This is a genomic window from Roseburia inulinivorans DSM 16841, assembly GCF_000174195.1.
GTDB lineage: Bacteria > Bacillota > Clostridia > Lachnospirales > Lachnospiraceae > Roseburia > Roseburia inulinivorans.
In genome coordinates, this window is record NZ_ACFY01000061.1 from 1 (window position 1) to 41,605 (window position 41,605).

45 protein-coding genes and 2 pseudogenes are annotated in these 41,605 nt (G+C 38.7%); 42 read left to right on the forward strand and 5 right to left on the reverse strand.

Annotated elements, in window-relative coordinates; all coding sequences use genetic code 11:
* From ROSEINA2194_RS07045 to ROSEINA2194_RS22485, 24 genes are all read left to right on the forward strand, one after another.
* The coding region (locus ROSEINA2194_RS07045) for a hypothetical protein (RefSeq protein ID WP_007884957.1) at nucleotides 1–706 on the forward strand (706 nt) is incomplete at its 5' end.
* 28 nt (nucleotides 707–734) lie between these two features.
* Nucleotides 735–1,241 carry a hypothetical protein gene (locus ROSEINA2194_RS07050; RefSeq protein ID WP_007884959.1) on the forward strand — a complete coding sequence of 169 codons (507 nt, stop codon included), beginning with the start codon at nucleotides 735–737 and terminating at the stop codon, nucleotides 1,239–1,241.
* Nucleotides 1,242–1,257: 16 nt separating this feature from the next.
* Nucleotides 1,258–1,524, forward strand: coding sequence for a hypothetical protein (locus ROSEINA2194_RS07055; RefSeq protein ID WP_007884961.1), 267 nt, complete (start codon nucleotides 1,258–1,260; stop codon nucleotides 1,522–1,524).
* Between the two features lie 23 nt (nucleotides 1,525–1,547).
* Nucleotides 1,548–2,642: a hypothetical protein gene (locus tag ROSEINA2194_RS07060; protein ID WP_172727064.1), complete on the forward strand. Its 1,095-nt coding sequence runs from the start codon at nucleotides 1,548–1,550 to the stop codon at nucleotides 2,640–2,642.
* A 52-nt stretch (nucleotides 2,643–2,694) separates the two neighbouring features.
* On the forward strand, nucleotides 2,695–3,966 hold the full coding sequence (locus ROSEINA2194_RS07065) for a hypothetical protein (RefSeq protein WP_007884965.1): 1,272 nt from the start codon (nucleotides 2,695–2,697) through the stop codon (nucleotides 3,964–3,966).
* Nucleotides 3,967–3,980: 14 nt separating this feature from the next.
* The gene (locus ROSEINA2194_RS07070; RefSeq protein WP_118091986.1) at nucleotides 3,981–4,556 is read left to right on the forward strand and encodes a hypothetical protein; all 576 of its coding nucleotides are present in this window, start codon (nucleotides 3,981–3,983) and stop codon (nucleotides 4,554–4,556) included.
* A 28-nt stretch (nucleotides 4,557–4,584) separates the two neighbouring features.
* On the forward strand, nucleotides 4,585–5,946 hold the full coding sequence (locus ROSEINA2194_RS19645) for a PAAR-like protein (protein ID WP_049887982.1): 1,362 nt from the start codon (nucleotides 4,585–4,587) through the stop codon (nucleotides 5,944–5,946).
* Nucleotides 5,943–6,161 (forward strand): hypothetical protein, encoded by a 219-nt coding sequence (locus ROSEINA2194_RS21875; RefSeq protein ID WP_007884970.1) that lies wholly within the window; start codon nucleotides 5,943–5,945, stop codon nucleotides 6,159–6,161. Before ROSEINA2194_RS19645 ends, ROSEINA2194_RS21875 begins: the two co-directional genes overlap by 4 nt.
* Nucleotides 6,162–6,169: 8 nt before the next feature.
* Nucleotides 6,170–6,409 carry a hypothetical protein gene (locus ROSEINA2194_RS21880; RefSeq protein ID WP_044927424.1) on the forward strand — a complete coding sequence of 80 codons (240 nt, stop codon included), beginning with the start codon at nucleotides 6,170–6,172 and terminating at the stop codon, nucleotides 6,407–6,409.
* Nucleotides 6,369–6,644: a hypothetical protein gene (locus tag ROSEINA2194_RS21885; protein WP_252832562.1), complete on the forward strand. Its 276-nt coding sequence runs from the start codon at nucleotides 6,369–6,371 to the stop codon at nucleotides 6,642–6,644. Before ROSEINA2194_RS21880 ends, ROSEINA2194_RS21885 begins: the two co-directional genes overlap by 41 nt.
* 299 nt (nucleotides 6,645–6,943) lie before the next feature.
* Nucleotides 6,944–7,825 (forward strand): hypothetical protein, encoded by an 882-nt coding sequence (locus tag ROSEINA2194_RS07095; protein WP_118092033.1) that lies wholly within the window; start codon nucleotides 6,944–6,946, stop codon nucleotides 7,823–7,825.
* Nucleotides 7,822–7,992: a hypothetical protein gene (locus ROSEINA2194_RS20980; protein WP_007884979.1), complete on the forward strand. Its 171-nt coding sequence runs from the start codon at nucleotides 7,822–7,824 to the stop codon at nucleotides 7,990–7,992. Before ROSEINA2194_RS07095 ends, ROSEINA2194_RS20980 begins: the two co-directional genes overlap by 4 nt.
* 81 nt (nucleotides 7,993–8,073) lie before the next feature.
* Entirely contained in the window at nucleotides 8,074–8,682 is a 609-nt protein-coding gene (locus ROSEINA2194_RS07100) for a hypothetical protein (protein WP_118091988.1), read from the forward strand.
* Between the two features lie 91 nt (nucleotides 8,683–8,773).
* Nucleotides 8,774–9,358: an enolase family protein gene (locus ROSEINA2194_RS07105; protein WP_007884986.1), complete on the forward strand. Its 585-nt coding sequence runs from the start codon at nucleotides 8,774–8,776 to the stop codon at nucleotides 9,356–9,358.
* A gap of 23 nt (nucleotides 9,359–9,381) precedes the next feature.
* Nucleotides 9,382–9,804 (forward strand): hypothetical protein, encoded by a 423-nt coding sequence (locus ROSEINA2194_RS07110; RefSeq protein WP_147402616.1) that lies wholly within the window; start codon nucleotides 9,382–9,384, stop codon nucleotides 9,802–9,804.
* 24 nt (nucleotides 9,805–9,828) lie between these two features.
* Nucleotides 9,829–10,338 carry a hypothetical protein gene (locus ROSEINA2194_RS07115; RefSeq protein WP_007884995.1) on the forward strand — a complete coding sequence of 170 codons (510 nt, stop codon included), beginning with the start codon at nucleotides 9,829–9,831 and terminating at the stop codon, nucleotides 10,336–10,338.
* A 168-nt stretch (nucleotides 10,339–10,506) separates the two neighbouring features.
* Nucleotides 10,507–11,751, forward strand: coding sequence for a hypothetical protein (locus tag ROSEINA2194_RS07120; RefSeq protein ID WP_252832563.1), 1,245 nt, complete (start codon nucleotides 10,507–10,509; stop codon nucleotides 11,749–11,751).
* Nucleotides 11,752–11,757: 6 nt separating this feature from the next.
* Nucleotides 11,758–12,039: a hypothetical protein gene (locus ROSEINA2194_RS07125; RefSeq protein WP_007884997.1), complete on the forward strand. Its 282-nt coding sequence runs from the start codon at nucleotides 11,758–11,760 to the stop codon at nucleotides 12,037–12,039.
* Nucleotides 12,036–12,293, forward strand: a complete 258-nt coding sequence (locus ROSEINA2194_RS07130) for a hypothetical protein (RefSeq protein WP_007884998.1) — start codon at nucleotides 12,036–12,038, stop codon at nucleotides 12,291–12,293. The genes ROSEINA2194_RS07125 and ROSEINA2194_RS07130 overlap by 4 nt, the downstream gene beginning before the upstream one ends.
* 408 nt (nucleotides 12,294–12,701) lie before the next feature.
* Entirely contained in the window at nucleotides 12,702–13,016 is a 315-nt protein-coding gene (locus tag ROSEINA2194_RS07135) for a hypothetical protein (protein ID WP_007884999.1), read from the forward strand.
* Between the two features lie 41 nt (nucleotides 13,017–13,057).
* Nucleotides 13,058–13,780: an RHS repeat domain-containing protein gene (locus ROSEINA2194_RS22480; protein ID WP_465229978.1), complete on the forward strand. Its 723-nt coding sequence runs from the start codon at nucleotides 13,058–13,060 to the stop codon at nucleotides 13,778–13,780.
* A 19-nt stretch (nucleotides 13,781–13,799) separates the two neighbouring features.
* Complete coding sequence (locus ROSEINA2194_RS07150; protein WP_007885004.1) at nucleotides 13,800–14,408, forward strand: DUF1963 domain-containing protein; 609 nt, start codon at nucleotides 13,800–13,802, stop codon at nucleotides 14,406–14,408.
* 8 nt (nucleotides 14,409–14,416) lie between these two features.
* Nucleotides 14,417–15,262 (forward strand): hypothetical protein, encoded by an 846-nt coding sequence (locus ROSEINA2194_RS07155; RefSeq protein ID WP_007885005.1) that lies wholly within the window; start codon nucleotides 14,417–14,419, stop codon nucleotides 15,260–15,262.
* A gap of 12 nt (nucleotides 15,263–15,274) precedes the next feature.
* A complete protein-coding gene (locus ROSEINA2194_RS22485) occupies nucleotides 15,275–16,195 on the forward strand; it encodes an RHS repeat domain-containing protein (protein WP_007885006.1) in 921 nt (306 codons plus the stop codon).
* A gap of 850 nt (nucleotides 16,196–17,045) precedes the next feature.
* Here ROSEINA2194_RS22485 and ROSEINA2194_RS07165 read toward each other — a convergent pair.
* Nucleotides 17,046–17,417 (reverse strand): annotated as a pseudogene (locus ROSEINA2194_RS07165) (IS4 family transposase); the annotation flags it as partial.
* A gap of 379 nt (nucleotides 17,418–17,796) precedes the next feature.
* Here ROSEINA2194_RS07165 and ROSEINA2194_RS07175 point away from each other — a divergent pair.
* From ROSEINA2194_RS07175 to ROSEINA2194_RS07210, 8 genes and pseudogenes are all read left to right on the forward strand, one after another.
* Nucleotides 17,797–18,123 (forward strand): hypothetical protein, encoded by a 327-nt coding sequence (locus tag ROSEINA2194_RS07175; RefSeq protein ID WP_227970751.1) that lies wholly within the window; start codon nucleotides 17,797–17,799, stop codon nucleotides 18,121–18,123.
* Between the two features lie 226 nt (nucleotides 18,124–18,349).
* Nucleotides 18,350–18,769 carry a hypothetical protein gene (locus ROSEINA2194_RS07180; RefSeq protein ID WP_007885018.1) on the forward strand — a complete coding sequence of 140 codons (420 nt, stop codon included), beginning with the start codon at nucleotides 18,350–18,352 and terminating at the stop codon, nucleotides 18,767–18,769.
* 170 nt (nucleotides 18,770–18,939) lie between these two features.
* On the forward strand, nucleotides 18,940–19,242 hold the full coding sequence (locus ROSEINA2194_RS07185; RefSeq protein ID WP_227970749.1) for a helix-turn-helix domain-containing protein: 303 nt from the start codon (nucleotides 18,940–18,942) through the stop codon (nucleotides 19,240–19,242).
* A gap of 62 nt (nucleotides 19,243–19,304) precedes the next feature.
* A complete protein-coding gene (locus ROSEINA2194_RS07190; protein ID WP_007885020.1) occupies nucleotides 19,305–20,015 on the forward strand; it encodes a LytR/AlgR family response regulator transcription factor in 711 nt (236 codons plus the stop codon).
* Nucleotides 20,016–20,035: 20 nt separating this feature from the next.
* A complete protein-coding gene (locus ROSEINA2194_RS07195; protein WP_007885021.1) occupies nucleotides 20,036–21,325 on the forward strand; it encodes a sensor histidine kinase in 1,290 nt (429 codons plus the stop codon).
* A 466-nt stretch (nucleotides 21,326–21,791) separates the two neighbouring features.
* Nucleotides 21,792–22,208 (forward strand): hypothetical protein, encoded by a 417-nt coding sequence (locus tag ROSEINA2194_RS07200; protein ID WP_007885027.1) that lies wholly within the window; start codon nucleotides 21,792–21,794, stop codon nucleotides 22,206–22,208.
* A 243-nt stretch (nucleotides 22,209–22,451) separates the two neighbouring features.
* A pseudogene (locus ROSEINA2194_RS07205) lies at nucleotides 22,452–23,389 on the forward strand (tyrosine-type recombinase/integrase).
* Between the two features lie 232 nt (nucleotides 23,390–23,621).
* Nucleotides 23,622–26,297 carry a pyridoxal-dependent decarboxylase gene (locus ROSEINA2194_RS07210; protein ID WP_007885031.1) on the forward strand — a complete coding sequence of 892 codons (2,676 nt, stop codon included), beginning with the start codon at nucleotides 23,622–23,624 and terminating at the stop codon, nucleotides 26,295–26,297.
* Between the two features lie 58 nt (nucleotides 26,298–26,355).
* On the opposite strand, the gene ROSEINA2194_RS07215 is transcribed toward ROSEINA2194_RS07210, so the two are convergent.
* On the reverse strand, nucleotides 26,356–30,570 hold the full coding sequence (locus ROSEINA2194_RS07215) for an SIR2 family protein (RefSeq protein ID WP_044927427.1): 4,215 nt from the start codon (nucleotides 30,568–30,570) through the stop codon (nucleotides 26,356–26,358).
* A gap of 725 nt (nucleotides 30,571–31,295) precedes the next feature.
* Here ROSEINA2194_RS07215 and ROSEINA2194_RS07220 point away from each other — a divergent pair.
* The 9 genes from ROSEINA2194_RS07220 (at nucleotide 31,296) to ROSEINA2194_RS07250 (ending at nucleotide 38,224) form a co-directional block, all read left to right on the forward strand.
* Nucleotides 31,296–33,305, forward strand: coding sequence for an ATP-dependent DNA helicase (locus ROSEINA2194_RS07220; protein ID WP_007885040.1), 2,010 nt, complete (start codon nucleotides 31,296–31,298; stop codon nucleotides 33,303–33,305).
* Nucleotides 33,302–33,430: a hypothetical protein gene (locus tag ROSEINA2194_RS22490; protein ID WP_007885041.1), complete on the forward strand. Its 129-nt coding sequence runs from the start codon at nucleotides 33,302–33,304 to the stop codon at nucleotides 33,428–33,430. The genes ROSEINA2194_RS07220 and ROSEINA2194_RS22490 overlap by 4 nt, the downstream gene beginning before the upstream one ends.
* A 91-nt stretch (nucleotides 33,431–33,521) precedes the next feature.
* Nucleotides 33,522–33,791, forward strand: coding sequence for a DUF6870 family protein (locus ROSEINA2194_RS07230; protein WP_172727065.1), 270 nt, complete (start codon nucleotides 33,522–33,524; stop codon nucleotides 33,789–33,791).
* A 133-nt stretch (nucleotides 33,792–33,924) separates the two neighbouring features.
* A complete protein-coding gene (locus ROSEINA2194_RS07235) occupies nucleotides 33,925–35,604 on the forward strand; it encodes a recombinase family protein (protein ID WP_044927428.1) in 1,680 nt (559 codons plus the stop codon).
* Between the two features lie 2 nt (nucleotides 35,605–35,606).
* Nucleotides 35,607–36,437 carry a recombinase family protein gene (locus ROSEINA2194_RS21905; protein ID WP_252832564.1) on the forward strand — a complete coding sequence of 277 codons (831 nt, stop codon included), beginning with the start codon at nucleotides 35,607–35,609 and terminating at the stop codon, nucleotides 36,435–36,437.
* On the forward strand, nucleotides 36,421–37,326 hold the full coding sequence (locus ROSEINA2194_RS21910; RefSeq protein WP_007885048.1) for a recombinase family protein: 906 nt from the start codon (nucleotides 36,421–36,423) through the stop codon (nucleotides 37,324–37,326). The genes ROSEINA2194_RS21905 and ROSEINA2194_RS21910 overlap by 17 nt, the downstream gene beginning before the upstream one ends.
* Nucleotides 37,323–37,481, forward strand: coding sequence for a hypothetical protein (locus ROSEINA2194_RS20990; RefSeq protein WP_007885049.1), 159 nt, complete (start codon nucleotides 37,323–37,325; stop codon nucleotides 37,479–37,481). The genes ROSEINA2194_RS21910 and ROSEINA2194_RS20990 overlap by 4 nt, the downstream gene beginning before the upstream one ends.
* 103 nt (nucleotides 37,482–37,584) lie before the next feature.
* Complete coding sequence (locus tag ROSEINA2194_RS07245) at nucleotides 37,585–37,935, forward strand: TnpV protein (RefSeq protein ID WP_007885050.1); 351 nt, start codon at nucleotides 37,585–37,587, stop codon at nucleotides 37,933–37,935.
* 13 nt (nucleotides 37,936–37,948) lie between these two features.
* Nucleotides 37,949–38,224: a DUF6809 family protein gene (locus ROSEINA2194_RS07250; RefSeq protein ID WP_007885051.1), complete on the forward strand. Its 276-nt coding sequence runs from the start codon at nucleotides 37,949–37,951 to the stop codon at nucleotides 38,222–38,224.
* 66 nt (nucleotides 38,225–38,290) lie between these two features.
* On the opposite strand, the gene ROSEINA2194_RS07255 is transcribed toward ROSEINA2194_RS07250, so the two are convergent.
* From ROSEINA2194_RS07255 to ROSEINA2194_RS07265, 3 genes are read right to left on the reverse strand one after another with little or no spacing between them, the layout of a single operon-like run.
* A complete protein-coding gene (locus ROSEINA2194_RS07255) occupies nucleotides 38,291–39,319 on the reverse strand; it encodes a virulence RhuM family protein (RefSeq protein ID WP_007885054.1) in 1,029 nt (342 codons plus the stop codon).
* Complete coding sequence (locus ROSEINA2194_RS07260) at nucleotides 39,316–40,236, reverse strand: DNA gyrase inhibitor YacG (protein WP_007885059.1); 921 nt, start codon at nucleotides 40,234–40,236, stop codon at nucleotides 39,316–39,318. Before ROSEINA2194_RS07260 ends, ROSEINA2194_RS07255 begins: the two co-directional genes overlap by 4 nt.
* Nucleotides 40,237–40,267: 31 nt before the next feature.
* On the reverse strand, nucleotides 40,268–41,179 hold the full coding sequence (locus ROSEINA2194_RS07265; protein ID WP_007885060.1) for a hypothetical protein: 912 nt from the start codon (nucleotides 41,177–41,179) through the stop codon (nucleotides 40,268–40,270).
* 199 nt (nucleotides 41,180–41,378) lie between these two features.
* Between ROSEINA2194_RS07265 and ROSEINA2194_RS07270 the strand changes: the two genes are divergently transcribed.
* Complete coding sequence (locus ROSEINA2194_RS07270) at nucleotides 41,379–41,582, forward strand: transposon-encoded TnpW family protein (protein WP_007885061.1); 204 nt, start codon at nucleotides 41,379–41,381, stop codon at nucleotides 41,580–41,582.
* The last annotated feature ends 23 nt before the right edge of the window (nucleotides 41,583–41,605 follow it).

Sequence of the window (41,605 nt, forward strand, 5' to 3'; positions counted from 1 at the left end):
AGATTACACCTATGCAGGGTGGCAGTTGTATTATGCGGAGTATACAGACGGTCTGCTAAAAGGCTGTGATATACGGGCGGAAGATGGTCAGCTTGTCATTGGGAAGGGAATGTTGAAATTTCACGATTTTATTTATCTGATGATGGAAGAGGAGAGAGTGGATTATCAGCCGAAGAACAGGTGGCAGGTGTTGAAAGCAGAATTTTCAGAGGATGAGACAAATCTGGACTATAAGGCATACTGGGTTAAATTCTTTTTGGACGAAGAAATGGAACTGGGGGAGAACCAGATAGAAATGTGCCGGTTTTATCTGCGGGAGGGGGCGGTGCTGCGGGATAGTTATAAGAATTTTGCGGATATGTCAACGAAGTACGATACGATAAATCTGATTTATGCTACGGTGGCAGGCGTTGGGGAGAAAACACTGCATCCGGTGGTGGTTAGGCAGTTTGGGGAAGAAATTTGGAATATGGAGGAGAAAGATCAGTTTGATTTTGGATTTTGCAATTTGGTTTGGAATACACAGGGGAGGGTGGAGCGGAAAGTGATTGCGGCGTATTTAGGCTGTAAGATGAAGAAAGCTGCGGTGGCGCAGATTATGCGGTACGATAATCAGACGATTTATGAGAAGATGGAGAATATTGTGGATAATATGGGAAAATTCAAAAGGGAAAAAGTAAATTCTAAAGTGATTATTGTAGATTAGTCGATAGAACAGAAACGGAGAGTGTAATTTGAAATATTTTGAGATAGTAGAAGCACCAGAACACAAGTATGCACCAAGAGTAAAGAATTGGTATGGAAAGATTGATGTGAGAGATATTTGTATAAAAAAATATCCTGATTTGCCTAAAAGAGAATTATTTGTTATTGAATCATCTGAAAAAACTATTTTTACAGATATTATTTTGTTTCCTTTTTTATTACTTTCACCGAATGTAATGGATGTTATTAAAATGCATCATGAAAGATGCTTTTATAGAGAAGTTATTCTTCTTGATCAGCTAAATGGAAAATCTGAATTGTATTATTTGCCAGTATTTGATGAAACAGAAAAGCTTTTGATTAGGAACAGGGAAGATTTAATGCAAGAGGAAGAGGTAAATTTAAAAAAAGAAATTTTTTGGATTCGGGATTCATTCAAAAGACATACAATCATTTCTCTTGAGTTGGCAGAAAGTTTATTGTGGAGAGAAATAACAGGTCTTGGCATAAAAGAAGTTAAACTGTATACTAATTAATAAAGGAGAGCGAAAGATGAGGGAAGAAAGAATAGTTGTTCATCCTTTTGAACAGTTAAAGATTGAAAGCTATCAAAGTGTGGAAGAAGTAAATGAACATGCGTATATTAAAATGTCAGGTCAGATTCCATTTAAAAAGAAAGATGAGTATATGTACAAAGGGGAAAGCAATCCCTGGGTTCGGGTGATTGCTGTAGCGAATAAAAAAGAACATACTTTATTGTATGGGATTATTGAAAATATCCGAATGGAAATAAAAATAAAACGTGCCGTATGGAATTAGTTCTTCGGTCGGGAACGGTTCAGATGGATTGTAGAGAGAGAATGCGCAGTTTTCAATCTGAAAGTTTGACTTATAGTGAGGTATTGGATATATGTAATCAAAATTATAATGCTGACGGAATTATGTCAGTTGCAAAGGGAACAGCTATTAATCGATTTATTATGCAGTATCAGGAAACGGATTGGAATTTTATAAAACGGCTAGCAAGTATAAATCAGACGGTGGTGATTGCTGATAGTTCAGCACGGACTTCCCGCTATTACTTTGGACTTCCGGATAGAGAGAATACAATAAAAGGTGATAACATTGAATATGATACATGCTATGATGTGCAGGAATATTGGTTAAAAAAAGGCAAAAATTTAGAACTTTCACCAGTCGATGCTATGATATATGTATGGACAAGCAGAGAAATTTATCATCTCGGAGATTGTGGATTGGTTCAGAATAAGCAGTTAATTGTGTGGAAAATTATTACGGAGATGAAAGGCGGCGTTTTGTATCACACTTATTATATGCGTACAAAATCAGGATTTAAGATACCTGTGATATATCATACAGAAAATTCTGGAGCATCGTTATTTGGAGTTGTGAGAAATGTAAGTGAAGAGAAAGTACAAATAGAAATTTTTGGTGATGAAAATAGAGAGCGGACGGGGGCGCGTTGGTTTCCGTACGCTACGGTATATTCTTCGGAGGATGGAACAGGTTGGTACTGTATGCCGGAAATAAGGGATAAAATCAGGCTATATTTTCCAACAGAAAAAGAGCAGGACGCATATGTTATCAGCGCATATCATGAGGGAAATGGAGGATTAAGAACAAATCCGCAATGCAAGTTTTGGAGAAACAGGGAGGGGAAGGAGATACAGTTGGCTCCCGGAAGAATATTGCTGACAAATAATAACGGAACATACATTGAATTGTCTGATTCAAATGGAGTAGAGATTGTGAGTGGAGGTCCGGTAGTATTATCGGCAGGAGGGGCACTAAGAATCTCAAGTGCAAGTTCCGGTATAGAGTTAAGTGCACCTAATAAGGTAAAGCTAAAACAGGGAGACACTGAGATGAGTCTGGGAGGAGATTTGAATATGAGTGGGGCACAGATTAAACTATAATGAACTATAGTATGGATGAAAATAAGAAGTGATTCAGCGGCGAGGAAATATTATGGAGATAAGGATAACAGATAGTTTAAAGCTGCAATGTGAAATACCGTTTGTATTAATTGAAAAGTTTCAGTTTGTATGGGAGCCAAATCAACATGCAGTTTTAGGGTTGGAAGGTTACATAAATGGAAATGCACAATATATAACGGATAAATTATACGACAGTAAAATTAAAATATGGATGGAGAAAAAGCAAAGCAAAAGGGTACTTTTCTGCGGGTATTTAATAAAAGTACACGAGTGCGCTGTTGGAAAAACCAAAAGAGTCAAGATACAAGCGGCATCAGGGTCATATAAGTTAGATCAGTGCGTAGAATCGAAGTCATTTCAGAATACAGAGAGTACTTATGCAGATATTGTTATGCAGACAGTTGAGAATGCTGGCGGCAAGGTGATTTGTACAGAGGGAATTAATAAAAAAATAAGTAAACCGGTAATACAGTATAATGAAACAGCGTGGGGATTTGCAAAGCGGATGGCGAGTCAGGTAGGAGCATATTTGTTTTCTGACATTGAGACAGGAGGAATTAATCTTTGGTTTGGAGAGAGGGAAGGAAATGCTGCTGCAAAATTTTCGGAAACGGAATATGTAGAAAATATGTACCGGGAAATTGATACTAATACAATGAAAAGCTATTATGAGATAGACAGTAAGGAATTTTATGAAATCGGTGATAAAGCAAAAATTTGCGGCTTGGAATTGCAAATCTGGGAAGTAAAAGCATCTTTTGAACGTGGGGAGCTTAATTTTAAATATATATTAAAGAAAAATGCTTCCATTTCAACCATATATCAGAACCAATTTGTAGGATTGGGATTACAGGGGACGGTTGTAGAAACAAGAGGAGAACAGATAAAAGTTGCTTTGGATATTGATGGTGGTAAAACTACAGGAGACTATTTTTACGATTGGTATCCGGAAACGGGTAATGCACTTTATGCAATGCCGGAGATAGGAACTCAGGTACTTTTATACTTTAATAGTAAAGACGAGAGAGAAGGATTTGTACTGCATTCTCTGCCTAATTCTGTACAACAAAATACAGATTATAAGAACCGATATTTTAATACGAAAGAAGGAAATACAGTACATTTGTATAAAGACAGCGTAGATTTTTCTTGCCAGGGAAATCATAATTTGGCTCTTGCAGATAGTTTTATTTCTGCGGGGAGTAGTGGAACTGTTAGTATTTCTGCACAGGGAAGTGTAAAGCTGAGTGCACGCAGGATTACAATCAGTACGCCGGATGAGTTGAATATATGCCAGGGATAGCGAGGAGAATAACGATGGAATATTTTGATGAAGAGATTTTGGAGGCAAGGAGAGAACTGGAGCGTTTAAAACATACAACATTAGAAACAGGTATTTATGTGGGAGATGAATTAATTACTTTTACGAATATTACGCTGCCACAAACGAAAATTCATATATATCTGCCGGAACAGTTTATTGTTATGCCAGACTTGGTTAAAGATATGAAATATCCGTCAAAAAATGCACCAGATTTAATCATTACCAGTTTGGACAGTATGGTAAATTTTGGGTTTAATATACTTTCTGTGTCTATGGAAGAAGGGGACACGAAAGTGATGAGCAGCCAGTTCCAGAATGCGTTACGTAATGTTAATCCATCTATAAAGATTAAAAAGCAGGTAAATGATGTGACTACGGAACATGGAAATGAGATGAGTTGGTTTGATTTTAAAGGTTATCTTATAGATGGACAAAATTATAACAGAATGTATCTTGTGAAGATGAGAGAAACTGTGTTGCATGGAATTTTTAATTGTCCAATGCAATTTAAGGATGAGTGGGGAGAGATAGCTGAGAAATGTTTTATGTCGATTGAGGAAGAATTATAACGGAATTTTCTATATAGGGGGAAGCGTTATGTCGAAAGAGAAGGTATACAAAAATGGAGATTCTATTATAGCAGGAGATTTTACTTTTGAACTGGAAGGAAATTGCCTTCGAAAGTTTTTGAAAGGAATTTTTAAAAAACAATACCAAGATATTGCGTGTGATATGATGGTGAAACACTATGCTTTTTACGAAGAGTTAAATAAAGTAGGTATTGTAAAAGAAGAGGAATATGTCACAAGAGAAGCAACTATTTGCTGTTCTAACGGAACGGAAGTAGTCCAACTGGATGCTTATGAAGATCATGGAATACTTGCTGCAAACGGGAAACCACTTATGACATGTAGTGATTGTGAAGTTAATAAGAATATCTATTCATTTGGTACTTGTAAATGTGGTGATATATATAGTGAGAGTCTGCCTCATCCAAGTGAGGAGGGTGAGCCGGATGAGCATGGAAATGTAAGGTATAAATGTATGCCTGTTTTATGTGGAAATTGGAAACAGGATACAGGGGATTTACTTATATCAGAAGGGGAAGAATTTGTAGAAGCATTACGTTCAGGAGCCTTTTTGACGTGCATATATGAAGGAAAAATAACAGTAATAGGGATAGAGAAGGGGGAAGAACCAGAAACAGAAGAACTTCCTTGGATACCATCTAATATATTACAGTTAGATGGAGAAACAAAGGCAGAAAAAAATTTAAAAACAAGGATTGATAGTATGAATAATAATATTTCTAATACGGATTTGAAGTGGAATCAAAATAAAATAAAGGCGGTATGGGAAGCATGTGAAGAGTTTTATGAAGATTATGGGGTACAAGTTGATCCACGATTATTGTTGGCTATTATTGTAAAAGAAGGGACTGGCAGCTTTAATACAAGTTTTGATAATAAAGCAGGAGATGGAGGAAATGGTGCTGAGACTAATTTTGAAAGTGACTGTGAAAAGGCCGTTGATTTATTGGGAGGAAAAATTATTGCATATATAATATTTCATGGAGATTTTTCAAAGGCAAGGGCAGAAGCATACAATAAAGGATACGCAGGTATTAAAGATTATGATGATATCTTACACTATTTAAATTGGGAGACTCCTCGTTTATCATTTCTTTCAAAAACATTTATATCTGGAGTCTATGCGGATGATAACAATTGGAATTCTGGAGTTCGACAAATATATAGTGAATTTGTCTATGATGATGTAACGGCAGAGTATACAAATTATGTTAAAGGTTTGAAACAGGATATTTTTGAAAATAATGCTAAAAAAGAAGGGATAAAAGTGACGACGAAGGTGACGTTTAAGGAAAGTAAAAATGGAAGAGATAGTCAGAGAAAATATAATAATGAATACACAATAATAGGAGTTATACCCAAAATATGAAAGAGGCAGTTTATAAAATAAGTTCGGCTTCCATTGTAATAGGATTAGTAATTTTTATGTGGTTTGCTAGCAAAGACATGCAAAGGGCGAAGATGATAGAGCAAGCGGTAACAGTGGAGAAGAGGGATGAATCAAACTCCAAGATGACAGAGGAAGAGGCGGCAAAGGCTATTTTTATTACATATATTCAGATTATGATTACAATTCCATGGTGACAGTTGGTATGACAAGTGAGGGCTTGGTATATACATACCAGACGCCGGAACAGGAACCTACTGAAAATGAAATGCTCTATAGCAAAGGTTTAACAGGAGATGAACGATATTATATTTTTGCACATGATACGATGTATAGAGTAAATGCTCATTCATATAGATACGACTATAATTATCACACAGATTATGCTGTTAATAAGGAGACAGGTGAAGTTTTACAGGAGCGCCAAATGGGTAGAGACGGATGAAGAGTATGAATTGATGTATAGTAAAGAATATGAAAATGTTATTACTCAGTTGTATTTTAATGAAAAAATTTCAGATGGGAAAATGACAGAAGAAGAGGCGGCAAAGACACTTTTTTATATATGTATTCAGACAGTGATTATTACGATTATGATACGTTGGTTGCAAGAACAGTTCAGGGAGAACAGTCGATGTATGTATATCAGCTTCCGGGAGATGCGGAGTACCCTTATGTAAGAATTTTGTCATGCGAAGGTCTGACAGAAAATAAGCAATATTATGTTTTTTCATTTTATACGGAGTATTACACATCTACTGCTGAACCTTTTTTTACTCATTCCTCCTATTCTACAAGTTTTGCTGTTAATAGGGAGGACAGGCGAAGTGCTGCAGGAATGGCAATGGAGTGATGATACAGAGCCTATGATGTTGTATAGTGATGAGTATAAAAGAGCGGTCAGTCAGTGAATGTGTTTGATATAAGTAGAGGAAAAGCGGTTAATAGAGAAGTATAGAGATGCATGACTGGGGGAAATATGAAAAGAGTATTTTATAAAAAGAGTTTAGTTTTCGTTGCAATAGTAATAGGATTAGTAATTTTTATAAGGTTCTTTGTCAAAGATGTATATTTTTCCAGAATGACAGAAGGTGAGGCAGTAAAGATTCTTTTTCATTACATAAATTTCGGTTGTGACGATGATTATGATTCCATAGTGACCTCTGCTGTAGTACAGGGACAAGTGGTATACTTATATCAGACGCCGGAGCAAAAGAATAATCAGCATGAAATGCTGCAATGCAAACAATTAACAGATGATGAACGATATTATATTTTTTCACATTATACACAGTATGAAACGGATGCTCTTTCGTGTGGATATTACTATGAATATCATACGGATTATGCTGTCAACAGAGAAACAGGTGAAATCCTTTTGGAGCGTCAATGGCTAAAAAAAGGTGAAAGTTATGAAGTCATTTATAATAAAGAATATGAAAGAGAAATCATCCAAAAATATTTTAACGAGAATATTTCAGATGGGAAAATGTCGGAGGAAGAGGCGGCGGAAACACTTTTTTATTATTTGTATCCGGCAGATGGTTACGACTATGATTTGATGGTTGCAAGAACAATTCAGCAGAAACAGTCGGTATACGTATATCAGCTTCCCGAAGAACTGCCTTGCATAAAGCAATTCCGTTGTAAAGGTTTGACAGATGATAAGCTGTATTATGTTTTTGCACATTACACGGCTTGTTATACTTACAACTATGGACCTATGTTTATTTGCAATCAGTATAGCATGAGTTATGCTGTCAACAGGGAGACAGGCGAAGTAATTCCGGAACGGGAGTGGAGTGTTAAAGAGGCTGAATGGTTATATCGCGAAGAGTATGAAAAAGTGGTTAATCAGTGAAATGTGGCAGGGAAAGAAAAAAAGATGAATCTAGACCAACAGTTGAAGGAGATGGAAGTACGGTAGAATTTTTGGGGTATGATATTTTACTAAAAGATGGAAAGTCTAGTGTAAATGTAACTAATAATTATAAATTAATAGAGCTTATAGTTTATGATGGGGTGTAAATTATTAAAGCTGTCTACAAAAGAGTGACAATGATTTGCAATAAATTAGAATATAAATGCATTGAAAAGGGGTACCATAGTATGAAAAGGAATCTGGTAGTTCTATTACTTTTCTTATTTTTTATAGTTGTGATGAGCATGAGAGATTTTTCGATATATGAGGAGGAAGGCGGGAAAATTTCTTCAGAAGATTTCGCAGAACAGGCAATGTTAGTGTATGAAAAATTTTTAGAAGGAAAAATAGAATGTGATGGCATAGACATTGATTTTATTACGACGCCTAAAGGGGAGCCAGATAAGAGGTATGATACCCAATATGCTGTTTTTGATTGCAATGGCAATGGAGAGGCGGAACTTCATGTGCAGTCAGCAAGATATTATTACATATTCCAGTATAAAAATGGTGCTTTGCAGTTATATAAAAATCTATCACCTTATCCGCATTACTATGCTTTGAAGAATGGGGCATTCATTAGTCATGATTTTGGGGCGGGACCTTTGTCTGATGAGTATCGCTATTATATTTTTGATACATATGGAAATGAAACCTTTAGTATTGGATTTACGAAGTATGATAAAAATTTTAATGGAGAATATGACGAAGGTGATGAGTATGTATTTGACAATGTAGAGGTGACGAAAGATATTTGGGAAAAATTAACCGAAAGATTCTTGTATGTATATAGATGAAGATGGGATAGAAAGGATAAAAAACGAAATTGAATGGACGGATTTAACAGTATAAGCGATTTGGTGCATTGAGAAAGGGGAAGAGAAATCTATGATGCGTTGTAAAGAGCTTGAAGAGTACATACAAGAATATTGTTCTGAGAGAAGAAAGATTAAATGGGAATATCTAGACAAGCATTATAGTATGTTATTTCCAGCTTTCGTGGAGAACTTAGATATATTAATAAAAAACTGGTGTGGTGAACAAAATGATAAGGAACAGGATAAAATAAGATATCTTATTTTTCAACGTTTACGAACCAGTGGTTATACAGGAACTTACGAAATATCTATGGGATTGAGTAATTCCATGCTATATTTGGACGAGCATATGTCCTGTGTATATTGGAAACCGGATTTAATATATGAAAATATAAATAGTGACATGGAAAATGTCAGAAAGAAACTGGAACAGAAATATATCAGGATAGAAGAGTATGAATTGTTATATATAAAACAAAAACTTCTTTTGGATGACTGGAAGCTATTTTTTAAAGTTTTAGAAAGATTGTCAGATAAAGCTGCAGAAAAGATCCAGGAAAGATATGAAATATTTGAAGATGAAATTGAGATATTGGCTGGGGATTATATGGACAGGCTGGATATAGTAGGTAGTATTAGTGTAAATAGAGAATAATGTAGCGGGAAAGGAAGATGAACGTGGGAAAACAAAAGAGTTCTTTTCATATGGGAGACGAATTTAATGGAAGCGGGAAAAAGACTTATCTTAGGGCAACACAGCATAATACATATACTCCCCTTCCGCAGCATCATGTAAGGGTGACACCGGATTTTAAGCAAAATCTTCCAAAAGCTTTGGGGGCAATGCCTCTTATTATGAATCCTACGTCCAAAGGTGCTAGTAGTGCATTGAAAGCACTTGGAAGTATGCCGGGATTAGAGAAGGTAATTATAACAAAGAATAAAAAAAGCGGAAAGTATCAGGTGAGTTTTAAAGTGAGAAAATTGCAGATGACTACTGGATCTTATCTGCATTCCAGTCAGAAACAAAATAAAATGAATAAAAATATGGAAATACAACAATTTGTTAAACAGGTCGTCAGTAATTTTGTCAAGAGATAGTAAAAAATAATATAGGAGAGCAAAATGTCAGTTTTTGATAGGTATGGAAATTTTGTATATTTAAATGATGGTTCTTTAAGCAGTGAAGAAGAGGCAGAAGAAGAGAAGAAGCGTCAAGAGCAATTATGTGGATTGATGAGTATGTATCAGCATTATCGTGGAATAGTTGCGGAACCTCAATATGTACCAAGAGGTTCAAAACTTAGATGTCAGTATGGAACTGAATTTGTGCAGCTAGATTGCTTTGAAGATTATGGAATATACAGAGGTATATGGCCATTACTGACGACATTGGATTGCAGACCCGAAAATATACATAATTTTGGTTCATGCCTGTGTCCGGAAGCAAATTATCGTAATCGGCTGCCTATGACGGTGGCAAATACTGTAGATGGAAAAACAGCAATAAAGGCAATTTATAATGAGTTCCCACATATTTGTATTCCACTTGTCGATGAAGAAAATGGTTGGAGACAAGTAAAGAAGGATTTACTGGTGGAAGCAAATGCACATAGAGATGAATTAGGCTTTTGAATTATTTTAGGAGTAAAAGAAGATGAAAAGGATTTTTTTCTAATATTAATTAGTGCATTGTTGATGTGTAATGGCTGTAATATATTTAAAGAGAACATAATAAGTACAGAAATTGACAAAACGGAACAGGATACTACTGATTCAAAATATCAGACTTTGGACACAGATTTGTTAGATAGAGAGTTTCTGGAAGTTGGAGGGATCGAATTATTAGAACTTGGGATGAATGAATATTTGAGCAGATATACAAGCAGTGAAGGAACATTTACAATCTCAGGTGCAGACGCAACCAATGATTTTCCAGAAGAATTGGTTACAATGACAGAAATACTTTTACATGATTCTTGTAATGGTGATAGGGAGGAACTGGAAAAGGCATATGAAAAGTTGGCAAATACATTTGGGGCGGTAAAATATTCCATGAATATCGAAGAACTTTATCTGTTATTTCCAAAATTGTTGGATGTAGAAGAACAGTCTGCAAATTTGGAAGATGTATATAGAATGTTGCCGGAAATTTATTTAGTGCCACAGCACCTTATTAATATTTTTCGTATATCAGGGTCAAATGGGCAAGAACAATATATCTTTGAATATGGTACAGGTGGTTCGAATGGGGGAGTTTGTGTTTCTGTGAACGATTATATTGATGGTGAATTTGTTTTGGTAAGTAAGTTTGAAACACAAAACGAGGGAATGGGGAGAGTTATAAAATATGAAAACTCATATTATTATACATATCTTTCCTGTAATTATAATTTGAAAGAGTACGATGGAGTACGATTGCATAAATTAGATTCCCAGCCAGAGACACAAAACTTATTGATAAGATATCTTCCGAAAGAATATACACGGAGACAGTTGTATTTCAATGCAAATGCGACGTCAGAAATAGGAGAGAGTATAGAAGACTATTTAGAGAAAACAGGAGCAGAGTTTATGACAGCTCAATACCTTGATTATGGGAAAGGAACAGTTGATGAATATTATGGTGATGAAGAAAAAGCAGAGAAGGTTTTAGAGACAGGAGAAGCTGTTTACATGGCTGATATTGCAAATTGCGGATTACCGATATATATGAGTAAGTCGGAATATGAGCCATCTAATATGAGCACGGCAGAATATTTAAAAATTAGGTTTTATTATTTTAATCCGGAAGAGGATGTATTTGTAAAGATGGAAAATTTGAGTATGGAAGAGTATGAACCGGGAATAAGATTGATGCAGTTATGGGTGAAGGAATTTGAAGATAGTATTTATACTTTTAGGGTTTATCATGTATCAGACTATAGTTATTTGTTGAATATTATAAAACTTGATGAGGATAAGGTGACGCATATTGCTACATATGCGTTATTGCCTGAAAAAGAGTTTGTATTGATAGAAGGAGAGGTTGTTAATTTGGGAATGTAATAATATATGAGCAAATTACAAGTGGAAAGAGGAAATATGTTGAATTTCCAAGCGCAAGGTTCGATCCTCCACCTTTTAGGCGGTCGAGCTTTCGGTAAAGATTTTATTGGAAAAGAAACATTGTCTGGAAATTCGGATGAGGCAGTGAGGATGTTCATTTGCAATCAGTATAGCATGAGTTATGCTGTCAACAGGGAGACGGGCGAAGTGATTCTGGAACGGAAGTGGAGTGTTAAAGAGGCTGAATGGTTATATTGCGAAGCGTATGAAAAAGTGGTTAATCAGTGAAATGTGGCAGGGAAAGAAGAAAAGATGAATCGAGACCAACAGTTGAAAGGGATGGAAGTACGGTAGAATTTTTGGGGTATGATATTTTATTAAAAGATGGAAAGTCTAGTGTAAATGTAACTAATAATTATAACTTAATAGAGCTTATAGTTTATAATGGGGGGGTAAAAATTAATAAAGCTGTCTACAAAAGAGTGACAATGATTTGCAATATATTAGAATATAAATGCACCAGAATTAACAGAGGCGTATAGGGAGGCATATTTGCAAGCCCAGGAAGAAGTGACTTATACCTATGATGAACTGTTTGGTTCACTCGAATAATATTTTTTGCTGTATGATGTCCCTATATTGACGTGTAAAGCAAGATATTTAATTTTAAACGATATGCTAAAACGGTAGATTTTGACAGTATAGCGATGTTTTCAACCATCTGTTGGTGGGGTATTTTATAGTTGTGAAAGCAGTGTTCGGTATTGCAATAGCATATCTAATGGTATCTTTGTGTTGTCATCTTTCAGAAATACAGTAATGAACTATAGGAAGGATATGGGAAGCTTATAACCAAGGGCAGGCAATTTTTCTATGATGAAGAGGGAAATCTGGCGAAGAAAATAGAATCGGATGGAGGTACATGGACGTACCGTTATTTTGGAAACGGCATGCTCCGGGAAGTAACCAGACCGGACAAAAGCTGTGTCAGCTTCCAGTATGATACTTTTGGCAGGAGGATTGAAAAGTCAGTAACCAGTATACATAGTAAAGGAGTATCAGAGGGAAGGCAGCAAAAAGTAATAAGATTCCTGTGGAATGGAAATAACTTGTTTCATGAATGGGAAGAGAAATGCACAGTGGGCAGAAGGAAAACTGAAAATAAAGTAGATTTCAAAGCGGATTATATTTTGAAGCTGGAAAAACGAGAGGAGGAAAAAGCAAAAAAGAAGCAGGGCAGGGAGAAAATATACCGGATAATCTGATTACACGGGTATTTCAGGATGACTTTATTCCCAGAGGAAAAATCACTAAGGATGGGAATTACAGTATTATAAGTGACTATCTGGGAACTCCAGTGGAAGCCTATGATGAAGAGGGAAAGAAGGTTTGGGAAAGAAATCTGGATATCTATGGGCGTGTAAAAACGGAGGAAGCATTAGGTGAAAAGAATTTAATTCCATTCCGTTTTCAGGGACAGTATGAGGATGAAGAGACGGGATTGTATTATAATCGTTTCCGGTATTATTCGCCAGAGGAAGGATGTTATACGCAGCAGGATCCGATTGGATTGGCAGGTGGTAATCCAACTCTGTATGGATATGTTTATGATACATTGTGTGAGCTTGATCCATTTGGTTTGGCAATTTTGTTTGAAACTGGTACTTACGGGGGATTAAATAGCAGTGTTCATGTTGGGGATGGTTTACAGGCTCATGAATTAATACGTCATAAATATTTAGTTCAGAAGAAACTTACTAGTCAAAGAGTACGATTATCAGGTAATCCTGCAATTGCTCTTGATAATGTACATCATACTAGAGTTGGAGGAGCTCATTGGTGGGAAACTCAAATTAGAAAATCACAAGGATTGGGACGCAACCAATTCCATCCAAACTTAAAAAGGGAACTTGATATTACGCAGGGGGGATTGAGAAAAGCAGGATATCCAGCTAGTCAAGCAAGAAAACTTCGGAAAGAAGCTGAAAAATTCTATAAAAGACAGACTAAATTAAAGTGTCTAGGATAATGAAAGGAGAATAAATGCAATGTCAAACTTAGTAAGATTTGAAAAGGTAGATAACGAATTGAATATTTTGCGTATTGGAGGAAAAAGTTTTTTACCTCCTGATGTAGAGTGGCCTACTAATCCTAATGGAGAAAAAATGGTTTTTATTTTTAATATACCTACAAATTTTTTAAATTCAACTCTTCAATTTAATTATCCGAAGGATCAGGTTATTTCTGTATTTACTACTTATAATAGAGAAGATTATTTTTTGGACTCGATCGTTTATAACGGTGATATAGAAGAACTTCAGAATATAAAAAACGGATATACAAAAGTAATTTTACATTCTGTTGCTTCTCCAAGAAATGATGCGGATTTTTTGATTTCAGCAAGGGAAATAGTAATTGATAAAGAAATGAATGAATTTGATGATTATAATGGCTCTCTTTTTGGTGCAAATCCTGTATTTTTACAAGAAGAAAAGTTAGAACTTGCCTCCTATCAATTTTGCATGCAGATATATGGAGGAGATTTTCCAGAAGAATTTCAAGATATCTTCTATTTAGATGATGCAATAGGTTATCTATTTTTAAGTAAAGAGGAAAAAGCAAATGATGTTGGAGTATTTTTTGTACAATGCACCTGAAATGGTAGTTGGGTGAGATTTATAAAGAAATGGAATCTCTTCATACAATCAAGGGTTTGTGGAATTTATCAAATATCGGGGCGGAAAATTCTGATACAAGGATAAAGCTGGAACGGGATTCTTTGGGCAGAGTGGTAAAAGAGTGGCAGGATGCGCATTGGATTTCCAGCCGGTATGACGAAATGGGAGAAAGAATTGAGACAACGAGCAGTTTTGGTGCGAGCATTCTTACCCGCCGAAATGAAATGGGGCAGGCAGCACAGGTTATAGCGTACATGGATAAGGAACGACCGTGGGAAGCCGCGATGGAGTACAATGCGCTGGGGCAGGAGACGAGCCGCCTAGTTTCCGGTGGTGTTTACAGCAGTTGGAAATACGATGCTACGGGCAGACCAATTTCTCATGAGGTAAATCTGTTGCAGAGAGGGACATGTAGACAGCACAACTCCGTTGGTGGAATCAGCGGTTATTCGGAAACAAAGCGTAGGCGTAGCTATGAGTGGGATGTAAGCTGTCAGCTAAAGAAGGTTACAAATGAATTGACGAAAGGAACAACCATATTCTCCTACGACCAGTTCAGCAATCTGGTAAGCGCCAGAGAATCAGGATTTGAAACGATCTTCCGAACAACAGATGCGGTCGGAAACCTCTTTGAGACGCAGGATAACAGCGACTGCATTTATGGGGGAGGAAGCCGTCTGGAGCAGTCCGGCATTGATCTGAAGGAAAAACGCAACAAATATCAGGGAGGATATGGGAAGCTTGTAACCAAAGGCAGAAAATTTTTTTATGATGAAGAAGGAAATCTGGCGAAGAAAATAGAGCCGGGTGGAGGTACATGGACGTACCTTTAATTTGGAAACGGGATGCTCAAGGAGGTAATCCGACCCGATCAGAGTGCTATCCGGTTCAAATATGATGCTTTTGGAAGAAGAACAGAAAAGGTGGTAACAGGGAAAAAACGGGAGAAAGTCATAAGATTCCTTTGGAACGGAAACATGCCTTTCCATGAGTGGGAAGAAATGCGTGAAGCTGACAGGAAACAGCCGAAAGTCAAGGTGGAGTATCAGGCAGATTTTATGCAGCGGCTTGCGGAAAGAGAGGCAGAAAAGGCAAGACAGAAAGCGGGACAGAAACAGCCAGAAAATCTGATTACATGGGTGTTTCAGGACGACTTTATTCCGAGGGGAAAACTCACCAGAACAGGGAATTACAGCATTATCAGTGATTACCTCGGTACTCCGGTGGAAGCGTATGACGGAGAAGGTATAAAAGTCTGGGAGCGAGAGCTTGATATTTACGGCAGGGTGAAAAATGTAGGGAAAGGCAGTGATCGAAGTGCAGCTCCAGAGACCGGAGAACAGTGTTTTATCCCATTCCGTTTTCAGGGGCAGTATGAGGATAAGGAAATCGGTCTGTATTATAATCGTTTCCGCTACTATGATCCAAGTCTTGGTCAGTATACGCAACAGGATCCGATAGGGCTGGCAGGTGGAAATCCAACATTGTATGGGTATGTTTTTAATACAATGTGGGAACTTGATCCGTTTGGATTGGATTGGAAAGATCTTTTAGAGACTGGATTAGGGCATCACCTTTTCCCAGGGTCTGTTGCGAAAAAATTAGGAATTGAGGAGTGGGCTAAACTGACGGCATATTCATGGTATCCATATGAGACAGCTGGATCGGGGCGCTTCATCAAAAACTTCATCGTCTTCTTATTGAGCAAGGAGTACCTTTCCACGGAAGCAAATTTATGGGAACACTGGAAGATTTTTGGGAGCTAGGAGACAAAGTTTATGAGAGTATTGATGTTAAGGGGTATCTAAAGGTTCCATTTAGCAAGAATTCTAAGATTTATAACGACTTGACACCATAGGAAGCATTGAGGAAAATAAGAGAATTACAGGAAACACAAAAAGCACAAAAAGCTTCTGTAAAAGTAAATTATTAATATAAAAGGAGAAGTGCTATGGATAGGATTTTAAGTACATATAGTTATGGTATTTGTTTATTTTCAATGGAAGTTCTACAAGATTTTTTGAAAAAAGAAAAATTAGATCAAAAAAATTATTACATAAATTTCAAAAGGATAAAAAATTATATTTAGCTATGCAAAAAGAAGGGATTTGGTTTCCTATTTCGAAAATAAATTACGGGACAACATCTTATTAAACTGGAAGGATATGATAATACATTTAATGATGAGTGGGAACAAAAGTTTGAGATTGAAGGATTTAATTTAAAAATAGAAGGTGGACTTTGGATTTCAGATATAGGTTCCTTCTATACCTTCAATGAAGGTGAATTTTGTGGGGAAGCAATATCGTTTAAGACGGGGGATGGTGACATACAATATTCAGATTTTAAATATGATGTTCCTGCCGGAAAATACTTATTATCAGTAAAAGGTTTTTTGAGAAAGGAAAAAAAAGGATTTCCTAATCCAAATTCAGGATTTTTATTTTCTCTTGTAAAAGTTGATGAGTTTAGCGGATTTAAAAATCCAAGAGAGGACATTTACAATTTCAATGTGACTAATATGTAACACCTTATAAATTAGATACTAAGACTTCCCATACCTAAAATGGGGTTCGTACCTTGAAAATTCAATATTTCAGCTAACAAAATAGTAATTTATGCCATTGCAATCTCTGGGTGGAGTGCATTGCGCAGATATTCTGGTAATCTTGCTTCAAAATCAGCAGTAAAAGCAGTCAGTTGTTCGTCACTGAGCTTTAAGATTTCCTGAAGGCTTGCCATTAAGGCAGCCATCAGAATACCAAGTGATCTGTTGAAAGTAATATCTGCCATTTCATCGACAAGAAGGAAGAACAACTTCCCAAGCGTTCTCTGATCTTCATTTTGACGTTGCTCCATTGCAAGTAACATATATCTGGTAAACACAATGGCCACATGGGCTGTCAGTGCATCATAAGATAAGCTGTGGCATTCTCCAATCAGGTTCAGCATGGATTTACAGGTTTTGAAGAAAACCTCGATCTGCCATATGCCGATATCTGCATAACGCTCCAGCGGTAAAGGTAAGGATATGGCTACCAAGCAAGGTAATAGAAGATTGCAAGCGACGATATACTTTTTTGCGGTTCAGATGATACAGATATCCTCAAAGGGTACACCCATCCAGCTTTTTGTGCGTATTACGAGAAGCGTAAAGAAGAAGGTAAATCAGTATTATATATGGAATGTTAAAAAGTGGTATGGAGTACCAACTGCCAGCAGTGGAAAATGTTGGCGAAAATATATGATGAAAATGGCAGATATGTGATATTATTTTAAGCAGATGGAACGGTATTCGGACAATTTACGATAAAGTAAGGAGAGTGATATAATTAGAGATTTCTTGTTGTTTTTTAATGAGAACATCGTGATTGAGTACTCAGAAGATTTGTATAATGATTTTATCATGCAATTAGGTGGAAAAAGATTTGGACATGGGCTGTTTAATTCATTTTCAAAGGATAATGTAAAGAAATGGACAGAAATTGTCAGTGAAGCATATCCAGAATTCCAGAATTTGTTTAAAATTTTTGGTTATGATTGGCTTGGACGTTGTTTTGGAATTGATTTAAGGAAAAGTACATATGGAAATATTTTGATGTTTGAAATAGGAACTAATGATGTATTAGAAATTCCTTGTACATTTGACAAATTTCTTAATGAGGAAATTCCATTATATGCTGATGTATGTTAAGGCCACCAACCACCTAAAAATTAATCACGGTCATTAAATTAATCGGAATGGCTCTCGCCGAAGGTGATGTAATCCATGTAGATTAATTTGAAGACCCTAGGGCGAAATTTTCCATTTGGGTGCACTTAAGGACATCCGAAATCAAAAATGAATATTTAGTTCCAATAAGCTGATATTAACGCACTACTTTCAAAACAATTTTTTGTTGCGAAAGAGCTGCGTTTTTATGCGTGTAAGAAAAATGAATCAAGTTGACGTGAAACTACATGATTTAACCAAAGTAAAATTGAAAAAATATCGGCTGAATTGGGAAGAAACAGGGAATCCGGTGCCGAGGATCCGAAACTGGATGGAGAGACTGGATTATCAGGCAGTTCAAAGAAGAGAATTGGCGAAGTTACCGGAGCGAACCATTCATTTTTTGGAAGAAAATCAGGATACACTGTTTTCTGATGTGATAGAAAAACCGTTTTTGCTGGTGTCGAAAATGTTTTGGGATGTATCAAAAATGTATAAAGTGCCGGTCAGGGGAAAAGAAATGGTTTTGCTTGATGGAGTGAACGGCTTTGCAGAAATTTATTATATGCCGGTGTATCCACGATATCGTTGTCTTTCAGAAGAAAGGACGAAAGAGTGGGAAAAATGAATATGTTGGTTATTCTGACTTTTAAATTATTAGGTTGAACTAGAAGATTAGAACAAGCTACTTTGCAATCTTTAATATACAACCCAAAATAGCAACAATATATCTACTTATTCATCATATCATACCCTCAAATTGGGCAGTATAATAGACACAGATGGGTAGGTGTTAGGGTGGATATACAAGGTAGAATACGTGAATTAATGGAAGAGCGCAGTTGGACGGAATACCGCTTAGCTAAAGAAGCAAATTTGTCACATTCCACAGTGGCAAATATGTTTAACCGGAACAATGCGCCGACTTTTCCAACATTAGAAGCAATATGTAGCGCATTCCAAATGACGTTATCTCAATTTTTCTGCGAAGATGGAAATCTAATTGAATTAACAGACGAAGAGAAAGAACTGATTTCAAGGTGGAAACAGTTGAGCGCAGAACAGAGGAAAGTGTTATTGGAATTGATGGGTGTAATATAAAGCCTGCACGGTGTGAGTGTTAGGCTTTTTTGTTGTATCAAAGATTAAAGTGGTGAGGAAATATGTTGAGGATAGGTATTTGTGATGACATAAGAGAAGAGGTTGAAAAACAGGAAAAACAGGTACGGCAAATTACATATCAGATAGGAATCCGGGCAGACATCAGAAAATGTTATTCAGGTATGGATCTTTTGATGGAAATAGAACTGAGCGGACAATTCGATATTATCTTGCTGGATATTGAACTTGGTGGGATGAATGGCATTGAGACGGCACGCCAGATCAGGGAGAGCGATGTAAATTGTAATATTATTTTCATCACGTCCTTTGAACAATACAGTAAGGAAGCAATCAGCGTACACCCCTTTGCATTTGTTGATAAACCCATTACATATGCACAAATGGAAAAGCTTATCAGTGATGTTTACGAAAAATTACAGATTGATGATAAATTTGCCTTTAAATCTAACAAAACTTACTACAATATCAGCTTGAATAAAATTATGTATTTTATGAGTGAAAAAAGAATTATAAATGTATATTGTATAGATAAAATTTGTACATTTTATGGTAAAATGAATGATGTAGAAATAAATTTGAGGAAGAAGCGGGTGGACTTCTGGAGGATACATCATTCGTTTTTGGTTAATCCGAGGTATATAGAAGAGTACCATTATGACAAAGTTGTTCTGCAGAATGGCATATCATTGGAAATCAGCAGGGCAAAGAGGGAGAATACACGTTTGATGTACATGAGGAAACTTGGAAAATAGGGAGAGGGAGAGGAAGGAAAATGACAATCGCATTAATATTGGTAGAAATATTTACAGTGATTATGCAGAGAAATGTATGTGAAAAAGCATTTGACCGAAAACCGGCAGAAACAGCGGTACAGGTCATGGTATGGGCAGCCTTTTATATCATTTCAAATGTGACTACATATTTTTTTGAATTGCCGTCATGGCTAAATATGGTAATTTTTTCAGTGTCCTTTTTTTGCGTTTTAACCTGGTTATATGAAGGTTCTATTAGAATCAAACTTGTGCTGGTTCTGTTTTTGTGTCTGATAGGAATGCTGTCAGAGGTGATGGTTTGCTTCATCGGAATTTTGTGCGGCATAGATATTATACATATGATGGGAAATACAGAGGTCGCAATCATGTATACGATTTTATCAAAATTAGTCTGGTTTGTTGAAATCAAGATTGCGCTGCTGTTTTTGAAAAAGAATAAAAATATAGTAATCAGAAATATGGACTGGCTAGAGGTGTTTATTGTGCCGGTGAGCAGTATTTTTATTGTTATGGCGATGTTTGTACCATTGACAGATGAGTATGTATGGGCGAAATTGATTGCATCAATATTGATATTGATTGTAAATCTTTTTACATTTTATAATTATAATGAATTACAGGAAAAGGCATTGTATCAGGCGGAAAGGCAGTTCTTGACGCAGCAGGTGGAAAATTATGCGGTTCAGCTTCAGGAAATGAGTAAAACATGGCAGCAGGCACGGGAGTACCGTCATGATATGAAGCAAAGGTACCTTTTGATTGAATCCTATTTAAATCGAAATGAATATGAAAAGATAAGGGAATTATATCGGCAAAGTGTAGAGACTTTAACAGAAGAGGACAATCTTGCAAAGACAGGGAATGTAAGTTTTGACACAATAGTCAATTACAAGGCGGCAGTTGCTCAGAAGAACCATATAAATGTAAAATTGGATACCATGATTCCGTATGATATGAAATTAGAGGACGTCGATTTATACAGTCTGTTGGGAAATCTGTTTGATAATGCGATTGAAGCAGCTAGTAAAGTAGACATAGAAGAGCGAGAGATAAAACTGCTGGCAAAAATGTCTGGAAATAATTTGTATTTGGAAATGGAGAACCCCTATACTGGCAATCTGAGAAAACAGGGGCAGAATTATCTTACAACAAAAGGGGATAAGAATGAACATGGATTGGGGCTTAGAATTGTAGAAAATATTATCAACCGTCATAGCGGTCAAATGATTATAGATGATAAAGAGAATTATTTTAGAATAAAAGTGCTTCTTTATAATATTGGAAAATAGTATTAGAGATAAGAGCGACTGTCTTAATATGTGTGTTGCGGAATCCGGGTGTTGAAATCAAGCAGATTTTGGCACCTGTTTTTTTGCCTGAAAACAAAAAGTTACAAGTAACAATGAAGTTTTTTACAAAAATAGGGAGAAAAAAAAGAAAGCCATATACTTTGGGATATACGCAGTAACCTACAGAAGAAAAATGGAGGAAAATGCAGCATATCCCAGTAAACATGAGAAGACTGATAAAAAGTACTGCTCAAAAAGCGGTGTATGAGATATGGAAGAAACAAGTAAAAAGGCAAATGCCAAAATGCTTGTTAATTTCATCATACACTGCTTTTTTTGTTTGACATAAGAGTGGCTCGCGAAGCGTGTCACTCGTTGTTTTTCATGAAGTTCATGAGGTGTAATATCCGGGCGCCGCCCTTTTCGATTTTGAGAATTTACAAAATCGGAAAGGAGCAAGTCAAAGATGGCAGAAAGAGAAAAATATTATATCGGATTGAACGGACAAATCTTTGAAGTCAGTAAGGAACTTTACGAGACATATTACAAAGGGCAGCGCAAGGAGAAATACTTTACCCATGATCTGAAGCAGGAACATACAAAGGTGGATAAGGAAACCGGAGAGATGATTGTCATTCCCAGCAGGGAAGATTCTTATGAGCGGCTTCTGGAAGCAGAGAAGCAGTTTGCAGAGGAAGCGGAGAATGTAGAGGATGTGGCAGTTCGGGAGGTCATGCTGGAGAAATTGAACGAAGCCTTACGTATACTTACAGACGAGGAGACAGCTATCATTCATGCCCTGTTCTACCAGGAGATCAGTGAGGTGGAACTGGCGAAAAAAATTAGGAATAGCCAGAACAACCTTACAGTCACGAAAATATAAGATTTTAGAGAAATTGAGAAAATTATTGTAAACTATTGCCTCTTCATTTATTGGCTAAGTAGATGAAGGGGCAATAATCAGTTATATAATAAATCAGCAGATTCTTGATGGTAATTCAATTATAAAGACAATTACCATACTGAAAATATAAAGAATATGGCAGCTAAAAATGTATGATTGCAGATATATATGCTAAATATTATTATATGTCTTATCTACAAAATAAACCAGGAGGTTTTTGCAATGCTTTTAAAAGAAGAAATCAATAAATATTTGAATTATTGTAAATTTCAAAAGGAACTTGATGATAAGACAATAAAGGCATATAAGGCGGATTTGGAACAGTTTATTACAGTAATAGGAGAAAATAATCCAGATAAAGAAATGCTGAATGCATATCTTGTATACCTTCACCGTATGTATAAGCAAAAAACAGTCAAGAGAAAAATTGCCAGCGTGAAGGCACTGTTTCATTATTTAGAGGAAGAAGAACTGATAGAGATAAATCCATTCCATAAAGTAAAGACAAAGTTTCGGGAGGAAGTGATTTTACCCAAAATTATTCCGAGAGATATTATAGAGCAGTTGCTGAATCATCTTTATAAGGAAAGAAGTATTAAAGAATATTCAGAGTGGCGTAAAAAAATCATTTTAAGAGATATCGCAGTAGTGGAGACGCTTTTTTCTACAGGGCTGCGCATCTCGGAATTGTGCCATTTGCAAAATAAATATGTAGACTTAAAAAACGGTGTGTTATGTATTCAGGGCAAGGGAGGAAAGGAGCGATATCTTCAAATAGGAAATAATGACGTACTGTCTATACTGAATGCCTACAAAATGTACTTTGAAGAAGAGATAAAGAAGCAGGGATATTTTTTGTCAATCGTTATGGAAATGCGCTGTCTGAGCAATCAGCCAGGAGCATGATACATAAATATGCCGGTGAAATTCAGGCAGATATAAATATTACACCGCATATGTTCCGGCATTCCTTTGCGACATATCTGATGGAGGAGGACGTGAATATCAGATACATACAAAAAATGCTGGGACATGCTTCGATTACCACAACGCAGATATATACATATGTAACGACTGAGAAGGAAAAAGAGATACTGCAGACAAGACATCCGAGAAATAAGATAAATATAGGAGAAAATTTAGATAATTTGGTATATTAGGATTGCTAAATATTGGGAAAGTTTGTATAATTGATATAGTAACGATAATTAGGAATTATCGAGATAGAAAATAGGGAAACATCTGTTTTTGTGAAATAGAGGATAATGAATAGTTATAGGTTATTGACAAATAGGCAAAAGTTATTCACTGTCTCGGATACAGGATAAAGTTAGTTAGTCTGTATAATAATATCATGTAGTGTTGAAATAAGAATGATGGTAGGTGATTTAAATGTTTCATGAACAATATGAAGTACTGCTTGTTTTTTCCAAGCTATCGGAGTTTAACACAGATTTAATTAATATTATAGACTCTGAGAGGTCTTCCTGTTTAAAATTTACATATCTAGTGGATCCTACGCGAAAAGAGTTAGAATTATTGTTACAGCAAAATAAATATTTATGCATTATTCCTTGCACTCAATATACTTTAAAGAAAAAATGTGGTCACAAATATAAACTTAATAATTACATAATTTCCCAACTATTGCAAAATCTTGAGTTGGAATTTTGGGGATGTACCTATATTTCTTCGTTAATACTACATGAAAAAGCCATTTGCTCGCAGATGTCGCTTGGTATACCGAAACCGCAGGTTATTTCGAGATTCCATAATAAATCTGTATGTAATATATTAAAAAATAAAGAAATGAAAGCTCCTATCGTATTAGAACCTATTTATGCAAACAACTGTCTTTCAAAAGAGAAATATACGGCAGCTTCTATAAACGAAGCAGATTCTATGATATCTCAGCTTTTTGATAATGATTCGGATATTGAAGAGTTTTGTGTATATGGAAGTATCGGCTCTGCGGAAAAAATCGTTATAACCATACTGGGTAATCCGCCTTTAGCTTTATCTTTTGTATGTGAATCTGACACAGATTTTTCCGAAGTAAACGCAGTCCGGAATCAGGATAAATATACGAGACTTCTTTCAAATTCTTATCAACTGTTTCGTGAGTATAACTTTAGAGACTTTGGACAATTTATATATTCTTATGATAAGGAAAATGAAATATATTATTTGGTTGCTGTTAACTATGAAAATTGTTTGGATTATACGGTAATTACAGCATTTCAACAACTTTATGCAGTAAATAGAATAACTGACATATTAAACATTATATTGATTGTATATTTATCGAGATTAGAACCGACAGATACGGTTGTCGAGTTCATAAAAAAGTTTTCTGTGCATTTGTCGGAAAAAGTAACGGAAAGTATTATTCCATTTACGGTTCAACAGAAAATCAATTCAGCTTATTGTTATAAAAAAATCTGTAATGAATTAAAAGGAAGATTTTTATCTGCTGATGAAGGAAATCGTAATGAATTTATAAAGTACATCAATGGTTGCATGAAAAAATTGCCTGATATCCATAATCCCAACGAAGTCTATCTTGGTAATGCGGATAGAGAATATTCATTTCTTCAAAACTATGAAGCACTCCCTGACTGCCCACAAAACGCTCAGAAAGTGCTTGATATTTCCATGCAGATACTGAATGGGCAAATGCGTTGGCATGCCCCATCCATGCTTTATAATGTGAATCCTCCGGTCATGTTTAATACAGTAGCTGCCACTACTGTAGCTAAATTGTACAATCCGAATGCAATAACTTCGAGAACCTGTTCTGGTTTTGTTGAGATGGAAAAACAAATTGTCAGACAGTTGTCCGGATTGCTAGGATGGGATGCAAAAGAATCAGCCGGGGTTTTTACGCCGGGAGGTAAATATTGCCTTACTTATGCGGTAAAGTGCGGACTTAATAGAGTAGATTTTCCAACACAGGAACGCCCTGTCGTCATAACATCAGAAATCAATCATTATTCCATAGAATCTGTATGTGAACACTTTGGATTGGGAGGAAGATGTATCAGAGTACCCGTTACACATGAAGGGATTATTGATTTTGAAATCTTTAGACAAATATTAATCAAATGCTTTACAAAAAGAATACCCATTGCATGCATAATATTTTCAGGCGGCAATACTACCCATTGCAATGTAGAAAAGATAAAAGAGGGGCACGATATATTATATGCATTACTGGAAAAGTTTAATGTAAATTACATTCCGTACATATATTTTGATATGGTAATCTGCTGGCCTTGGTTATTTTTTAAATATTATGATTTTGATAAAAACAAGCTGGATATTCCGGTTGCCGTATTATCTAAAATGGCAGTTATACTAGAAAGGATTGTATTTGCTCGCCTCGCAGATGGAGCAGGCATAGATTTTCATAAAGGCGGGTTTTCTCCTTATACATGCAGTATTTTCTTATCCAAGAAAGCAGATGAATTATATGCAATCTCTGATAAGACAGTCAAAAACAACCAACATACTCCTATAGAGCCAAATCGCTATACACTTGGCAATTCAAGAGGCACTTCTGATATTTTGTCTGCATGGAATATTTTGCAGAGTGTCGGAATTGAGGGATTTCAAGCTTATGTGGCTAATATGCTTATTGTGGCTAATGTTTTGGCGGATGCTTTGCCTACTTACGGTTTTACGATTTTGGAGAAAAATAATACATATGGTTTTGCAACAATCATATGGGCTGCCCGTCCCCAGAAAAAGTTAACTTTTCAAAAAATCAAAGAATCAAGTGAGGAAACCGTTGTAGCTAACAATGAATATTTATATGCATTGTCCGAATACTGGATTACAAATAAAGAATGCAGTTATTATACACGCTTTCTTCCCAATTATACAACGATATCCGACAATAGAAAAGTAGCGGTCATCTCACTTCTTCCAATGACATTGAATATTGATGAAGACAAAGCCAGAGAGATTGCTGCTAAACTGGGAACATTAAAAAAGAGCTTTGACCAGAAATATTTATCCGGAATGCGGTTTACAACTAAAGAAATGCCGGAAAACGTCGAGAAATAATTGCAATCCCCAAATGCTGGTAAAGGTAGTGCATAAACGACCTTTACCAGTCAAAAATTTATTTCTGAAAATACATATTTTGGAATTTTTGCTTCAGCAAATAACAGTCTTCCAGAGAGATATTGTTGTCGGTCAGAGCATTTGTTTCATAATAATCAATTGCCATGTCCAACTGCTTAATGCCCAGTTTACACCACTTTTCTGTATCTTCTACATGATTTTTTATTCTTCTATAGGCAAACTGACTGTAAAAACATCTACACTTTGCTTCCTTATTTTTTATTTGCAATTTCATAGCATTGTCCAAAGCCTCTTTTATGTAATTTTCCGCTACATCCATACAGTTCATATACTCATAATAATAGGCTTTGGAGAGATTGGAATCTGCTTCAAAGGGAGTGCTGATATTGCTGAATATCGAATCAAGTTCGTTCATCATTTGTTCGCATTCATCAATTCCGTTCGGCTCTATAGAAAAAGAATAACTGATATAAGTGTTTATTTTTTCCGGTAAAACACCACTATATGTAAAAATGGCATTTGCTTTCAGCAACAATTCGATAGATTTATTGTATAGTGATAGAGCTTCCTCAAATAATTCCTTAATATCGCCTAACGTGTCATCAGATAACGCTTCTTTTTCAACAAAACCATATTGGAGCTTATGGTACATCAGCTTATTCAAAACATTCGCTTTTTGCTCATAAATCCTAGCTAAAACGTACGGATCACTTATTTCACTTTCATGTGACAAAAGAATATCATACAACTCAAGCGTACGAACTGTCTGTCCGCTATGATTGAAAGCCCTTCCCAGTTCAATTCCTAAATCTATTTTTGTCTTTAAATCGTTGCTGTTTTGATATGTTTCAAAATCCTTTTCCAGACAATGAATACATTGTTTACTATATCCCTGTTCCATTAATATCACAGCATGATGGATATCAATTTTCATTAATAGTGTTCGATTGCTTTTTCCCAACAACTTGCGGGCTTCTTCGGCATAATCCAGTGCGCTTTTATAATGATTAGAGAAATATTTTAACTTTGATTGAAAGAAATAAATATATGTCTGCGCTTCCTTTGACATGATGATATTAGTTGGTACTTTTTGCAATTCTTCAACGATTCTCTTGATATTATATGTAACAGCAGAGTAATCTTTCAGGCTCTGCTCAATTCCCCATATAATAGCAGATACTGTTTTTTTACTTCCTTCAATATCGTCAGGACTGAGAAGGTAAGATAAAGAATGCTTTAAATTTTCTGAATAGGATAACACCTCCACCAGAATTTTAGGAATCAGATTAATATGCTCCATAAATAAACCATTTACTAAATCCTTTAATTCTTTTAATCTGCCTCTTTTTTCCATTCCCAAAAGATATTTCAAAATACCGCTCTGGTAAATAACATTTCTGCTGCTTAAATCAAAAATTTCATGAAAGAAAGGCAATCCTTTATGCTCATTTTCTTCAATATACCGTTTAAAAAAGAATTCTTCAATTTTATCATGCTGAAACTTTATTTTGTCCGTATTTGAATCATCTTTTATCAGAATATTAACGTCAATCAGATTGTTGATAATCTGATGAAAACGGTTGTGATATTCCATATCAAGTACATTCAAAATCTTAAATCGTGTAATTTGAATATTGGAATTTCTATAATGGATTAGTAAATCAAAATAAGCATAAATTATTTTTTGAGCTAAAAAGGCATCCGCCAGCTCAAGACGTTCCATCATCGCACTTGAAAATAAATCGTATATTGTGCCGCTGTGTTTGATGATTTCCATACCTTTATATGTGTTTAAAGCCTCAGCCGCAATGGCAATAAAAAACGGAGTAAGATTCTCATTGATAAGATTGTTCCTATTCCAGAAGGCAGACCTGCAGGACATATGCAATTGTTTTAAAACATCAGCAGATATGTATTTATCTAACAAGCTTTGACTATCTTCGCCGGAGAGTTTTGAAACGATATAGCTGGCATCCTCATGTTTAAGAATGGCAGCATTCGCGTAAAAACATAATGGATTTATTGCTAATGTTGTGGCGGATTTATATTCATAATATGCTTGTTCCCGACAAGTGATTATCAGTTTAATGCCTGTATATTTATTATGATAAATTTTATCTGCCAATTCCAACATTTTACAATAGTGACTCTGTTGGATTTTAACAGTATCGCTAACTTCATTCAAACCGTCAAATATAAGCAGAAGAAGTCTTTCACGCATCACCATAAAATGATTGATATGATTTAAAACCATATCCTCATTTTCGTTTGTAATATCCAGATTAAGAAATAAGGAAAGCCCCTGCCTGCTGACAGTATTATTTTTAGGTGAAATAATGATAGGAATAATGTTATCCGCTTTATTGCGGATATAACTTTGGAGAGCGCTTGTCTTTCCGCATCCGCTGGAACCTGCTATAAACATACCGACTTTGTCAGAATTTAAAAAGACCGGAATATCTCTATCAAGCTGCAGGTTAACGTGATTATCCTGTCCATATATGGTTTTCAGTTTAAGAAAATTTGTTTGACTTATTTCACTTTGCTTTTCCAATATTTTGAAGAAATAAATATCGTTATTCTGTTTATCCTCCCCTTCTTCATCAATTTCCAGATTGATATGAATCCATTTTGATTTATAGGATACATATTTTTTCCCGTTTGCTGCATTAATATCTTTTAATATATGAATATCCGGCAATGCTTTTAGATAGAAATAATATAATGCATCAACCTCTTCACTTTTTATTACCCCAAGATCAATAATTATGGTATTCTGAATAAAGCTCATGTGTTCATATTTTCCACTTAAAAATTGTCTGGCTTTGTATTTACTGTCAATCCGTCTGTCATCAATTGTATTTACAGGCAATAGTAAAGCAAGGAATGAAACAACCCGCAATAATTCATTGAATTCTTTAAGTGGTATGTCATATGTTTTTAGAACTAATTTGTTTGGCATGTTAAAATCAACAACATTTTCAATATCAAATTCGGAACATACTATTTTTTCAACAGCCAGCCAGAAAGCATCATTAATGATATTCTGGTTGTATTTCTTGTTAAACTCTGTTTTTATATCCACAATAAAATTTTGAGGTAATATCCCATTTCCTGTTGTTCTAACCAGAATTTCTGCGGAAACGCCTAAGATAAGAGCATCTAATTCATTATTGGGTATATGAAGCAGATTCGAGGGAAGGTTTTTGCTGTTAAAAAAATAAAGGTATGAATAAAGGTGTTCATCATAATTCTTTGTGTAAGCCGGATTTTCCAGATTCCATGATAGCTGCTTTTGGATGTCAGCAGATATCTCTAGTATGTCCAAGAAGTTTTCGTAAACTCTTGAGTAAATACGCAGCATTTCTACAATCGAGGTATCTTTCCATATATCATTCAAATGAATTTCTTTTGTTTTAATAATTGTGCTATATGACGGATGTATCAAAAAATCATTGAGTTTTTTAATGAGTTCATTAAAATCTCCAAATTCCTTTCCATATAAATAGTTCCCTGTTGAAGACCTGCTTGCCATAAAATTCTGGATACTTTGAGTTGTAAACATATCAAGGTAATCAAATTGTGTAATGTCAATCCAATAAACGGCATATTCATTCTTAGTGCTCAAAGCGTTCATCAAACCGATATCTTGACCGCGATATCCAATAAAAATCAGAGGACCTGCTGTTTTTTCTGCAATATCTTTTTGGAGCGGCATTGGTAGCTGAACTAATTCATGCGGTGCAAATCGAAATTTCCCTTCCTCTAAATCCCCATGTACTTTGAGCAGATTAAAAAAAGGAGCATCACCAATTATATGATACTCTCCATCACCCACACGTTTTTGATAGGAAAGTCCTTTGAAAGTTTCTTCTAAAAGCATATCAAAATTAGTTGTTATGACACTATGAATGTACCCATGTTCAATTAAGGAACGTAAACATAAATGTCCTTCTGTAGGTGTTAAATCTCCTAATTTCTTTTTTAAAAGACGTTCCTGCTCTTTCGGAGCCTTTCCCTGCCAAACTACATTAATAAATTTTTGATATAAATCTTCCCAGCCAATATTGTCGATATTATTAACTCCATGTTCTAAAAGGCATTGTTTCATGATTCCACATGTTGAAATATCCCTTTTTGTTGCACTAAGTGAACATCCCGCACCTAAAATAATTGTACTGTTTCCAACGTGTTTTGCTTCTCTCAAAGCATATCCCAAACGCAAAAAAACACTTTCTAAATTATTCTGCATCCTAAAACCCCTCCTGACCAAAATCATTGTAGATTATTATGATGTCAGTAATACAGGCTAATCTAACTTTATCTGGTATCCGAGACAGTGAATAACTTTTGCCTATTTGTCAATAACCTATAACTATTCATTATCCTCTATTTCACAAAAACAGATGTTTCCCTATTTTCTATCTCGATAATTCCTAATTATCGTTACCATATTAAAATAAAATGAAAATTTTTTCGGCAGCCCCTTTTACCTAGCGGCGAATTAGGTGAAGGGGTTTTCTTTTGTCTAAAATATTCCCCTTTTACTGCACTTTGACAACTTCATATCTGTGCATCAGGCACACATCCGACCGGCCGGAGAGCCGGAAAGCACAAGTCAGGGTACGCCATGACGGATCAGTGTGAAAAGAACCGCACTATCCTGAGTGGGAACTACCTGTGGCTTTACTGCCCGTGGTGGGGCAGGATGCGATGATACCGGTCGGAGATAATGCTACTTCCACGCCAGTGGCCCGCATAAGTGACGGGAAAATGCACACCCACGTTTGAGAAAGAATGTGGGCGGCTTTTTATGATGCCTGCTTACCGGCAGGATGGCTGATGCACCTTTTTATAAAGCAGTAGAAATCATGGGCTGGATGGAAGCTCATTTTTGTTAGTAAAAAGCCAAACCGATACCTTCCAGCCTATTCCTGTGCTGCTTTATGGCACTAAGAAATTTTAGGAGGCGTAACGATGGCAAAGAGTGCAGAAGAATTATTAATTTATTTATTTGATGAGATTTTACCGAAACATGGAATGAATCTGAGGGTAAAACAGAAAGAACTTTCTCTTGAAATGCTCCGGGCATTGCAGGAAAACAAACTGGCTTTATGTGAGGCGGAAGTGGGGACAGGAAAAACGCACGCATATATCCTTGCACTGACGGTACATAACATTTATTCAGATAAGAAGATTCCGGCAGTCATATCAACATCCACCATAGCCCTGCAGAAAGCATTGACAGAGGAATACATACCGCAGATATCCGGGATCCTTTTAGAACACCATGTAATTGACAAACCATTATCTTTTGTGGTGCGGAAAGGAAAACGGCATTATGTCTGTGACTCCAGATTGAAGATATATGAGACATCCTTAAAAAATTTGCAGAGAGAAGTGGATGCCAATCTGATACTGGAACTGGCAAGGCTTGGGGAGCAGGAATTTGACAGGATTGATTTGGATGATGCCGTGCTGACACCCTATGTAAAAGGCAGAATCAACGTGTTTCGCTGCAATAAGTCATGTCCTTATTCGCTTTTATGTAGATTTATGAATTTTAAGAAAAAGTGCATGACGGATAATTTTGATTTTCAGATTACGAACCATAATTATATCCTTGCCGATCTGATTGGACAGAAGCAGGGCAGAAAACCTCTTTTTCCGGGATATGGGGCAATGGTGTTTGATGAGTCCCACAAGCTGATAGATGCCGCAAGACAAATGTACAGCACAGTCTGGGACGAGCAGGATGCGGAATTTATCGTGGGTTTGAGTGAAGTGAACAGAAGAACCACAGGCATGGATGAACTTACTGTATTGCGGAGTCAGCTTGCGGAATATAACAGACAGATATTTGACAGACTGGCGGGAGATTTAGCAGGAAACCACACCAGAGAGGGAAGCAGGATTGAAATAGTGATAGGTTCCATGGAAAAAATTTACATAAGGCACATGGCAAAGGCTTTAGAGCAGCTTCCCTTATCCTATCAGGAAAACAGCGGGCAGAAAATGCGGTTGCAAGGTCTGAAAAAGCGTTGCCAGGAGCTGACGGACAAGCTGACCATATTTTTAAACAGCGGAAATTCAATCTGCTGGATGGAAAAGAGGGAGAACGGCAGGCTTGCCCTGTGTGCGGTTCCAATGGAACTGGAACAGGTTTTATTCCGTGACATCTGGAGCAGACCGATACCGGTTATTATTACGTCCGGCACAATGTCAGTCCGGGGTGATTTCAGTCACTTCAAGAGAATGACAGGGCTTTCCTTTGCAGCTTTATCAAGAATCATGGAAACCAGCAAGCCCTCACCCTTTGATTTTCAGAGTAACGGTCTGCTCTATATACCGGAGCGTATGCCGTTTCCGAATATCCGGGATGACAGATACATACAGGCGATCATGGAGGAAATAGTGCAGATAGTGTCTGCCACTCATGGGCATACCCTGATCCTTTTTACATCCTATTGGCTCATGGAGAGGGTGTTTTATGGTCTGAAGGAGCAGCTTTCTGATTATCCGCTGTTTCTCATGGGCAGAGGTAGACTGGATGTAATAAGTAGCTTTAGAAGAAGCGGAAACGGAGTGCTGTTTGCCAGTGACAGCGCCGGAGAGGGAATTGACCTTGCAGGGGATATCCTTTCCAGCCTAATTGTAGTAAAACTGCCTTTTCCCGTGCCGGATCCGGTCATGGAATACCAGAGAAACCAGTATGATGACTTTGATTTATACCGCAGGGACATCATTATCCCGGAAATGCTGATTAAACTAAGGCAGTGGTTCGGGCGCGGCATCCGCAGGGAAAAGGATACAGCGGTATTTTCCATCTTAGACAGCAGAGCATCCCTGCGTGGCAGATACCGGGCAGAAATTCTGAATACCATGCCCACCATGCCGGTCACGGACAGGCTCATGGATGTGGCAGACTTTATTATAAGGAAGAAAGCAGACAGTTATTTTATGGATAAGGAGTGGGAAGAAGAATGAAAATCGTGTTGAGCGTTATGGGCGCTGTAACAGGAGCCCTTGCTGTTGTGTTTCTGGCGGCCTGCATTGCAGTTGCCGGGGCTATAGAATGTATGAGAGCATTGGAAGAAATGACAGGGATGTAATGTGTGGAAAATGTTATAGCATAGGACAATCCGGTAAAAGAATAGACTTAGATAGCAGCAGTGTTCATGCTACATGGAAAGGAGAGAAGCCTTGGAACTGACAAAGGAAAGACTTGAAGAGATGGCTGCCGTGGATATAAGGACGGTAGATATTTCCACTCTGACCGATTTGAGGAACATAGAGATTGATACATCACTGCCTGTGGAGAAGAAGCTGGATGCGTTTGCAAGGCAGACGAACAATGTCTATGTCAACCGGATCGGTGATTATGTAGTTAAGGTCAGGTTCCAAAAAGACGGAGCCAGCATAGATGATAAAATGGCGGAATATCTGCAAAGGTTATCCGAAATTCATATTTGAAAAATTCATATTTGGATTGAAAAATCCGCTTATCTATGCTAACCTAATATCAGGACAAATCAGCGTAACTCCTGATTTTATGGAAAGGAAAAGCCACCGGCTTCCCCCTAACAAAAAAGTCAGGAGTGATAACATGAAAGAACAATCTAAATTCTTTGCCGCCATGTATCTGCGTCTTTCCAGAGATGACAATGTGAAAGCGGAGCATGATGGCAACGCCATGATAAATGGCGTATCTAAAGCCGAAAGCAACAGCATAGGAAGTCAGAGGGAGTTGATCCGTTCCTTTTTAAATGAACAGGAGAATATGGAACTCTATGACATTTATGTAGATGATGGCTTTTCCGGTAGTAATTTCGACAGACCAGAATTTAACAGAATGATGAAAGATATTGAAGCGGGCAGGGTTAACTGCGTGGTTGTGAAAGACCTGTCCCGTTTTGGGCGTGATTATATTGAAGCCGGAAGGTATCTGGAAAAGATATTCCCGGTTCTTGGTGTGCGTTTCATTGCCTTAACTGATCATTACGACAGTATATCGGCAGACACCGGAGAACGCCAGATCGTGATTCCGGTCAAAAATTTTATCAATGATTCTTATTGCCGGGACATTTCCACCAAGGTAAAAAGCCAGCTCGCAGTGAAGCGGAAAGCCGGGGAATGTTTATCTTCTTTTGCTGTATATGGTTACCGTAAGTCCCCGGAGAATAAGCTGGTGGTGGATGATTATGCGGCAGAGATAGTACGCAGAATATTTAGGTGGAAGATTGAGGGAATGGCGGTGGCTGCCATTGCAAAGAAGCTGGATGAGCTGCACATTCTTTCCCCAAAGGAATACAAAAAATCTACAGGGCTTAACTACCGGGGCGGGTTTACCGGCGGCTCCGGCTCAAAGTGGAGCAGTTCATCGGTAAAGCGTATCCTAACTAATGAAGTCTATTTAGGACATCTGCTACAGGGTAGGACGGAGAAAGTCAATTATAAGGTGAAAAAGAGTATTGAGAAACCAAAGGAAGAATGGGTGCGTGTGGAAAATACTCATGAAGCAATTATTTCGGACAGTGATTTTGAAGCGGTACAGAATCTGCTTCAGACGGACGGACGGGTAAGCCCGGAAAGCAAAAGCTTAAGTCCATTCATGGGACTTCTGTTTTGCGGGGACTGCGGCGAACAGATGGTGCGGCGCAGAGTCCGGTATAAGGAATCCAATAAGGTGTACTATATCTGTTCCACAAAAAACCGGGGCGAGGGATGCAGCCGCCACAGCATAGAGGAAAATACTTTAAAGGAATTGGTGGGCATTGCGGTTCGCAGATATGCCAATGACTTTTTAGCGCAGAGTAAACTTTTTGAACAGGCGAAAGAAAAAGAGACAAATCTGGAAGCAGTTGCGGGATGCCAGAAGGAGCTTACACGGCTGAAACAGGAGCAGGATAAGTATTACGGTCTCTGCGCAGGACTCTATGACGATCTAAGGCAGAATGTCGTAACAAAGGAAGAATTTGAACGTCTGCACAAGGAGTTTCAGCGCAAGGCACAAGAACTGGAGAAAGCACAGGAACAGCAACAGGACATGATACGGCGGATGCTGCAGAAAGGTGTAGTCAGTGCTTCAAGGCTGGCAAAATTTCAGGATTCCCTGAAGCTTGCCGAAATTGACCGGCATACTTTGACGAGTCTGGTAAAGCGGATTTATGTGTTCGAGGATAAAAGACTTGAGATAGAGTTTTATTTTCGGGATGAATACCAAATCATGCAGGAATATGTCACTGCACTTTCGGGGCAGGAAAGCGGCAGGGAAAGGAGTGCATGAGTATGGGAAGAACATCAAAGAGACAGTCAGCGGGAAAAGGGGCGGGCACACCTGCGAGCACTTCCGGGGTGCAAAAGAACAGGCAGTATAAGGCTGGTATTTATGCCAGACTCTCCGCAGATATAAACGAGAAAAAGAATGAATCGGTAGAGGTACAGATAGAGATTGCAAAGAAATTCATTGAGGAATGGAACGGAAAACATACGGATAAAATTGAAGTGGCAGACTGTTACATCGACCTAGGAAAGACGGGAACCAATTTTAATCGTGATTCATTTCAGCGGCTGATGCAGGATGTCCGTATGGGAGACATTAACTGCGTGATTGTAAAAGACCTGTCCCGTTTTGGCAGAAATTATCAGGAAGCCGGAAATTATATTGAGAAGATTTTCCCGTTCCTTGGTGTGCGTTTCATAGCAGTGGCGGATGGCTTTGATACCGGGGCAGGCGGCAATGAAACGAAACAGATGGTATCGGAAATCAAGAATCTGGTAAATGATATGTATGCTAAGGATTTTTCCGTGAAAGCGAAAGCTTCTCTGGCACAGAGAAGAAAAGAAGGCTCCTATGTGGGCGGCCCTGCACCTTATGGGTATAAGGCAGTCTGGGAGGGCAAAGTACGCAGGCTGATACCGGATGAAAATACGGAGGAGATTGTCAGATACATTTATAAGAAATTTATCGAAATGGAAAGCTATACGGCGGTTACGGATGACCTGAATATCCGTAAAATCAATCCACCGGCAGTGTATCATAAGACGGGAGAGGTCTACTGCCCACCGGATGTAGCTTACAAAGGATGGGATAAAAAGTGGTGTGGAACGCATTATTAAAAGTGACACTTACGCTGGAAAGCTGGTACAGGGAAAGACCAGCATTACTGCAAGGGATGAAAATAACCGCATTCACAAGCCGGAAGATGACTGGGTGGTAAAAGAAGAAGCCCATGAGCCGTTAATCACGCCAGAGATTATGAAGGAGGCGGCCAGAGTAAGGAGGAAACTGCGGGAGCAGACAAAGAGCCACGCTCATCCAACGAAAGGCTGCCCTATCGGGGAAAATGTTTTTGACAAGGTGCTGTACTGTGGTGTATGCGGGCGGAAAATGACAAGACACAGCTATGTGAAGCACTATGCGGATGATAGTAAAAACCGCATGGATGGTTATTTTTGTATGAATGGCGGAGCAACCAAAACAGATAACTGTCCGTCTTCTAACCGTATCTCGAAAAGTGCGTTGACGGATATCCTTTTTGCACTGTTTGAAAAAGAATTTGATGTGGGCTTGAAAAAACAGAGAATGTATTTAGATACTGCAAGAGCAATCATCCGGCACAAAAAGCAGGAACTGGAGCAGAGCCTTCATGCCGTGGTCTGCACAAAGCTCCGGCTTGCAGAGGAAGAAAGCGGGAAGTATATGGCATACCGCATGGGCAATCTTTCACAGAAAGACTATGTGGAGTATAAGATGTGCAAAGAAAATAGGCTGCGGGACTTGGAGAAGCAGGAGAAGAACTTCAGAGAGCAGGAAGTAAGCCTTGAGCGTGACGGAGAAACCTATCTGAAAGCAGTCCGTGCATTGATAAAACTAAAGAATGAACAGGTACTTACCAGGGAGCTTATTGAATCGCTGATAGATAAAATCTATGTGTATCCGGGGAAAAGGGTGGAAGTCTTATTTACATACAGTGATGCACTGGTGGAAAGGCAGGTGAAAAAATGACAGACAGCAGGAAGATTGCAATCTATCTCCGCCTTTCCATAGAGGATGATGCCCTGGACGGTAAAGCTTCCACAGAGCAGCGGGAAAGCAACAGTATTTCCAATCATGATGTAATGTATAGAGGGTGGATTACACCAAAAAACATTACATCATGACTGGCGGCTCATTTGTGGCGAATGAAAAGACAGTTATGATAAAGGAGGGATGCCCTCAAACCTACCGTAACTGTCAACCACATTCTCACGAAAGGAGCCTTGTATGGAACTGACTTACACCCAATGCGGCGACTATCTCATTCCCAACCTTGTGTTAGCAGACACCAAAGAGTACCATATCGGGAAATATGGCCGGATGCGCCGTGCCTACTTAAAAGAACATCGGCCCATTCTGTATACCGATCTCATTGTCACTGAAAAGCTGCTTCCCCACTTGGAGGAAATCGACATCGCCTGCCGGGAGCGGCTGGAAATCATTGAAAAATCCATGATGCAGCAAGAGGGCGTCACAGAAGCCCTGAAAGCTGCCGACCAGATGGCATGGGTGCGCTCCATGAACTCCATCCACAACAGAGCCGAGGAAATTGTCCTGGCTGAGCTGGTCTACTGTTGAGGGAGGGAACACCATGATTTTAGAAGCCATGTATAATGGAGAGTTTTATCCCTGTGAAACAGTCGTACCCACGTCCCCGGAATACCACAAGGCGATCCAAACCTGTGCAGCGTTGATGGAGCAGTTATCCCAGCGGCTCAGCAAAGAGGACTATGCGCTGGTGGAGGAACTCCGGGCGCAGAACGCTATCGCCCAATGCGAGGAAAGTGAGAGCCATTTCAAGTATGGCTTTTCGGCAGGGCTGATCGTCCATCAGGAAGCCTATGAACAGCTGCAAAACAAGAAATAAGCGATGGCCGAAAAAGCCCACGCAGCCGGAAAGAGAACCGGAAGCGTGGGTTTTCTGTGTATATGGTTATTCTGTCAGATCATCCGAAGTTTCCGCAACCAGCCTGTCAAAGTCGCTCTGATAGCTTCTGTCCTGCAATACCCGGAACTTTTCAAACTCTTTCTCGGCAAAGGCTTTGGCAATAGCGGCGGTCACCTTGCCCTTATCATGCAGAATATCTTCCTCGTTGAACTGTAAAAATGCGTCAAGCCGCTTGACCCAATCGGCCATATACATGACATTTCCCCGGCGGGCCTGCCGTTCCGCATAGTCCAGATACATGGTGACGATCTCGTTCAGGTTTCGCATTTCCGTTTCGTTCAGATAGTTTTTGGCGACGGTGACATCCGATTTACGGATGCGGCCTTTGGGGGCGTTTTTCCATGTGGTCAGCCCCATGTTGGGCTTGGTGCTGTCGGCACGGTCGTATACGATCTCGGCGGCGGTATGATGGGTGACCGCATAGTGGAGCTTGTTCTGCACCGTGGCAAAAAACTCCTTTGTGATGGGGCTTTCCACATCGTAGTCGGCGCTGCACTGAGAATAGATGTCCGTGATTTTCTGGTAAAATCTTCTCTCGCTGGCCCGGATGTCCCGGATACGCTCCAGCTGTTCCTCAAAATAATCCTTGCCGAAAAAGTTCTCCGGCTCCCGCAGCCGTGCGTCATCCATCACATAACCTTTGATGATGAACTCTTTCAACACCCGGTTCGCCCAAATGCGGAACATGGTCGCCTTTTTGGAGTTCACACGATACCCCACAGCGATAATGGCGTCCAAATTGTAATAGTTGGTCTGATACCGTTTCCCGTCCGCCGCAGTTGTTTCCATTTTGGAAACAACTGAATCCTCGTTCAGTTCTCCAGATTCAAAAATGTTTTTCAGATGCTTGGAAATAGCCGCTTTCTGCACCTCGAACAGTTCTGCCATTTTTGCCTGTGTCAGCCAGAGGTTTTCCTGAAAGAGCAGGATTTCCACCCGCACTTCTCCGTTTTCGGTCTTGTAAAAGAGGATTTCTCTGGTTTCATACGGGGTCAGTCCCTGTTCCTCGCTCATTCCTCGTCACCTCCATCCGTCCGGTTCTTTCCCCGGCTCTTGTAGACATTATACTGGTTCTTGCACCGTGGGCTGCAAAAGGCGGCATTGGACCGGCTGCCCAGGAACACCTTCTGGCAGTGCTTGCACAGGCGCAGGGGCTGGTCACCGTCTACCAGCATGAAGCTGAACATCATCTGGATGCCCAGCAGCAGCGAATGGAAATCCCAATAGATGGTGGGCTTATCCAACAGCTCAATGTGGTAGCTGGGGGCAATCCCGCCGAACGCAGCCATGGCCTTGCGATACAGCCCCCGTGCGTCCTCGTCAATGGAATCATAGTCATTGTAGTACAAAATGGCGGTGGTCAGTGTAAAGGCCCAATCTTTGAACTGCTGGGCAACCCAGTCGTAGGGTTCCGCATATTCCCGCTGGAAGCTCATGTTCTTCGCCATCGGCTCGTCCATGAAGGTCATGGTCAGGGCAACCATCGTCCGGTCACCGGACACATTCCATGTGGATTCAATGCCTTTCTTCACCAAATCCAGCTGATCAAAGGGATAAAACAGGGACAGATATTTGTCCGTCGCCATGGATTCTTCCTTAATAAAGTGGTTTTTCGGTAGGTACACCGCCTCATAGTCCATAAAAGACGGCGTGGTGGGCAGGGCGGTCATCAGCCCCAGCAGGCCGTACCGGGTGACAAACTCCATCACTGCCTTTTCCACTTCTGCTTCCGGCTTGCGTCCCATCATCAACATCCCTACATTCAGGGCATCCAGCACAATGTTGGGGACCTCTTTCAGCGGATTGTAGACATCCGGCTTTGCACTCTTGCCGGGGGTGATGTACCGCTTGCCATCTTCCGCTGTTTTCAGCTCGTAGTGATCGTACCGCACCCAATGGGAACGGGACTGTTCAAACAAATTTTTCATCATACACGCCCTTTCTCCTTAATCGTCCCAATTATCAGGGGCGGTTTTTCTTTTTTCTGCGCTTGGTCTTGTTTTCCCGCCGGATCACGGCGTCCTTGCCCTGTTTTCTTGCGATTTTCGAGTATTCCTCCAAAAATTGGCGTTCCCGCAAGGTCAGGCTGCCGCCATGCTCCTGCTTGCCGCACAGATGGTCATACATCTGGCGCTGCAATTTCTTGTGGATGGTTTTCCGCAGTTTGCGAATGTTGCGGTCAGACTGCCCACGAACAGCGGCAAGCCGGGTGGTGCTGTACAGCCGCAAAGAGAGGAAATACAGGACTTCCTTATGTTCCTCGCTTAATTCCTCCACCATGCGGGATATAAAGGCGTCAGCGGTCAGGTTGTGCATCTCATAGGGGCAGTCAAACAGGATGTCCAGAAAGTTCCCGGCCATCAGCTGCCGGTATGCGGGATTGTTCATCCAGCGGGGAATGAGCTTGGGTTCCGGCACCGCCTGATATTCCAGCGGCACATCCCCACGAAGGTTTTCGTGGTCCCGTTCCCGGCGCTCCCGGTTCCGGTCCAGCTTGTTCCATTCCTCCACCACGGCCCGGAAATCCTTCTCCGTGCGTGCTGCTTCCTCCAGCCGCCGCACAGCTTCCGCTCGAATCTCCCGTTTCAGCCGCTTTTCGTTGACCGGGGCGGCTTCTTCTTCCTCGTCCTCCAGCTCCGCTTCATAGTCGATGGGATGCTCGTCCTGCTCCAGCTCACTTTCCAGCTCGGCCAGACGTTCTTCCGCAAGCGCCTGTTCCAGCGTTTCCTCCGTTGCACCAGCGCCTGTCTCATCGTCCCATCCGGTGAAGCCACCCTCGGTATCCAGAAGCTCGTCATCAGACAGATACGCCATGACCCCACCTCTTTTCAAAAAAATATTTTGCGATTTTTCAAAAATGGTTCCGTTTTGCACCCCGGATTTCTCCTATTAGTGAAAGAGTAATCTAAAAACAAGTTACTTGGGTTACATTCGCTCATTCACACAGGAGAAAGGGGGCTTTCGCCATGTTCAGGCTTGACACAAAAAAGTAACATAATCGCAGGTTACAAATAACGGAACCATAACAACAGTATACACCGGATGCGCCGAAAGCGCAAGAAAGAGAGGTTCTATGGCAGATAAAAACGCCGTGTTTCTGACCCGGCACATTGGCAACACCACCTATAAAGTTCGTGTCTACCTCAGCGAAACCGCCGAGGAAACGATGGAAGATAAAATTCTGCGGCTGATCCGCAATGACGGGCTGGCAAACCAGCCGGAATGTGGTATAATGGAACTGCCACAAATGAGCCGTCCGTCTGAAAGGAGCGCCTGATATGGCAAACAGACAGACGGAAG

Coding starts and splice junctions, on each gene's coding strand:
- ROSEINA2194_RS07055 (WP_007884961.1), top strand. CDS start 1,258: ATGAGGGAAGAAAGAATAGTTGTTCATCCTTTTGAACAGTTAAAGATT.
- ROSEINA2194_RS07060 (WP_172727064.1), top strand. CDS start 1,548: ATGGATTGTAGAGAGAGAATGCGCAGTTTTCAATCTGAAAGTTTGACT.
- ROSEINA2194_RS07065 (WP_007884965.1), top strand. CDS start 2,695: ATGGAGATAAGGATAACAGATAGTTTAAAGCTGCAATGTGAAATACCG.
- ROSEINA2194_RS07070 (WP_118091986.1), top strand. CDS start 3,981: ATGGAATATTTTGATGAAGAGATTTTGGAGGCAAGGAGAGAACTGGAG.
- ROSEINA2194_RS19645 (WP_049887982.1), top strand. CDS start 4,585: ATGTCGAAAGAGAAGGTATACAAAAATGGAGATTCTATTATAGCAGGA.
- ROSEINA2194_RS21875 (WP_007884970.1), top strand. CDS start 5,943: ATGAAAGAGGCAGTTTATAAAATAAGTTCGGCTTCCATTGTAATAGGA.
- ROSEINA2194_RS21880 (WP_044927424.1), top strand. CDS start 6,170: ATGACAAGTGAGGGCTTGGTATATACATACCAGACGCCGGAACAGGAA.
- ROSEINA2194_RS07095 (WP_118092033.1), top strand. CDS start 6,944: ATGAAAAGAGTATTTTATAAAAAGAGTTTAGTTTTCGTTGCAATAGTA.
- ROSEINA2194_RS07100 (WP_118091988.1), top strand. CDS start 8,074: ATGAAAAGGAATCTGGTAGTTCTATTACTTTTCTTATTTTTTATAGTT.
- ROSEINA2194_RS07105 (WP_007884986.1), top strand. CDS start 8,774: ATGATGCGTTGTAAAGAGCTTGAAGAGTACATACAAGAATATTGTTCT.
- ROSEINA2194_RS07115 (WP_007884995.1), top strand. CDS start 9,829: ATGTCAGTTTTTGATAGGTATGGAAATTTTGTATATTTAAATGATGGT.
- ROSEINA2194_RS07125 (WP_007884997.1), top strand. CDS start 11,758: ATGAGCAAATTACAAGTGGAAAGAGGAAATATGTTGAATTTCCAAGCG.
- ROSEINA2194_RS07135 (WP_007884999.1), top strand. CDS start 12,702: ATGCTCCGGGAAGTAACCAGACCGGACAAAAGCTGTGTCAGCTTCCAG.
- ROSEINA2194_RS07150 (WP_007885004.1), top strand. CDS start 13,800: ATGTCAAACTTAGTAAGATTTGAAAAGGTAGATAACGAATTGAATATT.
- ROSEINA2194_RS22485 (WP_007885006.1), top strand. CDS start 15,275: ATGCTCAAGGAGGTAATCCGACCCGATCAGAGTGCTATCCGGTTCAAA.
- ROSEINA2194_RS07180 (WP_007885018.1), top strand. CDS start 18,350: ATGCGTGTAAGAAAAATGAATCAAGTTGACGTGAAACTACATGATTTA.
- ROSEINA2194_RS07190 (WP_007885020.1), top strand. CDS start 19,305: ATGTTGAGGATAGGTATTTGTGATGACATAAGAGAAGAGGTTGAAAAA.
- ROSEINA2194_RS07195 (WP_007885021.1), top strand. CDS start 20,036: ATGACAATCGCATTAATATTGGTAGAAATATTTACAGTGATTATGCAG.
- ROSEINA2194_RS07200 (WP_007885027.1), top strand. CDS start 21,792: ATGGCAGAAAGAGAAAAATATTATATCGGATTGAACGGACAAATCTTT.
- ROSEINA2194_RS07210 (WP_007885031.1), top strand. CDS start 23,622: ATGTTTCATGAACAATATGAAGTACTGCTTGTTTTTTCCAAGCTATCG.
- ROSEINA2194_RS07215 (WP_044927427.1), bottom strand. CDS start 30,570: ATGCAGAATAATTTAGAAAGTGTTTTTTTGCGTTTGGGATATGCTTTG.
- ROSEINA2194_RS07220 (WP_007885040.1), top strand. CDS start 31,296: ATGGCAAAGAGTGCAGAAGAATTATTAATTTATTTATTTGATGAGATT.
- ROSEINA2194_RS22490 (WP_007885041.1), top strand. CDS start 33,302: ATGAAAATCGTGTTGAGCGTTATGGGCGCTGTAACAGGAGCCCTTGCT.
- ROSEINA2194_RS07235 (WP_044927428.1), top strand. CDS start 33,925: ATGAAAGAACAATCTAAATTCTTTGCCGCCATGTATCTGCGTCTTTCC.
- ROSEINA2194_RS21905 (WP_252832564.1), top strand. CDS start 35,607: ATGGGAAGAACATCAAAGAGACAGTCAGCGGGAAAAGGGGCGGGCACA.
- ROSEINA2194_RS20990 (WP_007885049.1), top strand. CDS start 37,323: ATGACAGACAGCAGGAAGATTGCAATCTATCTCCGCCTTTCCATAGAG.
- ROSEINA2194_RS07245 (WP_007885050.1), top strand. CDS start 37,585: ATGGAACTGACTTACACCCAATGCGGCGACTATCTCATTCCCAACCTT.
- ROSEINA2194_RS07250 (WP_007885051.1), top strand. CDS start 37,949: ATGATTTTAGAAGCCATGTATAATGGAGAGTTTTATCCCTGTGAAACA.
- ROSEINA2194_RS07255 (WP_007885054.1), bottom strand. CDS start 39,319: ATGAGCGAGGAACAGGGACTGACCCCGTATGAAACCAGAGAAATCCTC.
- ROSEINA2194_RS07260 (WP_007885059.1), bottom strand. CDS start 40,236: ATGATGAAAAATTTGTTTGAACAGTCCCGTTCCCATTGGGTGCGGTAC.
- ROSEINA2194_RS07270 (WP_007885061.1), top strand. CDS start 41,379: ATGGCAGATAAAAACGCCGTGTTTCTGACCCGGCACATTGGCAACACC.